Here is a 51,147-nt window from a genome sequence, read left to right as displayed (position 1 = left end):
ACGCGCTCGAAACTCATGCTGCAATTGCAAAATGGCGCAATTGCTCAGAGTCCGGTGTGCGCAGTCAGCGGACCTCCCTGATTTAGATGCTTCCGGTCTGACCAACGACATCGCCAAGGTCGAGTTTGCCGACCTTGCGGTCATCTGACGGTTTCGGTCGGATGTCGGCTGTGCATGTCTCTTGCCGGATATCGCCAAAGGCGTACATTATTCTGCAATTCTTCGTTTGATGTCGCTCTATTTAGCCTGTCGCTTGAGGCATCTCATGGGCGTGGGTTTGGTCGGGCAGTATAATCTCTCCGTCGCATCAACGGAGCGGCCAATGCGAACTGAGAGACGATCAATAGGCCATGTTCTAGCTCTGAGCGCGATTGATGTGGGCTTCGAGGGAAGCGCAGGTTGTCAGCTTTATGCAAATAGGAGGAGGTCGTCATGAAGTTCCTGAAATACACAACGGCAATCGTTGCCGCGTCGCTGCTGGTGGCATCAGCGGTGCCGGTGACCGCACTTGACAACACCGCAAGCGGCCTGAAATCCGTGATTGAAGGCACTCAGGAGGCCTTCCGTGCCAATCCCGAAATGGCTAAGGCAACTTTCATGGCCACTTCGACGGTGGTGGAAGGTTTCCGGACAGAGGCCACGATGCGCGAGCACAAGGTTACGGTTGATTTCACGGAAGGACTTGGGGGTGGCAACGCGGGTCCAAGCCCGGTCGAACTTGTTCTCGCATCCCTCGGAACATGCCAAGCAATGACTTACCGTGCCTATGCCATCGCGATGGGCATTCCAGTCGATGAAATCACAGTCCATGTCGAAGGCGACATCGATCTGCGAGGCTTCCTTGCCGTGGATGACACTGTCCGTCCGGGCTTCAACGTGATCCGGATGAAGGTTGACTTGGTCTCCGATGCATCGAGTGAGGATATCAAGATGCTCCAGACCGCATCGGAAGTTCATTGCCCGATGCTCGACATCGTCGCGAACCCCGTCCCGGTCGAGTTGGAGGTCGTGCACCAATAACAGTGATATAAACCGACGCCTAATTTGACGCTGCAAGCTGTAAGCCGGTGATGTAGGTCGCCGCGTTTCGGTGAGCCGAGAGGTCGCGGTTTGGGTTCGTCGAGGAAGCGGACTTCCGTCGAAACTGCTGGTGTCGGCAATGCGCAGTCTGCTGCCGTTCACCGGAAACCTGCGGCCGGAAGCGATCTTTCGGCGGCTTTGCCGACTGTGCGGTCGTCTGAGAGAAACACTCGGATGCCGGTTTCGCGAACTGCGCCCGCCCTCAACAAGCTTGAGTGAGATCATGGCCCGAACGAACGGCCAGTAGTACAATTCCAACGTCCGTTCGACCCGGGTCAGTTCTCATGGCGAGGGTCAGGTGCTGTTCGCCACGCGAAGGTGGGAGCTATGTCAATTCTGAAGAAATCGACCTTACTGATAGGTTTGTTCCTCTGCCATTCGTCGCAGATCTGCGCGGGGCCGTCGTTGCCAATTGAACAGCTTTCGGTCGAAAGCAAGGTCGAGCGCATTTGCAGCCGCTTGGCCTACGGGCACGACGCCCTCTGGGTCAAGTCGGGCTTCAAGGTGGTGCGTATGGACAAGGATACGCTCGAGGAGAGGGTGGCGGCGCCCCTTCCGGCCCTATTTCGGACGCGCCCATTCGGTGTCTCGGAGGATGCGATCTGGGTCGCGGATGCCAAAAAGGATGCGCTCTACAAATTCGATACGAAGACGGCCGAACTGTTGCTGGAAATCACCGTCAAATTGTCTTCGCGCCATGCGAGACTTGCCTTCAACGATGGCGTGGTTTGGATCCTCAATCCCAATCCCGCGGATCCGAAAGGCCAGCTCCTGACGGCATTTGCTTCGGTGAGTGGCGACGTTCGCAGCGAGATAGCATTGCCGTCTGGCGGGTTCGGGGTTGTCTACATCGATGGATCGCTCTGGGTAACCCAACCGATCACCGGCCAGTTGCTTCGCATCAATGAAACGGACGGCACGGCTCTGTCAACGACGGAACTAGGCGGCTGGCCCGGCCCGGCGGTGCTTGGAGACGGGTTTTTGTGGGTCTACAACGTCGCGGATGCGACGGTCCAGCGGGTGGACCTTGATACGGGCGAGGTGGTGGCAACTATCCCGACGTCGCTGCCGAAAACACCTGAAGGCTTTATGGTGTTCGGCGGGGGATATCTGTGGCTGGGACCGGTCGAAGGCAATGTTTTGTCCCAAGTTGATACCGGGACGAACACGGAGAGCCACTTGATCGAGGGCACGAAGTTCCGTGGGTTGGCCTTTGGGGACGGTTCGCTTTGGGTCTGCGACGGTTCCGCTATCATGCGCCTTGCCGTTCCCGATTGACCGAGCATTCCAGTTTTCAAGACGCGGAACGCCAAAGCCGACATAGTCCAATTCCGTCCAACGACCGCTATGCGCAGGAAACTGCCACCCACGTAGGAGATCGGAACATGTCGAATTTGTGCGCCCTCGCCAGATGCGCAATCCGGCTGCCAATGGCCGCTTCCGGTCGAACCGAGGTGCCGACGGTTGCTTTCCTCGCTCGGCTTCAGCCGACCTTTCGCCGTCACAAAACTCGGGCACCCTCTGGAACGTGATGTTCCGCTGCGGCGACACCTGGAGCCGTCAACGTGAGATCGCCATGGCGCGCTCGTGTCGACGGGTAGACCGCAGCCCAGGCGAAACGCGCCCCGAACGATGGGGGTGGCGAAGTAGCCTGGCATCGAGCACCTGGTCTGGAGGTGAGTATCCTGACAGTTCGCGTACACCCTGCCAGTGGGGGCAAAGCGACCGGCCGACCGGAGCAACCGGCTCGGTTTTTTTTCGAAGCGAAACGCGGCGGATCATTGGCTGTGCCCCCCTAGCGTTACCTCCCATCAAACTACTTGGGCCAAGGCCGGAGCAGCCTGTCTTGCCCCAATCGAACAGTGACCACGGGCGACTGGCCGGGCCATCGCTGGACGCGGATTGTCCGACGATCCTCCAGAGCGTGAAGCGCCCGGCTGCGCTCAGAACGGCATCGGATACCGGCCTCTTCCCAGATCTGCCGGCTTAGCTTGATTTTGTCCCAACCGCGCATCTTCGAGAGCCGCGCCAGTGTCAGCAGTAAACGCGTCGCTGGATCTGGGACTGCCGCGCGAACCGTTTCCATTGGAAGGACAGCGAATGCCTCGTCGCTCTCTTTCGGGTGTTCCATCTCCGAGTTGTCAGCCTCAGCCGGGCTTTTTGATCCTGGGTTATTTTTTGAAGAAGATGAAGATATTGAAGAGTAGGTATCGGGGTTACGGATGACCGAACACCCCGTGTCGTTTGACCGAACACCCCGTTGCGGACCACCAAACACCTTGTCGCGCCCATCTTGGGCCGCTTCCGGAATGCCTTTTGATACGAGCTTGATCGCTGTTTCCCGGTTCGGAACTTCCAGTACTTCTACCCCTGGCCAGTCCTCCGGTTTTTCACCGTTGGCGCGGAAGCTCCGATATTCCTTGGACAGCATACGCGTTGTATTGGCTTCTCCCCGCGATCCGATCTCGGGCCAAGAAATGTATCGGGGGAAGGTTTGCATCACAGGTGACCGCCTCCCCGACGTTCCAACGCCCGGTTAACGATGTCCCACATCGCGTCGCCCTTCTCACTGCGGAGGTTCCGGCCATACCTGACCACTTCCACATCGACGGGGATCGGATGGCCTAGCACCGCGCGAGCGGCTTCCTCCATTAGGTACGAAATATCGGCTGAAGCCGCTTCAACAGCCGTTTCGTCGACCTCAACGAGCACCGCATCATGCAAAGGAAAGCAGATCCGATACCCAGCTTCTGCCATCGCAATGCATGCCACGCGCAAGATGTCACCTGCCGTCGCCTGCATGGGCCAGTTCTGAAGTGTCGTTTCCCGGGTCCCCTCCTGCTCCCAGGCGTCGCCGACAAGCATCGTCTGCCGGATGTCTGAGACCTCCATCTGCCAGCCGAGTGGAGTCTCTATCCGTCCGGACAGCGTTGCCTGATCGATGCTGTCCCGGTTCCAATCCCAATAGACCTCGTATTGAGATCGGTGCGCGCGAAGCAGATCCGCGGCCTCGTTGACTGACCGCCCGATCCGGGCCGCCAAGCTTTGTTCTTTCTGGCCGTACAGTGTTCCCAGGCTGACCGGCTTCAGCACCTTGTTGCGGAATAGACCATGGCTCTGCTTGGTGGCTGTTTCCGGGATCAGACCAGCAGACCTACCGAACGACAGATAGAAATCACCAGATCGGTAGTGCTGGATCATGACCGGATCGCCACTCAGGTAGGCCGCGATGGCGATCTCCTGGCTGGCCCAGTCGGCGTAGAGCAACGCCTTCCCGGGCGGGGGCGTTACCATGGTCCGCCACCAGTTGTTGCGTAGCATGATGAACTCGGAAGCCATCGGCTGATTGCGCCCGGTCTTCGAGCGATATGCACCAAGACCGACCGAGCGTGTATCCTCGTCCGAGCACGTCAGATTGAGCCGCCGATAGGCCAACTCGCGCTTACCAAGGCGAGCGCGTCCGTCCGGACCGATTGCCAACGGGTGGATCTTTTTCATCTGGCCCAGCGCAATCTGGGCGTCACAGAGAGGCGCGATGATCGAGAACCGGTCCGCCATGGCACGCCAGGTCTTCTCGTCGGTTTTGCGAGCGCCAGTGGGCGTCAATGGCCAACCTTCACCCAATCCTTCGCGGACCAGGAGGTCTTCGAAACGAGCGTGGCTGAAACGACTGTTTTCGTAGACACCGAACTGATCAATCGAAGCGATCATCTCCGCCCGGATGTCGTCCCACGACGCAATGATCTGGTCATGGAGTTCGACATCCACCGGATATCCGTTCCGCTCAAAATGCGCGGTGGCGACGGAGTATCGACCGCGGATCAGAGCGCAATCCCACCAACCCGGCTCCATCTGCGGAAGGAGTTTGCCAAGCAACGCTTCAGCGTCTTCTACGTCTTCCTGGCAGTAATCGAGGATCGTCCGGCGATCATCAGCGCTGAATGGCGGACCAGCGAGTATCCGTTCAATCACCCGGCGCTTGCTTTCATTCTGCCGGGCCGGCAGACCGTGGCAGCGTAGCGCCGCCAGCAGGCTCCCTCTGGCGCCCGTGACAACATTCATCTTGCTCTGGGAGCGACCGTTGGTGATCCGCATATGCTCCGCGTAGAGATCGATGATTGCGTGGGGTAGTTCCCACGCCAACGCCATGTAGCTGCTGATCTCCGCCGCACTGTTGTAGGCGATAAGGACCGTGTTTGGCCCTTGCGGATATGGTGGGCAAGGGCCAAGCTCGTCGCCGAACACTCGGTACACCTCGCCGCTCCACAGATCCTTCGCGACCACGCAGACGACCCATTGGGTACCGTCATCCTGAGGGATGAACTCGAAGTCCACCGAGATCGGACGCAGCGGGGGAGACTGAACGTTCACCGTCTAGCCTTCGCCGCGGAAGCTTTTCAGCACCGGATAGTCCCAGTCGTCGATGACCTGCTTGCCGAAAGCGCGCCGGAACACCGTCTCCTCCGAAACATCTTCAGGCCAGCGCGGCTCCTTGCGGTCCCATTCAGCCTGACTGATCTGGTATTGGCCCACATCCTTGTCCCAGGTCATGCGGGTCCACTGGCTTTTTGCATCCACACAGGCCTCGTGCTTGGCCTCGGTGGCGGAATGCATATTGCCGTCCATGTCAGCTTCCTTCACCAGAAAGAGCATGTTCTTGCCGCTAGCGGTGCAGATTAGGTAGCCGGTGTGGTAGATCAGGCCGTCGGAACCCTCCAGCTCATCGGCTAGATCCGGAACCACGTAGTAAGGCTTGGCCTCCATCTCTTCCGACGTCGGATCGATGAAGATCGGCACTTCCGAAAAAACACCGTCTGGATGAACTCGGAACCATGCCTTCGTCTTGGTAACGACGGGAATGGCCATCGCTTTGCGCGTGATCTTGGGTCTCGCTCCAGTCCGCTTGCGCTCTTTGCGAGCGCGGGTCGCTTGGGCGAAGATGTCACTATCATCCGCGTTCGGCGTCGGCTGGGTCTCGACTTCCGTGCGATCGGCCATGGCCGATTTGACGGCTCCGAGAATTGCTTCCCGGTCTGTATCGCCGTCCATCTCTTCTAGAACGCCGAGGGCCATCGACACGTAGTCTCTGTAGTTCATGCCGAGCTTCTCCGCATCGTCACGAGCTTCTTCGACAGTCGTATGCGACTTTAGCGCTTCAGGGAGTTTGATCGTCGGCATTTGTTTCTCCTTGTTTGGCGACCGCCGAGCACCCTGCCCGGCGGCAGGGTTTAGCGAAGAAGGCGTTTTCCTTCGCGATTTCGGAAATGGAACTCCCTTGGCAAGCGTTCCGGTAGCGAGATGTGGGGCATCATTCCTCACCCCGATAGCTACGTAATGCAGAACCGCGATACTTAACTTTCCCGTTGGGTAGTTTCACCCATTCCGGTCCGACGCCGCGCCTACGCCAACCCTCCATGGTTCGCTTCGGCGCATCGATAATCCGGCTTGCTGAGTCAGTATCGTAGTACTGGTCGTCGGCTACCGGTTCGATCATCTCTCCAAGGCGCCGCTCAACTTCAACAACGGTGTCGGCCCAAATATGAGCGATTCTCCGAACCCGCTCCTCGGGGGAATAAAGGTCGGGAATGCTGGGCTTGTTTAGGTAGAAAGGAGTGGTGGATCTTCTGGCTTTGGACATGCCAGTGACGATTGTCCACTCGCGCGATCAATTACACCAAGCGAACTGAACGGTTCAAATTTTTTGGTTGAGAGTGGACACGCTCGGCCGGACGGCCGGGCAGAGTTTCCGTTGACGTGAGGGATATGTGCGTGACGAAACGCCAAAGCGCAACGGGAATGGTGCGTGACGATTACATAACCGATTGTTTTTTATGGTGGAGCCGATCGGGATCGAACCGACGACCTCGTCATTGCGAACGACGCGCTCTCCCAACTGAGCTACGGCCCCACGGAGGCCTCAATTCGCGCAAAGGCGTGGGGATGTCAAGCCGTCTCCGTCATGTTTTCCCGCACGAATGCCTCGATCTGGGCGGCCGGTCGCGCGCCGGAAAGGCGGGCCACTTCCCGGCCTTTCTGAAACAGCATCAGCATCGGGATGCCGCGGATATCATACCGCACCGTGGCGTCGGGATTGCTCTGCGTGTCGACCTTAACAAACCGCGCCTTGCCGCGCAGGGCCTGAGCGGCCTGCGCGTATTGCGGCGCCATCTGCCGGCAAGGACCGCACCAAGGCGCCCAGAAATCGATGACCAGGGGCATCTGGTCCGTCTTCGCGGCCTTCTCGGCTTCGCGAAAGCTCAGCTCATGCACCTTGCCATCGGCTAGTTTTGCGCCGCAAGTCCCGCATTTCGGGCCGGCCCCGAGCTTGCCTGCGGGAACCCGGTTGGTCGTGCCGCAATCATGGCAGGTCAGTTTGAGATTGCCGCTCATGGGGCACTCCTTGATATTCTTGATTTTGCATATTTAATGGCGCCGAAGTAAAAATCCAAGTCCGGGTGGACCGGAAGCTTGAACGCGGTTCCGGGTCCCTGTTGAGAAAGAGGTCTCGTTTCGCCAGATGGATTGCGTGGGATTTGGGAGCCCCATTCGAACCAGCGATGGATAAAATGCCGCAGCGCGGCGTGTAAACGTCGCAGTTTGCGTTGAATCAATTCAGGCGAGGCCAATTCCGTGACACAGTCTCGCCGGAAGGCCAGGAGAGCCAACAAGGAGGTACACATGTCGCCATCCACTCACGAGATCGCGATCGTTCGGCAGAGTTTCGAGGATCTGCGGCCGCTACACGAGCCGACTTCGATGCAATTCTACGAGTCGCTGTTCCAGCGCGCGCCGGAACTGCGCAGCCTGTTCCGTGAGGATCTGAAGGGACAGGGGATGCGGTTCATGAACACGCTCGGCCTCGTGCTGGCCGATCAGGAGCATCCCGACAAACCCTCGGTCGATTACAACGAGCTGGGCAAGCTGCACTCGACGCTTGGTATTCGGCAGGCACATTTCGAACCGATGCAGGAGGCGATCATCGAGACGCTGCACAGCCGGCTCGGCGCGGACCTGACTGAAGAGCTCGAAGCGGCCTGGCGTGCTTTCTTCTCGGAGTTTGCGACAAAGTTGATCGCGGCGGGGAATATCCCCGAGTAAGCCGGCTCCTTCGCGAGAGGGTCCGTGTCCCGGGTGGGCAGGGGCCGCATCAACGTTCCTGAGGCCGCTGACAGCAGATAGGGGCGTTGGTGCGGAAACGAGACCAGTGGCCGCCGTTCCAGCGGCGGTCCTTTGCAGCGGTCTGGCGCTTTGCCATCCGCGCGAATGCACCGGTCAAACACGGATTTGGCCATGATGAACTACACCGTTTAGGCGCGCGACCGGTTCCTGTTTCTCTATCTTTCACACCCGGAGACCGGCGTCTCTGCCCGCTGTGCCGAGATCGTGAGAACGTCTTGTGAGGCTGGTCCTCATGCCAAGACGCATCTCGCAGGAGGGAATAGCGGTTGCGGCGTGTCGTCTCCCTCGCAGGATGCCAGTCCTTCTCGATCCTCGACTTGCGCTTTGTGACCCAGCTGGGCGCCATCACGCCAAGGTGACCTGCCATCTTGTTGATCGGATTGCAGAGATGTCGCACCGGCCGCTACGATGGCAGCACCTCAAAGGGGATCGAACTTGACCATCGAGCCGGCGCTTCTTTCTATCCGCTTCGGAACCGGGCGTGCACCGGACCAACCGGATCCCGCCGCCCCTGATGAGCTCATTGCGTCATTGGCCTCGCCCGAACGTCTCGCGGAAAAATACCCCTCCCCCGATATGGCCGAAGCCAATGCGCGCGCCTTGCGTCTGGCCGCATTGAAGCGGGACCTGCGCGACCGGACGGACCCGGAAAGTGAACGCGCATTCGATGCGCTTCGGGCCGAGGCAACCGCGCAGATGCAGCTCGCCCGGAAACATCGGATCGCCCGCGCGCTCGACAGCGCTGCGCCGCTCCGCGAACGGTTGGAATGGTTCTGGGCCGACCATTTTACCGTCGCCCTGCGTGGCGCAGCGGAACGCCGGATTGTCTCCGATATCTTCATCGCAGAGGCGATCCGGCCACATGTCACTGGCCGGTTTGCGGATATGCTCAAGGCGGTGGTGAAGCATCCAGGCATGTTGCGTTACCTCGACCAGGCTGCTTCGGTTGGGCCGAATTCCGTTGTGGCCCGGCGTCGGCCCGGGGCCGGCCTCAACGAGAATCTTGCCCGTGAGTTGCTGGAACTGCACACGCTCGGGGTGAAAGGGGCATATGGGCAGGCGGACGTGCACCAACTCGCCGAGTTGTTGGCAGGCCTGTTCGAAAATCCGGGAAAGGGGTTTCTGTTCCTGCCGCAACGAGGCGAGCCCGGCGCGAAACAGGTACTTGGGAGGTCCTATGGAGGGGCTCAGCCCCGCCTCGATGACATTGACAGCTTTCTGGAAGACATCGCCAATCATCCAGACACGGCGCAGCATATTGGCCGAAAGCTGGCCGTGCATTTCGTCGCCGACGCACCCGTCCCGGCGCTGGTCAATGCCTTGTCGCGTCGGTTCCGGGAAACAGACGGCGACCTGTTTGCGGTGGCTGCGGCATTGGTTGAACATCCGGCGGCGCTGGTCCCGGAACGGACAAAGATACGTCAACCGATGGATTTCATCGTCGCTGGCCTGAAATCTCTGGGGCATACGGGCGAACAGATCGCGGGCTATGAAAACCGGGTCTTCGTCCAACGCGTTGTACGGCCGATGACACTTATGGGGCAGCCCTGGCTGTTGCCGCCTGGGCCGGATGGCTGGCCGGAGGAGGCGGCGCATTGGACCACGCCGCAGGGGCTGGCCCGTCGGATAGACTGGGCGACCCGGATTGCCGGCCATATGGGGCGCGGTGTGCCCGATCCGCGCCGCTTCGTGTGGGACGCGCTTGGGCCGCTGGCGTCACCCCGGCTTGTCCACGCCGCGGCCGCGGCCGAAACCCGACGCGAGGGGGTGGCCATCGTGCTGGCCTCTCCTGATTTTCAGCGGCGATAGAGGGTCGGAATGAATCTCAAGGCTCTGAACAGACGTCAGTTCCTGCGCGCGAGCGGTGCCGTTGGCTGTTGTGCGGCGGCAAGTCCGCTGGTTGCGCCGGTAGCTTTGGCATCGGCACCCTGGGACCAACGGCTGGTGGTCATTGTCCTGCGCGGCGGCATGGACGGGCTCGACGTTCTGCGCCCCCATGGCGACCCGGACCTGGTGCGATTGCGGCAGCGCTGGCTGGCGCCGGATGCGCAGGCGGGGATGCGGGATCTTGATGGTTTTTTCGGCCTGCACCCGGCGTTGGACGGGCTCTGGTCACTCTGGCAGGCGGGCGAGCTGGGTTTCGCCCACGCCGTTTCCACGCCCTATCGCGACAAGCGCAGCCATTTCGACGGCCAGGACCTGCTGGAGGCCGGGGCGTCCCACAGGCCGAACGGAACAGTACCGCGCGATGGCTGGCTGAACCGGATGTTGCAGCAGGTGCCCGGGCTGCAGGCCGAGACGGCCTTCTCGATCGGGCAGGAAAACATGCTGTTGCTGCGCGGGGCGGCAGATGTGTCGAACTGGGCGCCCGATGCCGGCTTTCGGCTGTCGTCGCAGGGGCAACGCCTTTTGCAAGCCGTCTACGAGGAGGATGACGCCTTCCACGAAGCATTGGAGGAGGCGATCGCGCTGATGTCCGAGATCGAGGCCGATGAGGCAGCGGAGGCGCCGGACGATAACATGATGGCGATGAGCGAGATGATGGCGGCGTCGAAGAACAACCGACGCAATCTCGACATGGTCGAGTTCCTCGTTGGCCGGCTGCGCCGCGAGACGCGGATCGCCGCCTTTTCGATTGCCGGTTGGGACACGCATCGCAACCAGACCATGCTGCTCTCACGGGCGCTCGGGCAGCTTTCGGAGACGATCATGGCGCTCAGGGTCGGGCTCGGACCGCTCTGGTCGAAGACGGCTGTGGTGGCGATGACCGAGTTCGGCCGCACCGCGCGGGAGAACGGCACACGCGGGACCGATCACGGGACGGGTGGCGCGATGCTCTTTGCCGGTGGTGCAATCCGGGGCGGGAGGGTGCATGGCAGTTGGCCCGGGCTTGGCGAGGACGCGCTTTATGCCGGGCGCGACCTGATGCCGACGGCCGATGTCCGCTCCTATGCGGCGGCGGTGATGCGGGAGCATCTCGGATTTTCGCGCTCCGTCCTGGAACAGACCGTTTTCCCGGGGCTGGACATGGGCGAGATCCGGGGGCTGATTGCCTGATCGGGAAGCTACCTGCACGGCGGTACAACTGGCCAAAGAGCGAACCTGCCAACAGGAGGGAGACATTGGATCCCCGTTCGCACAACCGCGGTTGCATCGCACGCAGCTTCGATCAAGTGGCCGAACCGACACAGAGTGCTGCCCGTCTTGCCAGAAGACCAGCAGGGTCTGTTTTGGCGAATTGCGGTGCCCGCGCGGCGCGGTCCGGGGCTCCGCAGTAGCGCTCACGAGGCAGTCAGAACGGGCCGGTTCCTGTTAGGCGCGTTTCCACCAGATCGCTGATCTCGCCAATCGCGCTGCGCGAGGGCAGGCGGTTCAATACCGCAGCTTGGAGCGTGTTCGCGGCATCCGCGAGGGCGGAATCTCCGGCGCTCTGGGCGATGGACGACAGGAACTGCGCGACATACTCCATCTGCTCCGCATCCATCGGATGCGAGATGACCGAGGCCACGTGGGAGAGATCGTCCCGCAGCGCGATGAGGTCGGGCGCGACCGTGTCGGAGCTGAGAACGCGCGGCCCACCCGGCTGCTCTTCCATTGGCAGGTGGATCAGCACAGCCTGTTGGAAGCTCGCGAGACTGGTAATGGGTTTTTCCAGAAAGCCATCTGCACCAGCGGCCAGCGCTTCGGTTTCCGCTGCGCTGTCGCCGCTGGTTCCGAGGATGACAGGCACGCGCTGGTCCGAGGCAACGAGTTCCCGGATCAGATCGGCGCCGGAGCCATCCGGCAGACCCATGTCGACGATCACGGCGCTTGGCCGGTAGACCGCGAGGTGACGATGGGCGGAGGCCAGGCAATCGGCCCGGCGGATGCGTGCGCCGGAGCGCAGGCAGAGCAGGCGCATTGCCTCGCAGGCGAAACGACTGTCTTCGACGACCAGAACGGTCAGGCCCAGGAGGGGACGCTCGGGCGTGGGTTTGCGCGCCATCATCTGGGTGGTGAGTTCATCAGGCATGGTCCTTCCCTTTCCTATTCCCTCTCACATGAGGGTGATTCTGCCTAACGGACGGTAAACAGCCGCCACCCGGACGCTGCGCCGCAGGCGCGGAGCCTTGCAGAAACTGCCCTTACGGCGCGATAAGGCGCGCGAAACGCTTCTCTACCCTTCAAAGGAGTCGAAAATGATCGGACGTCTGAATCACGTCGCCATTGCAGTGCCGGATCTCGAAGCCGCCGCCGAGCAATATCGCAACACGCTGGGTGCCAAGGTCGGCGAGCCGCAGGACGAGCCGGATCACGGCGTCACCGTGGTCTTCATCGAGCTGCCCAACACCAAGGTCGAGCTGCTCTTCCCGTTGGGCGAGAAATCCCCGATCCAGGGCTTCCTCGACAAGAACCCGGCCGGTGGCATCCACCACATGTGCTATGAGGTCACCGACATCATCGCCGCCCGCGACGCGCTGTTGGAAAAGGGCGCCCGTGTTCTTGGCAATGGCGAGCCGAAGATCGGCGCGCACAAGAATCCGGTCCTCTTCCTGCATCCGAAAGACTTCAACGGCTGCCTGATCGAGCTCGAACAGGTCGGCTGACGCGTTTCCCGTTCAGACCGTAGCGGCAAAGGCAGCCTTTCGCCTTTGGCTCCGGCGCATTTGCCGCTACATCCTGTTCTTGGAATAGAATGGGAAGCTTTCTGAATGGCGATTACCTCCGCGCTCGTCCTGCTGGCCGTGATCTGGTTCATGCTGCTCTTCATCGTGTTGCCGCTCCGGCTGACCACGCAGGAAGAGGCGGGAGATATCGTCCCGGGCACGCCGGCCTCCGCGCCGACCAACCCGCAGCTCAAGCGCAAGGCGAAGATCATCACGCTCATCGCTCTGCCGCTTTGGGCTATTCTTTGCGCGATCATCCTGACTGGCGCGATAACCGTTGACGATTTCGACCTGTTCCATAGGTTCGGACCGGGGAGCGAAACGCCCGCGTCATCGGAGTAAAAAGATGAAAACCCTGCTGAAATTCGGCCTTTCCCTGGCATTGCTTGCTCCCGCAGCTGCAATCGCCGAGGGCATGGCCAACATGGCGAACCCCGCCGCTGTCTTCTGCAAAGAGCAGGGCGGAAAATACCTGATCGTCAGCGACGACAAAGGCGAGCGCGGGCTTTGCGAACTGCCCGATGGCACCACGGTCGATGGCTGGGACTATTTCCGCGAGAACTGGGACAAGGCGTCTAGCGGGAACTGACCGCGACGTCGCGCGACTCCAGCCTGTGATAGAGGTGGGTGAAGGTCGCCGCTCCCAGGATCGGCACGAAAAGATTCACGATCGGGATCGATAGCGGCGCAGCCATGAGCGCGCCGGCCAGCCAGATCTCAGGCAAATGGCGCCTGCGCGCGGCCTTGGCGCCGGCGCGGCCGACCCGGCGCATGGCGACGAGCTGGAAATACTCCCTCCCGAGCAGGAAGCCGTTGACGATCCAGAACAGGATCGGCGCGAAGGGCCCGACCATGAAGTAGAGGATCAGCGCGACCAGGTTCACGATCAGGATCAGGCCAAGGAAACTGATTGAGTCTTTCAGCGCCTCGCCCCAGTTCACCGGCGGCGCCGGGGGCAGATGCGGGTAGTGGCTGGATTCCACCGCCTCGGCGACTTCGTCGAGGAAAAGCCCGGTGAAGGCAGAGGCGACCGGCACCATCAGGAAGACCGAGGCCAGCAGCATAAGACCGATCGTGGCGGCCGAAAAGATCTCCCCGGGCAGGCCGATGGAATAGCCGAACAGCGTGAAGCTCTCCGGCAGCAGCCATCCCACGAGCCAGACCAGCCCCCATGTCGCACCAGCCAGCAGTCCCACGGTCAGGCCGAGGCCGAGGAAGAAGACCTTGAGGAAGCGCCGATCGCTCAGCTGTCCAAGGGCGAGGGAGACATCCGAGAACAAGTTCATTCATCAACCCATTGCACAATGGCATCGAGATCCGGGCGGGGGCGCTCGGGCGGCGTGCGCGTCTCGGAGCCGATATGCAGGAAGCCGGCGACGAATTCATGCGGTTTCAGCGCCAGCCCCTCTTCGAGGAAGGGACGGTCGAAACTGGCCCATCCCGTCAGCCAGTTGGCGCCCCAGCCGGCGGCGAGGGCAGCGGCGAGCAGGTTCTGGCAGGCGGCACCGGCCGAAAGCACCTGTTCCAGTTCGGGCACGGCATCGTTGAGCTTCGGCGCGCCGATCACGGCGACAACGAGATCGGCATCGGCGAACTGGCGCACCATCTTCTCGGCCTGTTCAGGGGCGATGCCAAGGGCGATGGCGCGATCGGGGATCATCAGCGCAAGCCGCTCCAGCGCCGGTTTCGTCAGCACGATAAAGCGCCAGGGCTCCAGCTTCTTGTGATCGGGCGTGCGTGCGGCGATGGCCAGCAGTGGACGCAGCGCTGCGGCATCGGGCACCGGCGTGGTCAGTGTCTTTGCCGGGCGCGAGCGGCGTGTGGCGAGAAAGTCGAGAGCGGCCTGATTGGGCTGGGGCATGGGGTCTCCTGCAAACCTGTAGGCCCCTAGTTAAGTACTCCCGAAGAGATCCTCCAGATCCGAGATGAGTCCATCGACCATTCTGTCATGCCGCGGACCGGGCTGGCGGGCGGCGACGGTCTCGGCCAGCGGGTCCTGGGCGCGGGTCGGGGCGCCGGAAAGGGCCTCCAGCGCGGCATGGCCGCAGAAGGGCACATAGACCTCCGAATAGCCGCCTTCATGAACCAGCACGAGCCGCCCGTCGCAGAGATCGTCGGCCGCCGCGCGGGTGCGGGCGGTCAGGGCACGAAAGGTCTCGGCGCTGGCGAGCATACGTGAAAGCGGGTCAATGGCGCAGGCGTCGAAGCCGCAGGCGACAACGATCACATCGGGTCGGAACCGTTCCAGCGCGGGGAGGACGAGCCGGTCGAAGGCCGCGAGATAGCCGAAATGTCCGGTGCCCGGGGGCAGGGGAATGTTCATGTTGGCGCCGAACCCCGCGCCCGCACCGCGATCCTCTGCATCGCCGGTGTCGAGCGGGTAATTGCGCTCCTGGTGCATCGAGATCGTGAGAACCTCGGCGCGGTCATAGAAGATCGCTTCGGTGCCATTGCCGTGATGCACGTCCCAGTCCAGCACGGCGACCCGGCCGACGAGACCTTCGGCGAGGGCGGCCTCGACGGCGATGGAGATATTGGCGAGGAGACAGAACCCGTTGGGGAACTCGGGCAGGCAGTGATGTCCCGGCGGGCGAGAAAGCGCATAGGAGCTGTCGAGTTCGCCGTTCAGCACGTCGAACAGGGCCGCCCGGGCGAGACCGGCCGAGAGCGTGGCGATTTCATACCCGCCCTGCCCGAAGGGTGTGCGCAGCCCAAGCTCGCCACCGCCCTGTGCCGAAAGCTCTCGAAACTCGCGCAGGTAGCCGCGCGGATGCACGCGCAGCAATTCTTCTTCGGTCGCAGGGTCGGCGCCACGCAGGGACAGGTGCTTGTCGAGCCCACTCACCCGTATCAGGTTCAGCAACCGCCGCTTTGCCTCCGGATTTTCCGGCAGGCCGCCCTGGACCGGCTGGACCAATCCGCCGACTGGCAGTGTCATCGCGTAATTTCCGCCGCCATGCCAGAAACAGTGTTCGTCCCAGTAAAACCCCGTGGCCACGATGGTACTCCCTTCGACCCGCTGCTAGCCTAAGGGCGCATCCGCGTAACTGGAAGAAGTCATGAAGAAAGCGACATTGGCGCATCTTGCCACACCGGGTGCGGAGATCGCGGTGCGCGTGACGCCGAAGGCCTCGCGCAATGTCGTCGAGCCCGGCCCGGCGGGGCTGCGGGTCTATGTCACGACAGCGCCGGAAGGCGGCAAGGCCAATGCGGCCGTGCGAAAGCTGTTGGCCAAGGCGCTAGGAGTTGCGCCGACCAGTCTGACATTGGTCCGGGGCGAGACCGCGCGGGAAAAAGTGTTTCGAGTCGCGTGACACTCGGGCGCGAAAGGGGACGGAGAGGGCGAACGCTTGCTGCGGGTGCAAATCTGCGCAGCAAGCGCCGAGCCTGCCCGCCGGAATGCGCGACGATTCCTGTTCCTTTCGATTTGTCAGGACGCGCCCAAGCCGTTCACTCCCATGGGCGTTCGGCGACGACATGCGTCCGTCGGGAAGCTCCGGAACTGGCCCGGTGACCAGCCCCCGTTTTCCCCAGCGACCCCATGAGTCCTTGGCGCGCCAGGCGTTGTTGTCACGAGATACACAGCTTTCGCCGTCCTTAGGTCTCGGCCTTCCGTCGGGCGCCAGACAACAACAGCAGCGCCGCGCCCAACAGGAATGCCCCCGTCGTGATGGCCCAGCTTCCGGCGAGAAACACCCCGAGCGCACCGACCGTCGTGGTGACTTCGAAGGGCAGGATCCCTTGCAGCGGCGGCCAGAGACCGCCATCCAGCACGACATGGCCCAACGTGACCAGCGCCAGCGCCGCAATCGCCAGCGCCGAAAGCTGTGTCAGCACCGAGACCAGCCGTGCCCGCCGGGGCTGGACCAGCGCCCGGCGCATGGCTTCGACCTGCCGCTGGACATCTTTTTGCACCGCCAGAAGTGCGGGCACCATCAGCAGCACCAGCACCACGCCGAAGCCGAGCCCGTAGACCAGCGTTATCACCGTTGGCTTGAGGAACTGTGCCTGCCGCGACGGCTCGTAGAGCAGCGGGGTCAGGCCGATCACCGTTGTCAGGGTCGTCAGCAACACCGGGCGAAGCCGGTCGGCGGCCGCGTCGATCACCGCCGGGACAAGGCCGCGATCCCGCGAATACTCGTCCACGGTCGTCACCAGCACGATGGAATCGTTGATAATGATGCCGGACATGCCGATCAGCCCGATAATGGTGAACATCGAGAGCGGCATGTTCCAGGCCGCATGGCCGTAGATCGCGCCGATGAAACCGAAGGGGATGACAGCCATGATCAGCAAAGGCCGCGTCCAACTCGAAAACACCCAGGCCAGGGTTAGGAAGATCCCCATCAGGCAGAGCCCGTAGCCCACCAGCGCGTCGTTGAAAAAGTCCTGTTCCTGCTCGGCCAACCCCGAAAGCCGCCATTGCACACCCTGTTCCTGCTCGATCCGTGGCAGGATCTCCTCGCGCAGGCTCTTCAGGATCTCCTCGGCCCGCGCCGGATCGTCTTCCGAGATGTCGCCGGTGACGGAAACGATGCGAATGCCGTTCTCGCGGTGGATGGTGGAGAAACCGGTGCGGCGGGAGACCTCGACGAGATCGGCCAGCGGCACATACTGCCCGGCCTCGCTGCGCAGCTGGGTGCGCGCCATGAAATCCGCCGTCAACTCCTCCTCCGGCAGCTCGACCCGGATCTCGGCGCTGCGCGGCCCGACCGGGAAGGTCGCTGCCTCGATTCCGCCGAGCCGGTTGCGCAACACGCGCCCGAGCCCGTCGATGGTGAAGCCGAGGGCCGCGCCCTGTGGCGTCAACTCGAGGATCAGCTCCTCCTTGTCGTAGGAGAGCGTGTCCTCGACCGCCGAAACCTCGCCAAACTGGCCCACGGCAGTCTTGAGCGCCTCCGCCGCGGCCTTGAGACGCTCAGAACTGGCGCCGAAGAGCTGCACGTCGAGCGCGTCGCCACCCGGGCCGGAGCGCCAGCCCCGGAAGGAGATCGTCTCAACCAGCGGGTGCCGTTCCACGCGGTCCTGCAGGTCGGAGACGAACTGGAAACTCGAATAGGGACGCAGGTCGGGGTCGATCAGTTCCACGGCGATGGAGCCAAGCTGGTCGGCATCCTTGTTCTCGACGCCCGAGAGCCCGCGCCCTGTATTGCCGCCAACCTCGGCCAGCGCATAGGTCACGGGCGGGGTGCCGTATTTCTCCGCATATTCGGCATCGAGCGCCTCGACGGTTGCCTGAAAGGCGCGCATCTGGGCAAGGGAATCCGCCCGGGTCGCGCCCGGCGCCATGGCGAAATTGCCCGAGACCGAACCCTCCTCCGGCGCCGAAAAGAAGCGGAAGGGCACGTCTCCGCGCACGAACAGGGCAACCTGAGTGGACAGGAGCAGGACCAGCGCGGCCAGCACCGGATACCGGGCCCAGAGCACGAACCCGACGAAGGGGCGGAAGGCATTGTGCCGGAACCAGCCGAAGCCGCGATTGACCTGCCGCGAGGGCCAGTCATACCAGCTCTCCTTTTCATTGGCGGCGTGGAGCGAATGGGCAAGGTGGTTGGGCAGGATCAGGAAGCATTCGACCAGCGAGGCCATCAACACGACGATCACGGTGAAGGGGATATCAGCGATCATGTCGCCGAAGCGGCCCTCGATGAAGGTCAGGCCGGCAAAGGCGATGACAGTGGTGATCGTCGCCGAAAACACCGGGCCAGTCATGCGCCGCGCCGCGCGCTCGGCAGCCACGGCCGGCGCCTCGCCCAGTTGGCGCACGCGGAAGTCGGCATGTTCGCCAACAACGATCGCGTCATCGACGATGATGCCAAGCGTGATCAGCAACGCGAAAAGCGAGATCATGTTGAGCGTCAGCCCGGCCGCATACATCAGCGCAATGGCCGAGAGCAGCGCCACCGGGATGCCCGCCGCAACCCAGAGCGCCGTGCGGGCGTTCAAGAACAGGAAGAGCAGGCCCACGACGAGCGCCAGCCCGGTGAGCGCATTGTCCAGCAGGACGCCGATACGGCTGGAAATGGCCTCCGATCGGGTCCGGATCAGCTCGATTGTGACCCCTTCGGGCAAGCCCAGCATCATCTCCTCGGAGACCGACTCGATATCGGCCTGGATATCCAGCGCGTCGCCCTGCGCGGAGCGGTCCACCCGGACCGAGATGGCCGGGTCCGGGCCGCGGAAATAGCTGCGCTGCCGGTCGGCGCCCTCGGTGCGGATCGTGGCAACATCGCCGATGGTCAACCGCGCGCCGTCGCGGGCCGAGCGCAGCGGGATACCCGCGATCTCCTCGGCCGATCGTTTCTCGCGCCCCGTGCGTACCCGCGCATTGGCGCCCTGAACATCGCCGGCCGGGTCCGCGGCGACCTCGCCGGCAATCGCATCGGCGATTTCGGCCATGGTCACGTTGTGCCGCACCAGTTCCAGCGTCGGAACTTCGACGATGACCTGCGGCGCCGCCAGCCCCCGGATTGTCGTCCGGGTCACCCCTTCGGCAAAGAGCCGGGAGACGAATTCATCGGTGAATTGTGCCAGAAGTTCGACCCCGACCGGCCCCGAGATCACCACGTCCGACACCCGGTCCCGCCACGCGCGCCGCCGCACGACCGGGTCGTCGGCATCCTCCGGCAGGGTGGTCACCGCGTCCACCGCCTGCTGAACGTCTTCCGCTGCCTGGCCCATATCCACGCCCGGCTCGAATTCCAGCGAGATCGAGGCCCGCCCTTCGCTCGATGTCGAAAAGGAGGAAGACACCCCGTCCACCGCCAGAAGCGTCGGCTCCAGCAATTCGACGATGGCGCGGTCGACATCATCCGCACCGGCCCCGTCCCAGGCAACCGAGACGGAGACCTCGTCGAGAACCACGTCCGGGAAGAACTGCGCCCGCATGCGCGGCAGCGAGAAAAGCCCCGCCGCGATCAGGAACACGAGAAGTAGGTTCGCGGCGGTGGCGTGGCGGGTGAAGTAGGAGAGGAGCCCGCGGGCGCTATCGGCAGCTTGCGACATGGCTCAGCCCCCCATGCGGCTTTCGAGCCGCTCGACCATCCGCGCCGGCACCATCTCTTCGCGCAGCTGCGACAGCACCCGTTCACGCGCCTCGGCCGGCATCCGGCTGTTTGCCTCGACCGCCGCGATCAGCGCCGCGCGCCGCTCCGGCGACAGAGCGATCATCTCCTGATCGCCCCCGCCCTGGCCCCCGGCCATGGCCGTGCCCTGACCGCCGCCCTGCGCGACCTGCTCCGCCGCCTCTGCCGAAAGATCGCGCACAAGTACGCCCGGTCCCAGAAGCGGTGAGCGTTCGGTCACGACCCGTTTGCCTTCCAGCCCTGCGGCGGCGACGATCACGTTATCGCCCTGACGGCGCAGCAGCTCGACCTCGGCCACCGTGAGCCGGTTCTCCGGCCCGATCACCAGCACCGAGCTGGCCGCATCGACCGCCGTTGCCGGCAGCACGGCGACGTCGCTCAACTCCGGTTCGCGCACATGTACGGTGACAAAATCGCCCGGCCGGAAGCCGGCATAGTCGTCCAGCCGCGCGAAGATCAGGCGCCCGGTCTGTCCCTCGCCGACCGAGGCATCGACACGGCTGATCTGTCCGCGCGCCTCGAGATCCAGGCCCAGCACGTCCAGAGTGGCGCGGACGGGGGCGTCGATCAACGACCCGTCCGCATCCAGCAGGCGGGCATATTGCGTGGTCGAGAGCCGGAAGGCGACCTCCAGCGTGTTAGGGTCGATCAGCGTCGCAAGCCGTTCATTCATCGAGACAAGCCCGCCCTCGACGATATCGACATCCGCGAGCGTGCCGGTGAAGGCGGCATGGACCTCGGTATCTTCCAGCCCGCGCTCGGAATCGGAGAGCGCAAGGCGGGCGCGCCCGAGCTGGTTGCGGGCCTGTTCGAGCCGGTTCTCGGCCGAGGCCTCGGCCATCTGGCGCGAGACGACGGCCTGGTTGGCGGAAGATTCGGCGAGCGCGGCGGTCTCGATTGCCGCTTCCGTGCCGACACCGCGATTGGCGAGGTCCCGCTGCCGCTGCAGCGCCTGACTGCGCAGCTCCGCCTGGGCGCGCGCGGCTGCCAGCTCGTCGCGCACGAGAGCGATATTGCGTTCCGCATCGCGCAGCTCGACCTCGGCTTCGGCAAGATCGGTCCGGGCGCGTTCCAGATCGGATTCCGCATCCGTGGGATCGATCCGGGCGAGCAGGCTGCCCTGCTGCACCGTGGCGCCCGCGTCAAAATCCGCGGCCAGCTCGACAATCCGCCCTGCAGCCCCGGCCCGCACCTCAAGCATCCGGCGGCTCTCGACCTGTCCGAAGGCGGTGATGACCGGCGCGACGGCCTGCGCCTCGACGGAGACGGAATTGACCGCCATAATCCGCTCGCGGGCGGGACGCTCTCGGCTCTCGCGCGCCATCCGTTCTTCGACCGCCTGGTTGAAGACGATCCCGGCATAGGCGAGCACGCCCAAAGTGACCGAAAACAGGAACAGTCCGACCAGGGATCGGCGAAGAAACTGCATGTTCGGGTCCTTCCGGTTTCTGCTGTGCAGCACTGCTGCTCAACCTAGCCCGGTTTGTCCAGAGCGCAAAGGCACGGCTTCGTTACGAACAGCGAGCGTGGGACCCGCCAGCGGCAGATCGATCAAGGAAGTGGCACCGGCGCGAAACAGTGACCCGAAACGGTCAGGCAGGTGTTGCAACGAAGGACGCGCGCCCGGTCAAGGCGCGCGTTGAATTGACTGCTGTATCACTGTGAAAGGCCGCCAGGCGGGGCGCTGTTAATGCACGTCCACCGGGATCATGTCATTCTGCCGGGCGAGATCAAAGGCCAGGCCGCGCCCCTGCACCAGCGCCAGCCTTTGGCCGTCCGCGTCATGCACCGCGTAGAGCTTCTTCACTCCCTCAGCCTGCGCGCGCAGCTCATCCGGAAGGTCGTCCGGCACGACCGGACGAATATAGACGATAGGCCGGCTTTCCGGCGTCTGCGCCTCGAAATCGAGTTTATGGTCCATTTCCGCCTCCTTATGCCCGGTTGATCTCGATTGTCTGCACCACGGTCTCTGGTTGCAGCTGTTCAAGGTCGACATGCAGCAACCCGTTTTCCATCGTCGCGCCGGTGACCTCGACCCCGTCGGCCAGCACGAAACTGCGCTGGAACTGGCGGGCGGCGATGCCGCGATGCAGGAAGATCCGTTCGCAATCCTCTTCGGACTGCCGGCCTCTGATGACCAGTTGGCGGTCCTCGATCGTGATCGACAGGTCGGCTTCGGCGAATCCGGCCACGGCAAGTGTTATGCGGAAGCTGCGCTCGCCGGATTGTTCGATATTATAAGGGGGATAGCCTTCGTTGCCGGATTTGGCGGTCCGTTCAACGAGGCGTTCGAGCTGCTCGAAGCCGAGCAGGAAGGGGTGCGACCCCAGGGCAGTCTTGGTCATCGGGCACGTCCTTTCACGAAGCGAGCATGCATATTGCGGACCCCGCAACCGGGCGCCCGGCTTCAAATATGGGCTCCGACACCCTCCGCTGCAAGGTAAGGCTTGGCGGAAGCCGGTCACAGGCCCTATAATCAATCCGTTACCGCGCAGAGTCTGCATGCAGGGACGGAATGAACACACCTACAGAAATGGATCCGATAGAGGTCAAGCGCGTCAAGCTACAGGTGCTGGCGCGTGAGCATCGTGACCTCGACGACGCGATCAGCGCATTGGAAGCCACAGGCACGGCCGATCCCTTCACGATACGTCGGCTGAAGAAGCAGAAGCTATACCTGAAGGACCAGATCGCCGTGCTCGAGGATGCCGTGACGCCTGACATTATCGCCTGAGGAAATGCCGGCGACGCTTGCGATTGCAACGCGACACGCGGGTGGTATTGTGCGCGCTCCTTTCAGATGGAGGGCGTGATGCCGGAGCCGAAGGTGGGAATCATCATGGGCAGCCAGTCGGACTGGCCGACCATGAAAGAAGCCGCGACAATCCTTGACGAACTGGGCGTGCCCTATGAGGCGCGCATCGTTTCCGCGCACCGGACGCCGGACCGTTTGTGGGACTATGGCAAGGGCGCTGCGGCGCGCGGGCTGAAGGCCATCGTGGCCGGTGCCGGCGGGGCCGCGCATCTGCCGGGCATGGTCGCCTCCAAGACGCGGGTGCCGGTGATCGGCGTGCCGGTGCAGAGCCGGGCACTCTCGGGCGTCGACTCTCTCTATTCCATCGTGCAGATGCCCAAGGGCTTTCCGGTCGCCACCATGGCCATCGGCGTTGCGGGTGCGGCCAATGGCGGGCTGATGGCTGCGGCGATCCTGGCCAACGAGGACCCGGACCTGGCCGAACGCCTCGATGCCTGGCGCGCGGCGCTCTCGGCCTCGATCCCCGAGGTGCCGGTCGATGAGTGAGCCCCTGCCTTCCGGATCTACCATCGGCATCCTTGGCGGCGGTCAGCTCGGGCGTATGCTCTCGGTCGCCGCGTCGCGGCTCGGCTATCGCTGCCATATCTTCGAGCCCGGCGCCGCGCCCGCTGGCGACGTGGCCGCCAAGGTGACCAATTCACCCTATGACGACAGCGCAGCGCTTGAGGCTTTCGCCCGCTCGGTCGATGTCGTGACGTTCGAGTTTGAGAACGTGCCCGCCGAGGCGCTCGATCGTCTCGAAGCGATCCGCCCGCTGCGCCCCAACCGCAAGGCGCTGGCCGTCAGCCAGGACCGGTTGGTGGAGAAAGACTTCCTGACCGGGTTGGGGCTGGAGACAGCACCCTATGCCAATGTCGAGAGCCTCGCCGACCTCGAAGCGGCAGTGGAAACGCTCGGCTGCCCGTCGATCCTGAAGACCCGCCGTCTGGGCTATGACGGCAAAGGACAGGTTCGGCTCACAGCACCGGAAGAGGCCGCGAGCGGTTTCGAGGCGATGAAGGGCGCAGCGGCCGTTCTGGAAGGCTTTGTCGAGTTCTCGAGCGAAATTTCTGTCATTGCCGCGCGCGGGGCGGATGGGCAGGTCGCCTGTTTCGATCCCGGCGAGAACCTGCATGAGGGCGGCATCCTGCGCCGCACGACCGTTCCGGCCCCGATCCCCGCGCGGCTGCGCACGGATGCGGTGCTTCTGGCCGGGCGCATCCTGAACGCGCTGGATTATGTCGGCGTGCTCGGGGTCGAGCTTTTCGTCACGCCACGCGGGCTGATCGTCAACGAGATCGCGCCGCGGGTTCATAACTCCGGTCACTGGACGCAGAATGGCTGCGCGGTCGACCAGTTCGAGCAGCATATCCGCGCCATTGCCGGCTGGCCGCTGGGCGACGGAAGCCGGCAGGCCGATGTGGTCATGGAGAACCTGATCGGTGAGGACATGGAGCGGGTGCCGGAACTGGCGGCGGATCCCGCCGTGGCGCTGCATCTCTATGGCAAGGCCGAGACCCGGGCCGGGCGCAAGATGGGGCATGCCAACCGGATTGCAGCGATGGGCGGGTAGCACGTCTGCACTTGGCGCGATTGGTGCGGCTTGGGTTGCGCGTCTTGTCTGGCGCAGTGGACGGTTGCTAAGCTCGATTATCTGCCGTTCCGACCTGCCCGCGTCGCTCCTGCCCAGTCGCACAGGCCAATCCCGGCGGTAAACCGCTCTTTGAGCCGGGTGCTATCCCATAGCAACGCCCTGCTGTTGACCTCCGAACGCTTTTTCGGCCCCTTGCCTCCATTGCCCGAAACGCGGAGATACTTCAGACATGCAGCTTACCAAGTCCCTTTCGTTCCTGATTGCCCTATGCCTCGCCCTGCCCGCAACCGCGGAACAAGGGCGTTTCTCCGTTTCCGTCGCCGGGTTCGGTGCCGGGACAATCGCCTATTCCGGCAGCGAATCCGGTGGGCGCTACAAGGCCAATGGCCAGGTCGCCTCATCGGGTCTTGCTCGCGGCCTCTACCCGGCCAATATCACGGTTGCGGTGAACGGGTCGGTCTCCGGAAACCGCTATGCACCGGCCACCTATAGCGAGAAGACGGTCAAACGGGGCAAGACCAAGACAGGCACGTTCCGGTTCTCCGGCGGCACACCGAGGGTCACGAAGAACCCGCCGGACAAGAACCGCAAATCCTATCACGCCAACGCTTCGGGCCAGAAGGGCACGGTTGATCCGATGACCGCGGCCTTCGCCATTCTGCGCGATCGCCCCGCCGATTTGGCCTGCAATCTCGACATCTCGCCCTATGACGGCCGGGAACGCACTCGAATTCGCATGGATGGCGGCACGCGCAAGGGCAACACCCTGACCTGCCCGGGGACCTATTCCCGTGTCGCCGGCTTCTCGCCCAAGGACATGGCAGAGAAGGTGCATTGGCCCTTCACCGTGATTTACAAGATCCAGTCCGACGGCACCCATCGCGTCACCGAGGTGGTTGTGCCGACAACGCTGGGCAAGGTCCGGATGCGCCGCCGATAGATGCCTCTGTCCCCACTCCCCATCGACGCCATCCTGCCCGATCTGGTCGCCACGCTGAGGCGCGCCGGCCAGGCGGTGCTGCAGGCGCCGCCGGGGGCGGGCAAGACCACCAGTGTGCCGCTGGCGCTGCTGGAGGCCGGGCTTACGCAGGGGCGCATCGTGATGCTGGAGCCGCGCCGGCTGGCCGCGCGGGCGGCGGCGGAGCGCCTGGCCGAGCAGCTTGGCGAAAGCGTGGGGCAGACGGTCGGGTACCGCATTCGCGGCGAGGCGAAACGCTCGAAGGCGACCCGGATCGAGGTGGTCACGGAAGGTATCCTGACCCGCATCCTGCAAACGGACCCGGAGCTGAGCGGCATCGGCGCTGTGCTCTTCGACGAGTTTCACGAGCGCTCGCTCAATGCCGATCTCGGGCTGGCGCTCTGTCTGGAAGTGCGCGAGGCGCTGCGCGAGGAACTGATCCTGCTGCCGATGTCGGCGACACTCGATGCCGGGCCGGTGGCGGAGCTGATGGGCGGCGCCCCCGTCCTGACCGCCGAGGGACGCGCCTTCCCGGTCGATCTGCACCATCTCGACGCGCCCCTGCCCAAGCGCCAACGTCTGGAAGAGGCGACGGCCGAGCTGGTCCTGCATGCGCATGACGCGAGCGCGGGCAGCCTTCTCGTCTTCCTGCCCGGCGAGGGCGAAATCCGGCGCACCGAGGCGCTTCTCAAGGCGAAACTGCCCCCGACAACCGCGCTTCACCCGCTTTTCGGCGCCATGGAGTTCAAGGCGCAGCGCGCCGCTATTGCCCCCGCCGCAACGGGACGCAAGATCGTGCTGGCGACCTCCATCGCCGAGACCTCGCTGACCATCGAGGGGATCACCTGTGTCGTCGATGCGGGTCGGGCCCGGCGCGCGCGCTTCGACCCCAGTTCCGGCATGTCCCGGCTGGTCACGGAGAAGGTCACCCGCGCTGAGGCGACGCAGCGCGCCGGCCGGGCCGGACGGTTGGCGCCGGGCGCCTGCTACCGGCTCTGGACGAAGGGCGAGGAGGGGGCGCTGGCCGCCTATCCGCCCGCCGAGATCGAGGCGGCGGATCTCACGGGGCTGGCGCTGGAACTGGCGCTCTGGGGCAGCGGGGACCTGCCTTTCCTGACGCCGCCGCCCGAAGGGGCACTGGCCGAGGCGCAGGCGCTGCTGGCCGCCCTTGGCGCGCTCGATGCGAGGGGGCAGATCACCAAGCATGGCCGCGCCATGGCCCGCTTGCCGTTGCATCCGCGGCTGGCGCATATGCTGCTCTCTGCCGGCAAGCCCGCCGCACCGCTGGCCGCGCTGATGGCCGAGCGCGACCCGCTGCGCGGCGCGCCGTCGGATCTCTCGCTCCGGCTCTCGGTGCTGAAAACCCCGAATTCCGCGCCCGGCACGCTCAATCGCGGCGCGCTGGAGCGCATTCGGAGCGAAGCCCGTCGCCTCGCCAACCTGGCGCCTGAAGCCAGGGAACGGCTCTCCGCCGCCGAGGCCGTGGCCCTCGCCTATCCTGACCGGATCGGCCTGCGCCGTCCCGGCGACGACCCGCGCTGGTTGCTCTCCGGCGGCAAGGGCGCGGTGATGGAAGAGAGCGATCCGCTGGCCGGGCAGCGCCTGCTCGTGGCCACCGATCTCGATGGCGATGCCCGCAATGCGAAGATCCGCCTTGCCCTGCCGCTGACCGAGAGCGAGCTGCGCGGGTTGTTTGCCGACCGGATCGACTGGCAGGACGTTGCCGAATGGTCTCGCCGCGAACGCCGGGTGGTGGCGCGCCAGCAGGAACGCTTCGGTGCTCTCGTGCTGGCGGATCGGATCTGGCGGGACGCCCCGCAAGAAGCGCTTTCCCTTGCCGCGCTGGAGGGCGTGCGCCAGCTTGGCCTGCCCATGTCGCCCGGGGCCCGACGCCTTCAGGCCCGGGCGCTGCTCTATCGCACCGAGGGCGGAGAGATTGTCGATCTCTCGGAAAAAGCGCTTCTGGAGACCGCCGAGAACTGGCTTCTGCCCTATCTCGGAAAGGTCCGGTCGGCGGAGGCCATTCGCGCGCTGGATCTCGTGGAGCCGTTGCGGCTGCATATCGGTTGGGACGGGATGCAGCGGCTCGACCGCGAAATACCCGGCAGTTTCACCACGCCGATGAACCGCAAGGTGCCCATCGACTACTCGGGCGAGGCGCCGGCGATCTCGCTGCGGGTGCAGGAGATGTTCGGTACGACCCGGCATCCGACCGTTGGCCCGCGCCACCTGCCGCTGCGGGTCACGTTGCTCTCGCCCGCCGGCCGGCCGGTTCAGACAACGATGGATATTCCGGGCTTCTGGGCCAGTTCCTATTCGGATGTGCGCAAGGACATGCGGGCGCGTTATCCCCGGCATCCCTGGCCGGAGGATCCGACCGAAGCAGACCCGACGCTGCGGGCGAAACCTCGGAAGTGACGCAGAGGGCTGGCATGCGGGCAAGCGATTGCGCGACGTGGTCTTGCGCCGAGAGCCGAACGGCCCGGTGTCACGGTGTAGCCGCCGCGCCCGCGCGTTTCCGCCACGGCATGGCACCCGATTGGTGCTTCGCCACAGGTCAAGGTAGACCGCTCCGACGATTTGGTGTTGGCTGCGGCATTGTGGGGGAATCTGGCTATGAAAATCATTCGCGAACCGCTGTTTCACTTCTTTCTGCTGGGGCTTGCGATATTCGGCTGGTTCCTCTGGTTGAACCCGTCCGAGCCGGAGCCCGTCGCGGGCAACCGGATCACCGTCGATGCCGGAGATGCCGAGCGCCTGAGTTCCCAGTTCGAGATGACCTGGCGTCGCAAGCCGCAAAGCGTTGAGCTTCAGGGGCTGATGGAGGCGCTGGTGCGCGAGGAGGTGCTGGTCCGCGAAGCGCGGGAACTGGGGCTGGACAAGGGGGACGGGGTGATCCGCAACCGGCTGGCCCAGAAGATGACCTTCCTGGCCACCTCTGTCGCACAGGCTGTTTCGCCGGAGGATACGGTGCTGATCTCGCATCTGGAAGCGAACCCGGAACGGTTCGCGACATCGCCCCGGCTGGCATTCGAACAGATTCTGCTGCCGGGTGACGGAGCTGCCGCGGAGATCCTTGCAAGCCTGGAGGCGGGGGCGGACCCCATCACGCTTGGCGCGCCGACGCTGCTGCCCGCGGCCTTGCCGCTCAGCATCGAGGCGGTGGTGGACGGCACTTTCGGCCGCGGCTTCTTCGCGGCCCTTGCCGATCAACCCGTGGATCAATGGACGCAGGTCATGTCTGGTTACGGGCCACATCTCGTGCGGGTGACGGAGGCCGTCGCCGCGCGTCAGCCAGCGTTCGAGGAGATCCGGGAGGATGTCCTGATGGACTGGAAACGGACACAGGTGGAGGCGCTGACCGCCGCCCAGATCGACGCGCTGAAGGCGAAATACGAGATCGAACTGCCGAGTGCCGATGAAATCGCAGGATGGGCAGGACAATGAGGCCGCTCCTGCAGCTTGCCCTCGGCCTCGCGCTGTTGCTGGGCAGTCTTGGCAGCGCGTCGGCCCATGCGCTGGAGCCCGGCTATCTGGACATGCGCCAGCTGACGCCCGAAAGCTGGCAGATCTTCTGGCGCAAGCCCGATGTCAACGGCGCCCCGATGGCGATCGAGGTGCGCCTGCCCGAACAGTGCAGCCCCCGCACCGCCCCGGCGCCGAATTTCGACAGCGCCGCCTGGATCACGGCCTGGGTCGCGACCTGTCCCGGCGGGATCTCCGGCGGCACGATTGCCATTCCCGGCCTCGAGGCGCAGCGCACGGATGTGCTCTTGCGCATCCACGCGCTGGAGCAGGCTGTGTCCACCATCCGGCTGACCCCCGACAGCCTCGACTATGCGCTGCCACAGGACCTCTCTGGCGGCGCGGTCTTCACCAGCTATCTCGGGCTCGGCTTTGAGCATATCCTCGAAGGCTGGGACCACCTGCTCTTCGTCTTCGCGCTGCTGGTGCTGATCCGCGACCCGTGGCGGCTGGTCGGTGCGATCACCGCCTTCACGCTCGCCCATTCAATCACGCTGGCGCTGGCCGCCCTTGGGCATGTCTCCGTTCCTGGACCGCCCGTGGAAGCCTGTATCGCTCTCTCCATCGTCTTTCTCGCAGTGGAAATGCTCAAGCATGAGGACGGCAAGCAGCGTCTCTCCGAGCGCTTCCCCTGGATCGTTTCCTTCAGCTTCGGGCTGCTGCACGGGCTGGGTTTTGCCGGGGCGCTGACCGAGATCGGCCTGCCGCAGGGGGAGATCCCGATGGCGCTGCTGGCCTTCAATGTCGGGGTCGAGCTGGGCCAGCTGGCTTTTGTCGCGGGCGTTCTGGCGGTGTTCCTGGTATTGCGGGCGCTCTGGCCGGCGATGGCACGGCAGGCGCGCCATGCCGGCTCGCCCGGGACGGCAGTCGTGGGCTACGCAATCGGTGGCGTTGCCATGTTCTGGCTCGTCGAGCGTGTCATGGCGTTCTGAACCCGTCGCCGCGGGGGAATCGCGGCGACGAAGCCCTGGTCAGGCGGGCGTCTCTGTGACGCCGGCCGGTTTGGTCTCTTCCGGCTCATCCTCGAACTGCGCAGCCCATTTCTCCACCGAGAAGATGTCGAAATAGATGCTGAGCAGGGACGGCAGCACGAGCGTCACGAGGATCATCGAGGCCGTCAGTCCCGCCGCCACCGCCACGACCAGCGGCACCATCGTCTGCACATGCGGCGAGGTGTTGAAGATCAGCGGCAGAAGCCCCGCCACCGTCGTCCCCGTGGAGAGCAGGATCGGGCGGAAGCGGGCGCGCACGGCGTCCAGCGCGGCGGCGACATGGTCCTCGCCGCGCAGATGGGTCTGGAAGAAGGTCAGGAACAGGATGGCGTTGTTGACCACGATCCCCGCCAGCGAGGCGAAGCCGATGAAGCTCGGCATGGCGAGGTCCAGCCCGAGCGCCCAATGCCCGAGGATCGTGCCGATCAGCGCGAACGGGATCGACAGCATCACCACTAGTGGCAGCGCATAGCTGCGGAACTGGAAGGCCAGAACCATATAAACGCCGACCAGCCCGAGGATCAGCTTGGAGCCGATGGAGGATTGCGATTTCTGCTGCTCCTCCGAAGCCCCGCCGATTGAGATGGCGATGCCGGGATAGTCCCGCTCCAGCCCAGGCGCGACCTCCTCGAGAACGTAGGTGGAGATCGCGGTGGAGGTGGTGGCCTTCCGGTCGATCTGGCCGAGGATATTGGCGACGATGCGGCCATCCTTGCGGGTGATCGTCGGGTAGGAGGCGGCAAGCTCGATATCGGTCACGGCGATCAGTGCGGCCTGTTTGCCGTCGCCGACGATGATGGGGAAGTTTTCCAGCTCGGTCAGGTTGGCGACCGAGTCGCCGAGCTGGACCTGCACGTTGACCGAAGAGGCGCCAGTGTGGAACGTGTCCGTCTCCGAGCCCTGGAAGGCCTGCCGGAGCTGGCCGGAGAGCGATTGCGGCGTCAGCCCGACCGAGTAGCCGTATTCGTTCAGCGTCAGCTTCACCTCCTGCCGGCCGCCATAGAAATCTGTATAGGCCTCCTTCACATCGACCCTGTCGAGCAGCCGCGACAGGATCGCGGAGGTCGCGGCCTCGACCTCGTCGAGATCGCGCCCGGCCACGTCGACATCGATATCATTGCCGCCCGGGCCCTGCTCGTTCTGGGCGAAGCTGATCTGCTGGAGATCGGGCAGGGGGCCGGCCTCCTTGCGCCAGACGCGCAGGATCTCGTCGGCGGTCACATTCCGCTCGGCCGTGCCAAGCAGGTCGACGGTGATGGTCGCGGTGTTGGAACCATTGTCGTTGACGCTGGAATTGGCGCCATAGCGGACCAGCACCCGCTCCACCAAAGGCTGCTCGCCCTTGGTGCCGGGCGTGTATTCAGCGTCAACCCGATCCAGGGCCGCGAGGATCTGTTCGACATTGGCCACCGTGCGTTCGCGCGCGATGCCGGCGGTCAGCGCGATCTTGGCCTCGATCGTGTCGCCTTCGACCTGCGGGAAGCCCACGACCTTGATCTGCCCGGAGGCGACCAGCCCGATGGAAAGGATCAGCGCCCCGATCACGGAGCCGATCGTCAGGTACCGCACCTTTGCCAGAGCGGCGGCGGTCGGGATGACGACGCCCTCCTTGAAACGCTCCAACAGCCGCGCGGCGGGGCGGTGCTGATGCTCGGCGGGGTCGGTATTGCCGGTATGGCTGAGATGGTGGGGCAGGATCAGGAACCCCTCGGCGAGCGAGAGGCCGAGCGTCAGCAGCAGCACGATGGGGATGTATTTCAGCACCTCGCCGAGGTCGCCCTCGATGAACATCAGCGGGCCGAAGACGCAAGCCGTGGTCAGGAAGGAAGAGAGCACGCCGGGCATGATCTCCTGCGTGCCGCGCCACGCGGCTTCCTTGCCGCCGACGCGGCTGCGCCACTTGTCGATATTCTCGGCGATGACGATGGAATCGTCCATGATCAGCCCGACGGCCATCAAGAGCGCGATCAGCGTGATCATGTTGATCGTCACCCCGAGCGCGTTCATCAGAAACAGCCCGCCGAGAAAGGAGACGGGCAGGGCGGCGGAGATCCAGAGCGCTTCCTTGAGGTTGAAGAACAGCCACATCACGCCGAAGACCAGCAGCAGCCCGAGCCCGATATTGCTGACAATCAGCGAGAGGCGTTCCTCGATGATCTCGGTCATGTTGTTGATGACAGTGATCTTGAAGGGATCGGGATAGGCGGTGCGTTCCTCCTCGAGGATCGCCTCAACCTGTTCGAAAATTCGAATGGAATCGCCGTCCGAGGCCTTCATGATCTGGAGCGTCGCGGTCTGTTCGCCATCGATGAAACTTTGCGTGTTCTCGTCGCTGTCGACGATACGGACCGTGGCGAGGTCGCGCAGCCGGACGATGCCGCCCGTCTCGTTTTGCAGCACGATCAGGTCTTCGAGATCGGCCACGGAACGGCGCACGTCGGAATAGCGCAGCACGAGGCTCTTGTCGGTGGTTTCCACTTCGCCCAGCGGCTGCTGCAGGGAGCGCGCGCTGATCGCCTCGACCACGCCCTGGCTCGACAGCCCGTAGCGGCGCAACTCCTCATCGTTGAAGCTCACCCGCAGCTCGCGGTCCGTGAGGCCGGAGACCGTCGCCTCGGTCACGCCATTCACGGATTGCAGCTTGTTGGCCAGCTCGTCGGCATATTCGAGCAGGCCCTTCTTGCCGTCGATCCCGGAGACGGCGAGCATGGCGATCATTTCGGTGCGCCCGCCACGCTCGATTGCGGGGGTCTCGGCATCGTCAGGAAAGTCGTTCACGCCGGAGACGGCGGAAGAGACATCATTGTAGAACTGGATGATGTCGCCGCCGGTTTCCAACTCGGCGGTCGCAGAGGCGCGGCCGTCGATGGAGAGGCAATCGAGCTCCGCCAACCCGTCCGTGCCCGAAAGCGCGTCTTCGAGCCGGGTGCAGATCTCTTCGTCCACATCGACGGCGGAGGCGCCGGGATAGGCGATGGAGACCAGCACCGTGGAGGCGGTGGTGTCGGGGAAGGTCTCGCGTTCGAGACTGCTGATGGTCGTGAGGCCGAGAATGCAGATCAAGGCCATCAGCAGGTTGGCGGCGACGGGATGTCGGACGAACCAGGCAATCATGTCACTGCTCCTGCGCGGCGGCGACTGGGGAGGCGACAGGATCGAGCGCCATGCCGATCACCGGGGGCGAGGGCTCGCTGAGCACCAGTCGCTCGCCTCCCTCCAGCCCGCCGAAGATCAACGAGTCCTCTCCGATGGATGGGCCGACGTCCAGCGGCGCCCGGGCCAGCCGGTCCTCAGCATCGGCGAGATAGACGAAGGGGGCGCCATCGTCGTCGTAGCGGAGCGCGCTGCGCGGCACGGTGATCGATCCCGCGACGGGTGGCGAGGTGAAGACAACCGAGACGAAGGCGCCGGAATCGAGCCTGGCGCGTTGCAGTTCCGGCTGGCTGATCGTCGGCGCCTCGACCCGAACGACGATGCCCATCGTCGCGGTGTCGGCGTCGAGCGTACCGCGCATCCGCACCAGCTCCGCCGGCCAGCTCATATGCCGGTCGCCAAGCGAGACGCGGACCTCGGCCGTAACCCCGGCCTTTGTCATCAAGGCGATCGCGCCCGCCGGGTCGATCCCGTCGCTGGGCGCTTCGATCTGGCCACGGATGGACATGAAGATCGGCATGAACGCTGTTGGCTGGATTTCGGCTGTGACCTCGGCGGCGGAGATGTCGTCCAGCGTCAGAAGCGTGTCGCCGGTCCGGATGAACTGGCCTGTCTCGGCATTGATCCCGGAGACGCGGCCGCGAAAGGGCGCGGTGATCGTCGCCTTCTCGATGGAGCGTTCCGCCTCGCGCAGCTCGGACCGGCGCACAGCCAGCGTGGCCTCGAGGCTTTCGATCTGGGCAGGGAAGAGCGCCAGCGTGTTCTCAAGGGTCAGCACGGAATTGGACTGCGCCAGCAGCGTCTTCTGTGCGGTGTCGAGCGCGGCCTGGGTCGAGGCGCCGCGCTCGACCAGCGAGGCGACGCGGTCAAACTCGGCCTGCGCGACCGTCTTGGTGCGCTCCTCCAGTTCGAGCGTCTTGCGGCTGTTCTCCTCCTGGCGCTGAAGCTCGTGAATCTGCGCCTCGGCGGCGGAGATATTCGCCTGCGCCTTCTGGCGCGCCAACTCGTAATCGGTGACGTCGATCTCGAAGAGCACATCGCCGGCCTCGACAATACTGCCCTCGGCCAGATCTCCCGGAACGCTGTTGATCCGCCCCTGTACCTCGGCAACCGCCGACCAGTCCCGCACCGCGCCGACCCGGCCATAGCCGGTGACGCTTGCGGAGACAGGGCGCTGCACGATCTCCATGACGCGGACGGCAAGGCGCGCCTCCTCCGGGCGGGTGACGTCCTGCGGCTGCTCCCGCGTCATCCAGTTGAAGCCGAGTATGGCAAGGACAAGGGGCGGGAGGATCATCAGCGGGCGTAGATTCATGTGTGGTATCCGAAATTCACTAATACGGTCGGTTGGAGCTTTGACTCGGTTGGAGAGCGCCGGGCGGAAGGCCGGGATGTCTCTGGATTGAACGCGGCGCGTCACGCCTTCCGTCGCGCTGGGATCGTTTTTTGATCCGCGCCTCTTGTTGGCCCGCTTCGCGGGCAGAGCGGCCCTTCGTTTCGCCTTCGGTAAGCGAGCTTTGCAAGCGACAGGGAGGCGCCTTGGCGCTCTCCTGCGTCAGCCTTCCTGCGTTCGTGCCGTGTGCACACGCCGGGCGACGGTATCCAGCGCCTTGGAGAGCGCCTCCGTGCCGCCCGATGATGCAAAGACGTCGAACATCTGCTCGTTCAGCCCGCCCGGGGTCGAGTGTTCCTGCCGCAACTCCGCATAGCTCGAAGCCCCGAGGTCGGAGGAGGTCCGCGCAAGTCCGAGGAACACCGCGTCGAGATAGCTCTTCGCGTCCTCGTTCTCGATGCCACACCGGCTCATCCAGCCGGCGGCGGATTCAAGGATGCCGAAATACGTGCCCATCAGCGCGCTGGAGATGGCAAAGGCGTCGAACTCCGCGATCGTGCGGGCGTCTACGGCGGTGCCGAGCTGGCCGAACAGGCTTGCACCGAGGGGATCGGAGGGGAAGAGCGCCGTGACGCCGCCAAGGGCTGCGACCGAGGGCAGGGGGATCGCGCGGAAAATCCGCAGGTCGGTGCCCGCCCAGCTCTCCAGCATCTCGGCCGGGATGGTGGCGATCAGGCTGCAGACATGTTGCTGCGGGCGGAAACGCAGCGACGACAGGACGGCCTCGGCATCCTGCGGACGAATGGCCAGAAAGAGCAGGTCGCTCTCATCGACGATCTGCTGGTTGTCTTCGCAGACGCGGACCCGGTCGCTTGCCTGCGCAAGGCGGGTCGAAACCTCCCGGTTGCGGGCCGAAAGGCAGATCTCGCCGAACTCCGCCTCCGCGCGCAGAAGCCCCGTCACGATAGCCTCGGTGATCACACCGGTTCCGATGAATCCAAGCCGCATCTTCTTCTCCATTGCTCCGCCTTTGCCCGACCCGGAAAGCTCTGCGGCAGAGGATTGCATGGGTCAAGGCGGTTCCGGGTCTTCTGTCTCGCACTGGACCTGACGTTGCGGCGAGACTCACCTGGAGACGGTCGCAAATCAGACCGTTTGACCCACTGTTCGGGCAGCAATTTGCTGTCTCGCAAAGAGCGGCACGCAATATTTGTAAAATTTGTTCATATTCATCTGTGTGCAACTGTTCCCGTAACTCCTTCCCTTCGCGCAATAGTTTTCGGCGTCGCAACGGGAGGTTGTGGTTAACTGATATGGTAGCGACATTTAAACACTTGAATATCAGAAAAATATGTGGAGTTTCCGGAGTGCGAAGTTGCTCCTTCAAGAGGATGGAGGGGCGCATTCCAAACATCCAAAGGGAGGATGATAACTTGTCAGAATTTATGAAGCCGCGTGCCATCTTGGCCGGACTGGCCATCTCCATCGCAGCCACGCTTCCGGCCGCTGCCGCCGACATGACCCTTCGCGGGGCGAGCCTGTTTGACGATGATCACGCCTATACCAAGACGCTGCGGAAGTTCGGCGAGCTGGTGAACGAGTATGCTGGCGAAGAGATCGAATTCGACCTGCGCCTGAACAGCGAGCTGGGCATCGAGCCCGACTACGTGAACTTCCTTACCCAGGGCGTCGCCATCGACTACGCGATCATCGCCCCGTCCAACCTGGCGCGCTTCGCCGATTCCCTGCCGCTGATGGACATGCCCTTCGCCTTCCGCGACCTGGATCACTGGAACACCGTGCTGTCCAGCGATGTCTTCGCCCCGCTCGAAGACGAGCTGCGCGAGAAGGCCGACCTGGTGATCGTGGGCTATGCCGGCGGCGGCACCCGCAACCTGATCTCCAACAAGAAGATCTCCAACATGGCTGAGCTGGAAGGCCACAAGATGCGCGTCATGGGCGCGCCGATCCAGGCCAAGGTCTTCGACGCGATCTCCGCCGCGCCCTCCGCCATCGCCTATTCCGAGGTCTATAACGCCATCCAGACCGGCGTCGTCGACGGGCTTGAGAACGAATCCGCGAGCCTCGCGCAGTACAAGTTCTACGAGGTTGCCCCGCATGTGACGCTGACCAAGCACTCGATCACCGTCCGCCCGATCGTCTTCTCCGGCAAATCCTTCGACAAGCTCTCCCCCGAGCTGCAGGAAGCGGTCATGAAGGCCGGCAAGGAAGCCGGCGCCTTTGGCCGCGACTTCGAAGCCACGCAGGACGCCGAGAAGCTGGCCGAGATGACAGAGGCCGGCAATATCGAGGTGCATGAGTTCGAAGGCCGCGACAAGCTGCTCGAACTCGTGCTCCCCGTCCAGGACGCCTATGCCGCCGAGCTTGGCGCCGAAGAGCTCCTGAACGCCATCCGCAGCAAGTAAACCGGCTTCGGAAAGACCACGTCCCGGGCCGCCCTGCGCGCTGGCCCGGGACAGACATCCCCACGAAAAGACAGATAATGAAAATCATCGGACGGGCGCTCGAGCTCTTCAGCATGTTCCTTCGTGTCACGATCGGCGTGCTGGTCGGCCTGCTGACCATCCCGGTCGGGATGCAGGTCATCTCCCGCTACACGGGCATCATCCCGGTCTATCTGTGGACCGAGGAACTCGCGACCTTCATCTTCGTCTGGATCGTCATGCTCGGCTCGATCCTCGCAGTCTGCGACCGCACCCATTTCGACGTCCACGTCGTTCCCGAAGCGCTTACCCCGCTTGGCCGCCTGCTCCAGCAGGGTTTCGTCCATGTCGCCGTGACCGCCTTCGCGCTCCTCTTCATCTGGTACGGCATCGGCTACGCGGAATTCGGTTCGATCCAGCATTCGGTGATGTTGCGCATGAACATGGCGCTGACCTATGTGACCGTGCCCATCGCGGGCGTCGGCTGGGCGCTCTTCTCGCTGCGCCATCTCGCCACTGAAATTTCGATCTTCCGCCAACACCGCAGGAGCGCCCAATGATCGTCTCAACAGGCCTCGCCTGCGCCATCCTCGTCGGAGGGTTCCTTCTCCTTGTCATCCTGCGTGTGCCCGTGGCCTTCGCGCTCGGCATCGCCACCATCCCCGTCGTGATGATGGACCTGCGGCTGACGCCCTTCCTCATCATGGACCGGATGTTCCAGTCCTATAATTCCTTCATCCTGCTGGCAGTTCCGTTCTTCCTGCTCGCCGCGAACCTGATGAATTCAGGCAAGATCACCGACAGGCTGATCGAGCTGGCGCGCGTGCTGACCGGCTGGATGCCCGGCGGGCTCGGCCATGTGAACGTCGCCGTCTCGATGCTCTTCGCGGGCATCTCCGGCTCGTCCACTGCCGATGCTGCCGGTTGCGGCAAGATCCTGATCCCGGCGATGACCAAGCAGGGCTATGATGCCCGCTTCTCGGTTGCCATCACGGCCTGTTCCTCGGTGATGGGCGTGATCATTCCGCCCTCGATCCTGATGATCGTCTGGGGCGGCGTGATGTCGATCTCGGTCGGCGCGCTCTTCCTTGCCGGGGCCATCCCCGGCCTGATGATCGCGGTGGCGCTCATGGCGACTGTCTTCGTCTATGCCAAGGTCTATGACTACCCGACCGCGGGCCGCCCGACGCTTTGCGAGTTCTGGGCCGCCTTCAAGGGCGCGGGCCTCGCCGTGCTGACCCCGGTCTTCGTCATCGGCGGCATTGTCGGCGGCATCGTGACCCCGACCGAAAGCGCCATCATCGCGGCGGGATATTCGCTGATCCTCGGCATGTTCGTCTACCGGACGATCACGGTGAAGGATTTCGGCCATGTGCTCTACGACACCGGCCGCTTCGCCTCGATCTCGCTCTTCGCCATCGGCACCGCTTCGATCTTCGGCTGGCTGCTGGCTTTCTACGACGTGCCGCGGCTGATCGTGGATGCGCTGACCGGCCTCAATGTCGGCCCCTTCACCACCGGGCTCTTCATCGCCGCGCTCTTCCTCTTCTTCGGCCTGTTCATCGACGCGATCCCGACGATCATCATCCTCGGAACGGTGCTTTTCCCGGTGGCCTCGGCGGCGGACATCCACCCCGTCTCCTTCGCCATCATCGGCATCGTCTCGCTGGCCTTCGGCCTGGTGACGCCGCCCTATGGTCTCTGCCTGCTGATTTCGGCGGCGATCGCGGATCTGAATGTCGTGCAGGTGTTGCGGGACGTGGTCATCATCCTGATACCGATGCTGATCATCCTGCTGCTGCTCATCGCCTTCCCCGGGATCGCGCTCTGGCTGCCGACGATGCTGATGCCGCAATCCGTGGTGCAATAAGTCCGCTCGGGCCTGACCGAACCACGAACTGAAAACGAATGACAGCGAGGACGGCACAGCGCCGGGCCTCGCTGTCGACCTGAAAAAGGGACCCCACCATGACCGGAACTTTCGGAAAGACCGACCTGAAGACCAGCCCCATCGTCTATGGCTGCATGGGGGGCGCGGGCGCCTTCGGCGCACAGGAAGAACAGGATTCCATCGAGGCGCTGCGCGAGGCCTTCAATGTCGGGATCAACTTCTTCGACACCGCCGAGATGTATGGCAACGGCTATTCCGAGCAGCTGCTTGGCCGCGCCTTGGGCGACAAGCGCGACGAGCTTGTCATTTCCTCCAAGGTGGCCGACCAGCACATGGCACCGGACGACCTGATCGAGGCCTGCGAGCGCAGCCTGAAAAACCTCGGCACCGACCATATCGATCTCTACATGCTGCACTGGCCGAACCGGGATGTCCCGCTCTCCGACAGCATCGGCGCGCTGAAGACGCTGAAGGAGGCGGGCAAGATCCGCTGGTACGGCGTGTCGAATTTCGGCATCGGCGATCTCGGTGACGCGCTGGAACTCGGGGAGATCTCGGTCGACCAGCTCCCCTATCACCTCTTCTACCGCGCCATCGAGCTTGAGGTGCAGCCGAAATGTGTGGCCGCCGGCGTGCCGATCATGTGCTATTCCTCGCTGATGCAGGGGCTGCTGGCCGGCAAGTATCGCAAGCTGGCCGATTTCCCCGTGAACCGCGCCCGGACCCGGATGTTCGATCATCGCAAATGGGCTGAGGTCGTGCACCGGGAGACTGGCGCGGAAGAGGCCGGGCAGGCGCTGCTCGACGCGCTCTGGACACTCACAGAGGAGACTGGGCTGGCGATGGAAGAGCTGGCGATCGGTTGGTTGAAGAGCCGACCGGCTGTTGGCGGTGTCATTGTCGGTACGCGGAATGGCGCGCAAAGCCGGGGCTTGAAGAAACTGCTGGACGTGGAACTTGACGCCGCTGTGCTGGAGGCGCTGGATGCGGCGTCCAACCGTCTCAAGGACGATCTCGGCGCCGATATCGACATGTGGGGCAAAGGCCGCACCCGGTAACCAGCGCGATCAGCGGGGCAGGGGAGAGACCTTGCCTCGTAACCCGAGCCTGACCGATACGGATCGTCAGACCGGACGGCGGCTTGGCCTAGGCGCTGTCCCCCGGAGGCGGCGCGACCGGCAGTCCGGCGCCGAGGCTGGCAATGGCGTCAAGGATGCGCTCGAAGCTCTCGCGGGCGCGGGCGACAGAATGCCGGGCGCGCAGGTAGCCATGCACCAACCCTGTTTCGCGAACGCTCCGGGCCGATCCGCCAGCGGCGCGGATCGCGTCCGTATAGGCGACGGCCTCGTCGGAAAGCGGGTCGCACTCCGCCGCAAAGGCGACGGTCGGCGGAAGCCGGTCGAAACGCTCCGCCCGGAGCGGAGAGCAGCGCGGGTCCGTCAGCAAGTCAGAGCGCTCGCCGACGCGCAGGTCGCGGTAGAAAATGCAGTCCTCGCGGCTCAGCATGGGGGCGGCGGCATGGGTTTCCATGCTGGCACTTCCCGGCTGGAAGCCGAGCCCGGGATAAATCAGCACCTGTCCGTCGGGACGGCGCGGCGCGGTGCGCAACTCATGGGAGAGGCCGGCGCAGAGCGTGCCGCCGGCGCTGTCGCCGACCAGCACGATCCGTCCGCCCGGTTGCGCCGCGAGGTCGCGCCAGACGGTGCGCGCGTCGTCGAGATCTGCCGGGAAGCAGTGTTCCGGCGCCAGCCGATACGCCACCGCCGTCACGTCGACCCCCGTGCGGGCGCAGATCTCGGCGCAGAGATCGTCATGGCTGTCGAGACCGCCAACCGCGAAGCCACCGCCATGAAAGAAGAGGACCCGGGCCGTGGCGCCATCGCGCCGGTAGTCGCGCACGGGAACCGCACCCACATGGCGGTCGGTCACCGTCACGCCTTCAGGGCGCGGCACCTGGAAGGCGCGGCTCATCTCGTCATAGAGCGTCCGCTGCTCGCGAATGGAACGTGTCCCCGTGTCGGGCGGATAGAAGCTGTCGGTGCGCTGGATGAAGGCCCGGGTCTCGGCGTCGAGAAGCCGGTCGTAATCTGGGGTCATGCGAAGCCTCTGGCCGCCGTCTGGATCGTGTCGCGACCCTGACGCAACCGCGCCTCCGGGGCAACCGCGTTGCCTTCTCTCGCCGCGTGGCAGCGGGGCCGGTTTTGCCGGGATCGATGGGGGAAGCAAACTGCCGAAAGGGGTGGATTGGACCCCATTCACGCCACATTGTGGCATTCAGTCGAGGAGCGTGACATTGTCAGCCGCAGGCACGCGCCCAAAGACGTCAGTCCCCGGGACAGGGGAACTGTCTGTACAACAGGGTTAACAAAGGAATTTACCATGTCCGATCAACTTCGATATTACGCCCAGCTCGCAGCGCGGGGCCGGATGAACCGCCGGCATTTCCTCGGTCGTGCCGGGGCGATTGGCATGACAGCGGCCACTGCGAACCTTGCGTTTTCCAACGCGGTGATGGCGCAAGGCCCCGTGGCAGGCGGCAAGATCCGGGTCGGCATCCAGGGCGGGTCGACCACGGACGCGCTCGATCCCGCAGTGGCGGCCAACTCCACCATGGCGCAGGTGTTGCGGCTCTGGAGCGAGCCGCTGGTCGAGCTGACGGCTGATGGCGGGCTTGAGCCGCGCCTGGCCGAGGAATACTCCTCCAACGAGGATGGCTCCGTCTGGAGCTTCAAGATCCGCAAGGGCGTGACCTTCTCCAACGGCCAGTCGATGACGCCGGAAGATGTGAAAGCCACGATCGAACGCCACGCGACCGAAGGCTCGGTTTCGGGTGCGTTCGGGCTTCTGCGCGATATCAGCACGTTGAGCGTGGAGGGTGACATGTTCGTCATCACCCTCAGCGGGCCAAATGCCGACCTGCCCTACCTGCTCACTGATTACCACCTGATGATCCAGCCCAATGGCGGCAAGGACGATCCCAATGCGGCCATCGGCACCGGGCCCTATGTGCTGAAGGACCACCAGAAAGGCGTCCAGTATACGTTCGAGAAGAACCCCGATTACTGGGATTCCGAGATGGGCCACGCCGCGACCATCGAGCTGATTGTCATCAACGATGACAATGCGCGGATCACGGCGCTCCAGTCGAAAGATGTCGACATGATCAACCGCGTGCCCCCGAAGGTCGCGCATCTGGTGCAACGCCAGCCCGGCGTCACGCTGCAGGCCGAGCCGAGCGCTGGCCACTACGTCTTCATCATGCATTGCAACACAGCGCCCTTCGACAACAAGGACCTGCGGCTGGCGTTGAAATACGCGATGAACCGCGAGGAGATGGTCGAGAAGATCCTCTTCGGCTATGGCAGCCTCGGCAACGATTCCCCGATCAATGCCAGCTACCCGCTCTTCTCGGACGATCTCGAGCAGCGCAGCTACGATCCCGACAAGGCGGCCGCATTCTACAAGGCCTCGGGGCATTCCGGCCCGATCCTGTTGCGCACCTCCGACAACTCCTTCCCCGGCGCGCCGGACGCGGCCGCACTTTTCCAGGCCAGCGCCAAATCCGCCGGGATCGAGCTGGAACTCAAGCGTGAGCCGAATGACGGCTACTGGTCGGACGTCTGGAACAGCAAGCCGTTCTGCACCAGCTACTGGGGTGGTCGGGCCACGCAGGACGCGATGTACTCGACCGCCTATCTCTCTACGGCCGACTGGAACGACACCCGGTTCTTCAACGAGAGCTTCGACAATATGGTCATTGCCGCCCGCAGAGAGCTGGACCCGACCAAGCGCAAGGCGATCTATCGCGACTTGAGCCTGATGGTGAGCGAGGAAGGCGGGTTGATCTGCCCGATGTTCAACGATTTCGTCGACGCCACCTCGGATCGCGTTGCGGGATGGGGGCCGTCCAAGGGGTTCGATCTGATGAACTTCTATGCACCGATGAAGATGTGGGCTGTCGGCTGACGCCTTCACCTCGACGCCCGGGCGACCATCGCTCGGGCAGACACCATGGGACATGGCCCGTTCAGGGCCCTGTCGCATGGTTGCGATCCGGCTCGGAAACGAGTACTGCCCCGCGGGATGCCGCCCGCCCTGCGCGTCATCGCATGTTGAAAAGCTCCTGGTGGAAGGACCCGGCAGCGAGGCCGCTTGTCACGAGGTCATCGCGCAAGACCTGACCGAACGCAGCCGGACCGCAGAACCAGACCGAGGCGGCCTGCCAGTCGGGCACCATCTCCTTCAGCCGTGCGCCGGTGAGAAATCCGTCCCGGTCATCGCGCAGCACATGCAGCTTGATGCCGGCAGCCACTGCATCGGCCTGCAGCAGGTCGAGCGCGTCGCCGGACAGCTCCCGGGTGGAATGGATCAGGTCGACCGAAGTCGTGCCGCCTTTTCGGGCCAGCTGTTTCATCCGCGCGATGAACGGGGTGATGCCGATGCCGCCGCCGATCCAGATCTGGCGGTCGCTCCCGTCTTCGAAGGTGAAGCGACCATAGGGGCCTTCGACGGTGGCCGCGTCGCCGGGTTTGAGCGTTTCGGACAGGAAATCGGTGTAGTCCCCCAGCCCCTTGGTGATGAAGGAGATGCCGCGCGTGTTGGGATCCCAGGCCGAGGCGATCGTAAAGGGATGCTTGCCCTCGCGCTTGTCGAAGGTGACGAAGGCGAACTGGCCCGCCTCGTGACCGGTCCAGCCCGGCTCCAGCGCGATCTGGGTTTCGGTGATGCCCATCTCCGGGAAGTGCCGGATTGTCTCGATCTGGCCGCCAACCTGTTTGGACCGGCCGATCCTGCGGCTGAGCGCCAGGCCCGCCGAGATCACGCCGCCCGCGATCAGCAGCGCCATCAGAAAGCCAAGTGGCTGGGTCCAGGCAGAGTAGTCCATCAGGACGACGGCATGCAGGGCAAGCGCCAGGTAGGCCACGGCGATCAGCGTGTGGGTGGAGACGAACAACTTGTAGGGGAAGCGCTTGATCAGGGCGAGCGCGATCAGGATGACAGCAGCATAGAAGGCCCATTCGCCGATCATCTCGGCGGTGCCGCGTTGGCTGTTGAAGAAGGTCTGGAGGAATGGCAGGTCCGGCATGTCAGCCGGCGCGCCCTTGCGTTCCGGTGGGGTCATAAGCCCCCATTGGACAGCCCATTTCGGCCCATTGGCGGCAACCCAGTGGATCGGTGAGGCCACAAGGGCAAAGATGCCGAGCCATTTATGCAGGCGGTAGGATTTGTCGAGCCCGTTCAGCCATGGCTCCAGCCAGCGTGCGCGGGTGGCGAGGATCATTGCCACGCTCATGGCGCCAATCGCCAGCGTGCCGGAATACTGCACAAGCAGGTTGCGGATGGTGATGAAACTCACCTCTTCGGGGAAGGGCAGGTTCGCGGCAAGCCACAGGGCGGTCAACAGGGCAGGAATGGCCCAGAGGGCGCGTTTGATGTTTGTCATGATTGGGGGCTTCTGGCTGAAGGCTACAGGATGTTCGCGCCGACGACGCGGTGCGTGGTTGATCCTTTTTACGCTGCGGGAGCGATGTTCCGTCGCTCCCGCCAACGCAGTTTTCAGATTTCACCGAGCGCAAGGATGCGCCAGCGGTCCGTAACGCTTTCACTTGGCGTCGCGCACGAGGCGGGCGAAGTTGTCGATGCGGATCGCGTCGCCTTGCGGGCCATTGCCTTCCGGGTATTCCGCGGCATCGCCGGTCTTGAAGTCGGAGCGCTGGGAGCCTGCACCGTGAACATCGGCCCAATTGTCTTCCATGTAGCCCATGGCCCGGCCGAAGCAGACATAGGCGCCGGCATTGCCTTCCTCCTCGGTCATGTTGGCATGCGTTGTGGAGGACCAGTACCAGCCGTAATCCTTTTCGCCGGCTTCGTTGGTGATCTCGGTTGTCTCAAAGACCGGATCGATGGCCGCGCTGTCGCTGGTCGAGGGCGAGCGGGTATAATCAACGAGGATCTGCAGTTCCTTCACATTCGGCAGGCGCCAGTCGGAATAGCCGAGATAGCTTTCGGCATTCGCCGTCTGTGCCCATTTCAGCGCCTCTTCCCAGCTCATTGCCTCGCCGGAATCGCCCTGTGTCCACATCAGGCCAGTGGACGCATCCGTCACGGTGCCGTCGCCATTGTCAGTGAAGTCGTTGACGCCATAGCCCGTCTCGCCGCGCACCATCATGACATAGAAGGGCTTGGGACTGCCATGCAGCTCCAGCCCGTAGCCCTTGATGCGGCCGTCGGCGAAATTGACCCCGAACAGCGTGCCGGCCTCCTCGTTGGGAACGGTCTCGCCGACATAGACATTTGTCGACACCATCTGTGCGTCGATGATCCGCTCGCCGGCATCGACATCGCCATAGGCGAAATCGAATGTTTCGGCATCGAGGAAGGGAACGAGCGTCTCGCTGCCATCCGTCTGGTAGCCGCTCGGGTCGACGCCCTGGAAATTCATCAGGGAGTACATCTCCTTGATGGTCGGGATGCGCCAGTCATCGTAGCCGGCCAGTTCTGAGCTTTCAGCAAAGGCCAGCGACCCCTCGTAGGAGAGCTTGTCCGCGACGGTGATCTCGCCATCGCCGTTCAGGTCTGGCGACTGCGCCCATATCAGGCCGGTCACGTTGTCGGTCACGGTGCCGTCGCCATTGTCGGTGTAGCTCATTGGCGTGGTGTTGGTCTGGGCGTCCTGCCCGTAGAAAGCCTCGCCCTCGGCCGGGCAGGTGATCTCGTCGGTCGCATCGTAGCAGGCCGTCTGGCTGGTATCCGGCACCGGGTACGGGGCGGCAGAGGCGGTTCCGGCGCAGATCAGGCAGAGCGTGGCAGTTGCGCAGCTGTTCTTGAGGTTGTTCATTTTCGTGTCTTTCTTGTGTGAGCTATTCGATCTGCGGCGGGAAGGCTTGAGACTCGCCGGATGCAAGCAGGGTGCGGATGCCAACACATATGCAGGTTTCACCCTGCGTAATCGTCCGAGCCGCTATTCGCGAACGCCGCCTCATGGGATGGCGATGTCCGACTTCCGCCGCGGATCCGGGAATAATGATTGTTTTCAGATATTTATGGGTGCAGCTAAGTCGGGACGTCCGGGTGCGCAGCTGCGGAGATTGGCCGGTGCGAGCCTGATTGGACATGTTGTCGAGGACCTGCCGGGAGGTGAAACCAGAGCCATTGGCGCTCTCGACTCACGCCGCCACGGGCTCACGCGACATGGGATTCCCCGGCCGCATAGGCGGGTTTTGTCCCGCAGCAATGCCGGGAGATCGGGCTGTGGGACCGGCGCCTTTCCAGCCAAAGAGACAGAAATGCGTTCCGGTTGTTGACCGCAGCGCGGCGGGGTCGAATATTACCCCCCAGAACCGGGGCATACCCCGGCACTCTAGGGAGGACATCAATCTGCTCGCGTATTCGTACGATGCGAGGCTCGTGGCGGCATCTCTGGCCGTGGCGCTCATGGCCGGATTCACCGGCCTGTCGCTGCTGCGGGGGGCGTCGAGCGTTCCGACGCTGCAAAGAAAGCTGCTGGTCAGCATGGCGGCCATCTGTCTGGGCGGCGGGATATGGTCGATGCATTTCGTCGCCATGCTCGGGATGCGCCTGCCCATCGCCTTTTACTATGACGCGCTCGTCACGCTGATTTCGGCGCTGGTCGCCATCCTGATCGTGGGCCTTGCGCTGCTGATCCTGCATTTCGGCGAGAGATCCCGGGCGCGGATCGTTCTGGCCGGGGGGATTGTCGGCGCGGGAATCCCCGCCATGCATTATATCGGGATGTCCGGGATGCAGATCTGCCAGCCCGTTTATGCCAGTTGGGGGATCGTGCTGTCGCTTGTGACCTCCATCGCGCTCAGTGTGGGGGCAGTTTCGCTGGCCTATAGCCGTCGGGGGCCACGGAATATCCTGCTGGGCACGGTCGGATTCGGCCTGGCGGTCTTCGCGGTGCATTTCGCGGCCATGTGGGGCACGGGCTTCGTCGCGCTCGACGTGACGGAGACCTACATGACCTGGATGACCAATGAGGTCCTCGCTTTCGGCGTCACGCTGACGGTCTTCGTCATCTCAGGGGCCTTCCTGCTGACCGGGGTCGGCTTTGCCCGGCCGGTCGAGCCCCCCATGGCTGGCGAGGAAGAGACCGCGCCGCCAGTCGCACCGTTGACGGACAGCCCGCCCTCGGAGGATCCCGACCCGGTGATCGCCGACGGCCTGCATGTCCGGGTTCCCTATGAAAAGAATGGCCGCACCCATTTTCTCGATCCGACGGAGATTGCGGCCGTGCGGGCGGAGGGGCATTACACGATGCTCTATGTCGGCGACGAGAAGCTCTTCTGTCCCTGGTCCATCACCGAGACCGGCAACCGTCTGCCGCAAGAGGTGTTCCTGCGCACCCATCGCAGCTACCTGGTGAATCGTCGCTTCGTCACCGGGTTCGAGCGGCGCAAGGATTCCGGCGTCTGCTTTTTCGACGGGACGGCCTCTCTGCCGAAAGTGCCCGTGAGCCGCTCCCGGCTGTCGGAGGTGCGCGAGATCCTCGGCATCTGAGCTGGCTCCGCGCGCGACCGTCCTGTCCTCCTTCGACGCAACGTCTCCAGACCTGTACAAAACAAGGCCCGCTGCACGAAATGCGCAACTCGTGCAGCCAGATCGCATTTCGTGAGAGCGCTGGCGCCGGTTGTGGATCGCCGCGTTCTCCCGCCGTCGTCCTGACTATCGTCGAAGACCAGCGCGGATCTGCGCAGGGAGGACAACCAGAATGATACCAGCCGCTTTCGAGTATCACCGGCCGGCGGACATTGCGTCGGCGATCTCACTCTTGACCGAATTGGGCGACGATGCGCGCGCCATCGCCGGTGGGCACAGCCTGTTGCCGATGATGAAGCTGCGCATGGCGTCCGTCGAACACTTGATCGACCTTCAGGACATTGGCGAGCTCAGGGGCATTGCCGTCGAGGGCGGACGCATCTCGATCGGGGCGATGGTCACGCAGAACGACCTGATCGAGAATGCGGCGCTGGCGGCGTCCGCTCCGATCCTGCGCGAAGCGGCGCTGCAGATCGCCGATCCGCAGGTGCGCTATCTCGGCACGCTCGGGGGCAATGTCGCGAATGGCGATCCGGGCAATGACATGCCGGGGCTGATGCAATGCCTCGACGCTACGTTCACTCTCGTCGGACCGGACGGTACGCGCGACGTCGCCGCACGGGATTTCTACGAGGCGGCCTACATGACCGAGCGGGAAGATGACGAGCTGCTCACCCGGGTGAGCTTCGACAGTCCCTCGGGCGGCTATGCCTATGAGAAACAGAAGCGCAAGATCGGTGATTACGCGACCGCCGCCTGCGCCGTTCAGATCACCCGCGAGGGAGCCACCTGTGCCGGTGCCGCCATCGCCATGACAAATCTCAGCGATGTGCCGGTCTTCTCCGAGGCCGCTGGCGCCGCACTGGCCGGTACCGCCTGCGACCCGGAGGCGGTCAAGGCGGCCGTGGCCGCAGCGCTGAGCGAGATCGACCCGACCGAGGACAATCGCGGCCCCATTGAGTTCAAGCGCCATGTCGCCGGCATCGTCATCGGGCGCGCCATAGACCGCGCCTGGTCGCGGGCCTGAGGGAGAGAGAGATGAGCAAGACACAGATCCAGCTGACAGTGAACGGCGAGAGCCATGACCTCCTCGTCGAGCCGCGCGAACTCCTGATCCACGTGCTGCGCGAGACGCTTGACATCACCGGTCCGCATATCGGCTGCGAGACCTCCCATTGCGGCGCCTGCACCGTCGATATCGATGGCGCTTCGGTCAAATCCTGCACCCGGCTGGCCGTCCAGGCCGATGGCGCGCAGATCACCACGATCGAGGGGATCGGCACGCCGGATGACCTGCATGTGCTGCAGACATCCTTCCGCGAGCATCATGGGCTGCAATGCGGCTTCTGCACGCCGGGGATGATCACCCGCGCACACCGCCTGCTGAAGGAGAACCCGAACCCGACCGAAGAAGAGGTCCGTTTCGGCATGGCCGGCAATCTCTGCCGATGCACCGGCTACCAGAATATCGTCAAGTCCATCCTGGCCGCCGCGGCCGAGATGAACGCAGCCCAGGAGGCCGCGGAATGAACGACCAGACCCCCATTTCCCGCGAGGAGCGTGTCGCCAATCTCAAGGGGCTCGGCTGCTCGCGCAAGCGCGTCGAGGATGCCCGTTTCACGCAAGGCAAAGGCAACTATGTCGATGACGTGAAGCTGCCCGGCATGCTCTTCGGCGATTTCGTCCGCTCGCCTTACGCCCATGCCCGCGTGGTTTCGATCAATGCCGAAGAGGCGCTGAAGATCCCCGGCGTGCTGGCCGTGCTGACCGCCAAGGATCTCGAACCGCTCGGCCTGCACTGGATGCCGACCCTTGCCGGCGACAAGCAGATGGTGCTGGCCGATGGCAAGGTGCTGTTCCAGGGCCAGGAGGTGGCCTTTGTGGTCGCCAAGGATCGCTACGCCGCCGCCGATGGCATCAATGCCGTCGAGGTGGAATATGCCGAGCTTCCGGTCATCACCGACCCGTTCGAGGCGCTGCAATCAGACACCGTTTTGCGCGAGGATATCGCCGACCAGATGGAAGGCGCGCATGGCGCCCGGCGCCATCCCAACCACATCTTCCTCTGGGAGGAGGGCGACGAGGCGGCCACGAGCCAGGCCATCGACAGCGCCGAGGTGGTGGCCGAGGAGATGGTCTATTACCACCGGACCCACCCGTGCCCGCTGGAGACCTGCGGCTGCGTTGCCTCGATGGACAAGGTCAATGGCAAGCTCACCCTTTGGGGCACCTTCCAGGCGCCGCATGTGGTGCGTACCGTGGCCTCGCTTCTCTCCGGAATCGAGGAGCACAATATCCGGGTGATCTCGCCCGATATCGGCGGCGGCTTCGGCAACAAGGTCGGCGTCTATCCCGGTTACGTCTGTTCAATCGTTGCTTCAATTGTCACCGGTAAGCCGGTGAAATGGATTGAAAATCGGATGGACAACCTGATGGCCACGGCCTTCGCCCGCGACTACTGGATGAAGGGCAAGATCTCGGCCACCAAGGACGGCAAGATCACCGGGCTGCACTGTCACGTCACGGCCGATCACGGCGCGTTTGATGCCTGCGCCGACCCGACCAAGTTCCCCGCCGGCTTCTTCCATATCTGCACCGGCTCCTATGACATCCCGGTCGCCTATGTCGGTGTCGATGGCGTCTATACCAACAAGGCGCCGGGCGGCGTGGCCTATCGCTGCTCCTTCCGGGTGACGGAGGCGGCCTATTTCATCGAGCGGATGATCGAGGTTCTGGCGATGGAGCTCGGCATGGATGCCGCCGAGCTGCGCGCCAAGAACTTCATCCGCGAAGACCAGTTCCCCTATACCAGCGCGCTTGGCTGGGAATATGACAGCGGCGACTATCACACCGCCTGGAACAAGGCCCTAGAAGCAGTCGATTACGAGGGTCTGCGTAAGGAACAGGCCGAGCGGGTCGAGGCCTTCAAGCGGGGCGAGACGCGCAAGCTGCTCGGCATCGGCCTCACTCATTTTACCGAAATCGTGGGCGCGGGTCCGGTCAAGAACTGCGACATCCTGGGGATGGGCATGTTCGACAGCTGCGAGATCCGGATCCATCCCACGGGGTCGGCCATCGCGCGTCTGGGCACGATCAGCCAGGGACAGGGGCATGCCACCACTTTTGCCCAGATCCTGGCATCCGAGATCGGCATTCCCGCCGACTCGATCACGATCGAAGAAGGTGACACGGACACCGCGCCCTACGGGCTTGGCACCTATGGCTCGCGCTCGACGCCGGTCGCAGGGGCCGCGACCGCGATGGCCGGCCGAAAAATCCGCGCCAAGGCGCAGATGATCGCGGCCTACCTGCTGGAAGTGCATGACGACGACGTGGAATTCGATGTCGACCGCTTTGTGGTCAAGGGCGCGCCCGAGCGCTTCAAGACAATGGCCGAGATCGCCTATGCGTCCTACAATCAGGCGATCCCGGGGGTCGAGCCGGGGCTGGAGGCGGTGAGCTACTACGATCCGCCGAACATGACCTACCCGTTTGGCGCCTATATCTGCGTGATGGAGCTCGATGTCGACACTGGCACCCACGAGATCCGGCAGTTCTATGCGCTCGACGATTGCGGCACCCGCATCAACCCGATGGTGATCGAGGGACAGGTCCACGGCGGGTTGACCGAGGCGCTGGCGATCGCGATGGGGCAGGAGATCGCCTATGACGAGATCGGCAACCACAAGACGGCGACCTTCATGGACTTCTTCATCCCGACCGCCTGGGAGACGCCGAATTACGTGACCGACCACACCGAAACGCCCAGCCCGCATCATCCGATCGGCGCCAAGGGCGTGGGCGAAAGCCCGAATGTGGGCGGTGTGCCGGCCTTCTCCAATGCCGTGCATGATGCCTTCCGGGCCTTCGGGCTGCGGCAGGCGCACATGCCGCATGATCAGTGGCGGATCTGG

General features: G+C 64.0%; 43 protein-coding genes and 1 tRNA gene. 25 read left to right on the top strand and 19 right to left on the bottom strand.

Translation table 11 applies throughout. The annotated features are described in order from the left end of the window. The first annotated feature begins 432 nt into the window (after positions 1-432). Both R3X27_RS22605 and R3X27_RS22600 read left to right on the top strand, forming a co-directional pair. Positions 433-1,020: an OsmC family protein gene (locus tag R3X27_RS22605; protein WP_317711174.1), complete on the top strand. Its 588-nt coding sequence runs from the start codon at positions 433-435 to the stop codon at positions 1,018-1,020. A gap of 387 nt (positions 1,021-1,407) precedes the next feature. Next, complete coding sequence (locus R3X27_RS22600; RefSeq protein ID WP_317711173.1) at positions 1,408-2,358, top strand: hypothetical protein; 951 nt, start codon at positions 1,408-1,410, stop codon at positions 2,356-2,358. Positions 2,359-2,896: 538 nt separating this feature from the next. Here R3X27_RS22600 and R3X27_RS22595 read toward each other — a convergent pair. The 5 genes from R3X27_RS22595 to trxC form a co-directional block, all read right to left on the bottom strand. Further along, entirely contained in the window at positions 2,897-3,580 is a 684-nt protein-coding gene (locus tag R3X27_RS22595; RefSeq protein ID WP_317711172.1) for a hypothetical protein, read from the bottom strand. Continuing rightward, positions 3,580-5,451 (bottom strand): DNA polymerase, encoded by a 1,872-nt coding sequence (locus R3X27_RS22590; protein ID WP_317711171.1) that lies wholly within the window; start codon positions 5,449-5,451, stop codon positions 3,580-3,582. Before R3X27_RS22590 ends, R3X27_RS22595 begins: the two co-directional genes overlap by 1 nt. Positions 5,452-5,454: 3 nt before the next feature. Further along, positions 5,455-6,258 (bottom strand): hypothetical protein, encoded by an 804-nt coding sequence (locus R3X27_RS22585; RefSeq protein ID WP_317711170.1) that lies wholly within the window; start codon positions 6,256-6,258, stop codon positions 5,455-5,457. Positions 6,259-6,912: 654 nt separating this feature from the next. Then, positions 6,913-6,988: transfer RNA gene (locus R3X27_RS22580), tRNA-Ala, on the bottom strand. 35 nt (positions 6,989-7,023) lie between these two features. Beyond that, positions 7,024-7,470, bottom strand: a complete 447-nt coding sequence (gene trxC / locus R3X27_RS22575; RefSeq protein ID WP_317711169.1) for a thioredoxin TrxC — start codon at positions 7,468-7,470, stop codon at positions 7,024-7,026. A gap of 288 nt (positions 7,471-7,758) precedes the next feature. Between trxC and R3X27_RS22570 the strand changes: the two genes are divergently transcribed. The 3 genes from R3X27_RS22570 to R3X27_RS22560 all read left to right on the top strand — a co-directional run bounded on the left by R3X27_RS22570 (position 7,759) and on the right by R3X27_RS22560 (position 11,316). After that, positions 7,759-8,178 (top strand): globin domain-containing protein, encoded by a 420-nt coding sequence (locus R3X27_RS22570; RefSeq protein ID WP_317711168.1) that lies wholly within the window; start codon positions 7,759-7,761, stop codon positions 8,176-8,178. A gap of 516 nt (positions 8,179-8,694) precedes the next feature. Next, positions 8,695-10,068, top strand: a complete 1,374-nt coding sequence (locus R3X27_RS22565; protein ID WP_317711167.1) for a DUF1800 domain-containing protein — start codon at positions 8,695-8,697, stop codon at positions 10,066-10,068. A 9-nt stretch (positions 10,069-10,077) separates the two neighbouring features. Beyond that, positions 10,078-11,316 carry a DUF1501 domain-containing protein gene (locus R3X27_RS22560; RefSeq protein WP_317711166.1) on the top strand — a complete coding sequence of 413 codons (1,239 nt, stop codon included), beginning with the start codon at positions 10,078-10,080 and terminating at the stop codon, positions 11,314-11,316. 235 nt (positions 11,317-11,551) lie between these two features. Here the strand turns inward: R3X27_RS22560 and R3X27_RS22555 are convergent, their stop codons facing one another. Next, positions 11,552-12,271: a response regulator gene (locus R3X27_RS22555; protein ID WP_317711165.1), complete on the bottom strand. Its 720-nt coding sequence runs from the start codon at positions 12,269-12,271 to the stop codon at positions 11,552-11,554. 166 nt (positions 12,272-12,437) lie between these two features. Between R3X27_RS22555 and mce the strand changes: the two genes are divergently transcribed. The 3 genes from mce (at position 12,438) to R3X27_RS22540 (ending at position 13,494) form a co-directional block, all read left to right on the top strand. After that, entirely contained in the window at positions 12,438-12,845 is a 408-nt protein-coding gene (gene mce, locus R3X27_RS22550; RefSeq protein WP_317711164.1) for a methylmalonyl-CoA epimerase, read from the top strand. 105 nt (positions 12,846-12,950) lie between these two features. After that, complete coding sequence (locus R3X27_RS22545) at positions 12,951-13,247, top strand: DUF1467 family protein (protein WP_317711163.1); 297 nt, start codon at positions 12,951-12,953, stop codon at positions 13,245-13,247. A gap of 4 nt (positions 13,248-13,251) precedes the next feature. Further along, positions 13,252-13,494 carry a DUF333 domain-containing protein gene (locus tag R3X27_RS22540; RefSeq protein ID WP_317711162.1) on the top strand — a complete coding sequence of 81 codons (243 nt, stop codon included), beginning with the start codon at positions 13,252-13,254 and terminating at the stop codon, positions 13,492-13,494. Here the strand turns inward: R3X27_RS22540 and R3X27_RS22535 are convergent. The 3 genes from R3X27_RS22535 to R3X27_RS22525 are packed head-to-tail and all read right to left on the bottom strand — an operon-like array spanning position 13,481 to position 15,903. Then, positions 13,481-14,191 (bottom strand): EI24 domain-containing protein, encoded by a 711-nt coding sequence (locus R3X27_RS22535; RefSeq protein ID WP_317711161.1) that lies wholly within the window; start codon positions 14,189-14,191, stop codon positions 13,481-13,483. The two genes, R3X27_RS22540 and R3X27_RS22535, sit on opposite strands and share 14 nt — an antisense overlap. Then, positions 14,188-14,766 carry a nitroreductase family protein gene (locus R3X27_RS22530; RefSeq protein WP_317711160.1) on the bottom strand — a complete coding sequence of 193 codons (579 nt, stop codon included), beginning with the start codon at positions 14,764-14,766 and terminating at the stop codon, positions 14,188-14,190. The genes R3X27_RS22535 and R3X27_RS22530 overlap by 4 nt, the downstream gene beginning before the upstream one ends. A gap of 30 nt (positions 14,767-14,796) precedes the next feature. Continuing rightward, positions 14,797-15,903 (bottom strand): class II histone deacetylase, encoded by a 1,107-nt coding sequence (locus tag R3X27_RS22525; protein WP_317711159.1) that lies wholly within the window; start codon positions 15,901-15,903, stop codon positions 14,797-14,799. A 61-nt stretch (positions 15,904-15,964) separates the two neighbouring features. Here R3X27_RS22525 and R3X27_RS22520 point away from each other — a divergent pair, with 61 nt between their 5' ends. Beyond that, positions 15,965-16,219, top strand: coding sequence for a DUF167 domain-containing protein (locus R3X27_RS22520; protein WP_317711158.1), 255 nt, complete (start codon positions 15,965-15,967; stop codon positions 16,217-16,219). A gap of 283 nt (positions 16,220-16,502) precedes the next feature. On the opposite strand, the gene R3X27_RS22515 is transcribed toward R3X27_RS22520, so the two are convergent. From R3X27_RS22515 to R3X27_RS22500, 4 genes are all read right to left on the bottom strand, one after another. Beyond that, complete coding sequence (locus R3X27_RS22515) at positions 16,503-19,910, bottom strand: efflux RND transporter permease subunit (protein WP_317711157.1); 3,408 nt, start codon at positions 19,908-19,910, stop codon at positions 16,503-16,505. 3 nt (positions 19,911-19,913) lie between these two features. After that, the gene (locus R3X27_RS22510) at positions 19,914-21,419 is read right to left on the bottom strand and encodes an efflux RND transporter periplasmic adaptor subunit (RefSeq protein ID WP_317711156.1); all 1,506 of its coding nucleotides are present in this window, start codon (positions 21,417-21,419) and stop codon (positions 19,914-19,916) included. Between the two features lie 258 nt (positions 21,420-21,677). Continuing rightward, entirely contained in the window at positions 21,678-21,911 is a 234-nt protein-coding gene (locus R3X27_RS22505; protein ID WP_317711155.1) for a DUF1150 family protein, read from the bottom strand. Positions 21,912-21,921: 10 nt separating this feature from the next. Then, positions 21,922-22,335 (bottom strand): Hsp20 family protein, encoded by a 414-nt coding sequence (locus R3X27_RS22500; protein WP_317711154.1) that lies wholly within the window; start codon positions 22,333-22,335, stop codon positions 21,922-21,924. Positions 22,336-22,505: 170 nt separating this feature from the next. Here R3X27_RS22500 and R3X27_RS22495 point away from each other — a divergent pair, with 170 nt between their 5' ends. The 7 genes from R3X27_RS22495 (at position 22,506) to R3X27_RS22465 (ending at position 29,793) form a co-directional block, all read left to right on the top strand. Beyond that, a complete protein-coding gene (locus R3X27_RS22495; RefSeq protein WP_317711153.1) occupies positions 22,506-22,724 on the top strand; it encodes a YdcH family protein in 219 nt (72 codons plus the stop codon). A 78-nt stretch (positions 22,725-22,802) separates the two neighbouring features. After that, a complete protein-coding gene (gene purE / locus R3X27_RS22490) occupies positions 22,803-23,291 on the top strand; it encodes a 5-(carboxyamino)imidazole ribonucleotide mutase (protein WP_317711152.1) in 489 nt (162 codons plus the stop codon). Beyond that, positions 23,284-24,357: a 5-(carboxyamino)imidazole ribonucleotide synthase gene (locus R3X27_RS22485; RefSeq protein WP_317711151.1), complete on the top strand. Its 1,074-nt coding sequence runs from the start codon at positions 23,284-23,286 to the stop codon at positions 24,355-24,357. The genes purE and R3X27_RS22485 overlap by 8 nt, the downstream gene beginning before the upstream one ends. Positions 24,358-24,607: 250 nt before the next feature. Then, positions 24,608-25,318, top strand: coding sequence for a DUF3108 domain-containing protein (locus R3X27_RS22480; protein WP_317711150.1), 711 nt, complete (start codon positions 24,608-24,610; stop codon positions 25,316-25,318). Next, positions 25,319-27,754 carry an ATP-dependent helicase HrpB gene (gene hrpB, locus R3X27_RS22475; RefSeq protein ID WP_317711149.1) on the top strand — a complete coding sequence of 812 codons (2,436 nt, stop codon included), beginning with the start codon at positions 25,319-25,321 and terminating at the stop codon, positions 27,752-27,754. A 198-nt stretch (positions 27,755-27,952) separates the two neighbouring features. Then, positions 27,953-28,783 carry a peptidylprolyl isomerase gene (locus R3X27_RS22470; RefSeq protein ID WP_317711148.1) on the top strand — a complete coding sequence of 277 codons (831 nt, stop codon included), beginning with the start codon at positions 27,953-27,955 and terminating at the stop codon, positions 28,781-28,783. Beyond that, positions 28,780-29,793 carry a HupE/UreJ family protein gene (locus tag R3X27_RS22465; protein ID WP_317711147.1) on the top strand — a complete coding sequence of 338 codons (1,014 nt, stop codon included), beginning with the start codon at positions 28,780-28,782 and terminating at the stop codon, positions 29,791-29,793. The genes R3X27_RS22470 and R3X27_RS22465 overlap by 4 nt, the downstream gene beginning before the upstream one ends. A gap of 39 nt (positions 29,794-29,832) precedes the next feature. Here the strand turns inward: R3X27_RS22465 and R3X27_RS22460 are convergent, their stop codons facing one another. The 3 genes from R3X27_RS22460 to R3X27_RS22450 all read right to left on the bottom strand — a co-directional run bounded on the left by R3X27_RS22460 (position 29,833) and on the right by R3X27_RS22450 (position 35,347). Continuing rightward, the gene (locus R3X27_RS22460; RefSeq protein ID WP_317711146.1) at positions 29,833-32,967 is read right to left on the bottom strand and encodes an efflux RND transporter permease subunit; all 3,135 of its coding nucleotides are present in this window, start codon (positions 32,965-32,967) and stop codon (positions 29,833-29,835) included. A 1-nt stretch (position 32,968) separates the two neighbouring features. Beyond that, positions 32,969-34,321 carry an efflux RND transporter periplasmic adaptor subunit gene (locus R3X27_RS22455; RefSeq protein WP_317711145.1) on the bottom strand — a complete coding sequence of 451 codons (1,353 nt, stop codon included), beginning with the start codon at positions 34,319-34,321 and terminating at the stop codon, positions 32,969-32,971. Positions 34,322-34,561: 240 nt separating this feature from the next. Continuing rightward, positions 34,562-35,347: a pyrroline-5-carboxylate reductase gene (locus R3X27_RS22450; protein WP_317711144.1), complete on the bottom strand. Its 786-nt coding sequence runs from the start codon at positions 35,345-35,347 to the stop codon at positions 34,562-34,564. Between the two features lie 425 nt (positions 35,348-35,772). Between R3X27_RS22450 and R3X27_RS22445 the strand changes: the two genes are divergently transcribed. The 4 genes from R3X27_RS22445 (at position 35,773) to R3X27_RS22430 (ending at position 39,732) form a co-directional block, all read left to right on the top strand. After that, positions 35,773-36,765 carry a TRAP transporter substrate-binding protein gene (locus tag R3X27_RS22445; RefSeq protein ID WP_317711143.1) on the top strand — a complete coding sequence of 331 codons (993 nt, stop codon included), beginning with the start codon at positions 35,773-35,775 and terminating at the stop codon, positions 36,763-36,765. 77 nt (positions 36,766-36,842) lie between these two features. Beyond that, positions 36,843-37,343, top strand: coding sequence for a TRAP transporter small permease (locus tag R3X27_RS22440; RefSeq protein ID WP_317711142.1), 501 nt, complete (start codon positions 36,843-36,845; stop codon positions 37,341-37,343). Further along, positions 37,340-38,653 (top strand): TRAP transporter large permease, encoded by a 1,314-nt coding sequence (locus R3X27_RS22435; protein ID WP_317711141.1) that lies wholly within the window; start codon positions 37,340-37,342, stop codon positions 38,651-38,653. The genes R3X27_RS22440 and R3X27_RS22435 overlap by 4 nt, the downstream gene beginning before the upstream one ends. 98 nt (positions 38,654-38,751) lie before the next feature. Beyond that, the gene (locus R3X27_RS22430; protein WP_317711140.1) at positions 38,752-39,732 is read left to right on the top strand and encodes an aldo/keto reductase; all 981 of its coding nucleotides are present in this window, start codon (positions 38,752-38,754) and stop codon (positions 39,730-39,732) included. 88 nt (positions 39,733-39,820) lie between these two features. Here the strand turns inward: R3X27_RS22430 and R3X27_RS22425 are convergent, their stop codons facing one another. Beyond that, entirely contained in the window at positions 39,821-40,771 is a 951-nt protein-coding gene (locus R3X27_RS22425; RefSeq protein ID WP_317711139.1) for an alpha/beta hydrolase, read from the bottom strand. 282 nt (positions 40,772-41,053) lie between these two features. On the opposite strand from R3X27_RS22425, the gene R3X27_RS22420 reads away from it, so the two are divergent. Then, positions 41,054-42,640, top strand: coding sequence for an ABC transporter substrate-binding protein (locus R3X27_RS22420; protein WP_317711138.1), 1,587 nt, complete (start codon positions 41,054-41,056; stop codon positions 42,638-42,640). Between the two features lie 136 nt (positions 42,641-42,776). On the opposite strand, the gene R3X27_RS22415 is transcribed toward R3X27_RS22420, so the two are convergent. Continuing rightward, a complete protein-coding gene (locus R3X27_RS22415) occupies positions 42,777-44,117 on the bottom strand; it encodes a ferric reductase-like transmembrane domain-containing protein (protein WP_317711137.1) in 1,341 nt (446 codons plus the stop codon). A gap of 159 nt (positions 44,118-44,276) precedes the next feature. Then, on the bottom strand, positions 44,277-45,512 hold the full coding sequence (locus R3X27_RS22410; RefSeq protein ID WP_317711136.1) for a DUF1566 domain-containing protein: 1,236 nt from the start codon (positions 45,510-45,512) through the stop codon (positions 44,277-44,279). Between the two features lie 569 nt (positions 45,513-46,081). Between R3X27_RS22410 and R3X27_RS22405 the strand changes: the two genes are divergently transcribed. The 4 genes from R3X27_RS22405 to R3X27_RS22390 form a co-directional block, all read left to right on the top strand. Further along, entirely contained in the window at positions 46,082-47,194 is a 1,113-nt protein-coding gene (locus R3X27_RS22405) for an MHYT domain-containing protein (RefSeq protein ID WP_317711135.1), read from the top strand. Between the two features lie 211 nt (positions 47,195-47,405). After that, positions 47,406-48,260, top strand: a complete 855-nt coding sequence (locus tag R3X27_RS22400; RefSeq protein WP_317711134.1) for a xanthine dehydrogenase family protein subunit M — start codon at positions 47,406-47,408, stop codon at positions 48,258-48,260. 11 nt (positions 48,261-48,271) lie between these two features. Next, complete coding sequence (locus tag R3X27_RS22395) at positions 48,272-48,763, top strand: (2Fe-2S)-binding protein (RefSeq protein WP_317711133.1); 492 nt, start codon at positions 48,272-48,274, stop codon at positions 48,761-48,763. After that, positions 48,760-51,147 (top strand): aerobic carbon-monoxide dehydrogenase large subunit (locus tag R3X27_RS22390; protein ID WP_317711132.1); only part of this gene is annotated, 2,388 nt, incomplete at its 3' end. The genes R3X27_RS22395 and R3X27_RS22390, both read left to right, overlap by 4 nt.

The organism is Tropicimonas sp. TH_r6, assembly GCF_033101155.1.
Lineage (GTDB): Bacteria > Pseudomonadota > Alphaproteobacteria > Rhodobacterales > Rhodobacteraceae > Tropicimonas.
The sequence above is the reverse complement of the archived record's forward strand: the minus strand, read 5'-3'. Positions and strand labels throughout refer to the sequence as shown.

Excerpts from the sequence above, each read along its gene's own strand:
- R3X27_RS22595 (WP_317711172.1), bottom strand. The coding sequence starts at position 3,580 with ATGCAAACCTTCCCCCGATACATTTCTTGGCCCGAGATCGGATCGCGG.
- R3X27_RS22570 (WP_317711168.1), top strand. The coding sequence starts at position 7,759 with ATGTCGCCATCCACTCACGAGATCGCGATCGTTCGGCAGAGTTTCGAG.
- R3X27_RS22535 (WP_317711161.1), bottom strand. The coding sequence starts at position 14,191 with ATGAACTTGTTCTCGGATGTCTCCCTCGCCCTTGGACAGCTGAGCGAT.
- R3X27_RS22500 (WP_317711154.1), bottom strand. The coding sequence starts at position 22,335 with ATGACCAAGACTGCCCTGGGGTCGCACCCCTTCCTGCTCGGCTTCGAG.
- R3X27_RS22425 (WP_317711139.1), bottom strand. The coding sequence starts at position 40,771 with ATGACCCCAGATTACGACCGGCTTCTCGACGCCGAGACCCGGGCCTTC.
- R3X27_RS22410 (WP_317711136.1), bottom strand. The coding sequence starts at position 45,512 with ATGAACAACCTCAAGAACAGCTGCGCAACTGCCACGCTCTGCCTGATC.
- R3X27_RS22495 (WP_317711153.1), top strand. The coding sequence starts at position 22,506 with ATGAACACACCTACAGAAATGGATCCGATAGAGGTCAAGCGCGTCAAG.
- R3X27_RS22465 (WP_317711147.1), top strand. The coding sequence starts at position 28,780 with ATGAGGCCGCTCCTGCAGCTTGCCCTCGGCCTCGCGCTGTTGCTGGGC.
- R3X27_RS22530 (WP_317711160.1), bottom strand. The coding sequence starts at position 14,766 with ATGCCCCAGCCCAATCAGGCCGCTCTCGACTTTCTCGCCACACGCCGC.
- R3X27_RS22555 (WP_317711165.1), bottom strand. The coding sequence starts at position 12,271 with ATGCCTGATGAACTCACCACCCAGATGATGGCGCGCAAACCCACGCCC.
- R3X27_RS22585 (WP_317711170.1), bottom strand. The coding sequence starts at position 6,258 with ATGCCGACGATCAAACTCCCTGAAGCGCTAAAGTCGCATACGACTGTC.
- R3X27_RS22470 (WP_317711148.1), top strand. The coding sequence starts at position 27,953 with ATGAAAATCATTCGCGAACCGCTGTTTCACTTCTTTCTGCTGGGGCTT.
- R3X27_RS22505 (WP_317711155.1), bottom strand. The coding sequence starts at position 21,911 with ATGGACCATAAACTCGATTTCGAGGCGCAGACGCCGGAAAGCCGGCCT.
- R3X27_RS22460 (WP_317711146.1), bottom strand. The coding sequence starts at position 32,967 with ATGATTGCCTGGTTCGTCCGACATCCCGTCGCCGCCAACCTGCTGATG.
- hrpB (WP_317711149.1), top strand. The coding sequence starts at position 25,319 with ATGCCTCTGTCCCCACTCCCCATCGACGCCATCCTGCCCGATCTGGTC.
- R3X27_RS22520 (WP_317711158.1), top strand. The coding sequence starts at position 15,965 with ATGAAGAAAGCGACATTGGCGCATCTTGCCACACCGGGTGCGGAGATC.
- R3X27_RS22560 (WP_317711166.1), top strand. The coding sequence starts at position 10,078 with ATGAATCTCAAGGCTCTGAACAGACGTCAGTTCCTGCGCGCGAGCGGT.
- R3X27_RS22440 (WP_317711142.1), top strand. The coding sequence starts at position 36,843 with ATGAAAATCATCGGACGGGCGCTCGAGCTCTTCAGCATGTTCCTTCGT.
- R3X27_RS22450 (WP_317711144.1), bottom strand. The coding sequence starts at position 35,347 with ATGCGGCTTGGATTCATCGGAACCGGTGTGATCACCGAGGCTATCGTG.
- R3X27_RS22515 (WP_317711157.1), bottom strand. The coding sequence starts at position 19,910 with ATGTCGCAAGCTGCCGATAGCGCCCGCGGGCTCCTCTCCTACTTCACC.
- R3X27_RS22420 (WP_317711138.1), top strand. The coding sequence starts at position 41,054 with ATGTCCGATCAACTTCGATATTACGCCCAGCTCGCAGCGCGGGGCCGG.
- R3X27_RS22430 (WP_317711140.1), top strand. The coding sequence starts at position 38,752 with ATGACCGGAACTTTCGGAAAGACCGACCTGAAGACCAGCCCCATCGTC.
- R3X27_RS22435 (WP_317711141.1), top strand. The coding sequence starts at position 37,340 with ATGATCGTCTCAACAGGCCTCGCCTGCGCCATCCTCGTCGGAGGGTTC.
- R3X27_RS22395 (WP_317711133.1), top strand. The coding sequence starts at position 48,272 with ATGAGCAAGACACAGATCCAGCTGACAGTGAACGGCGAGAGCCATGAC.
- R3X27_RS22510 (WP_317711156.1), bottom strand. The coding sequence starts at position 21,419 with ATGCAGTTTCTTCGCCGATCCCTGGTCGGACTGTTCCTGTTTTCGGTC.
- trxC (WP_317711169.1), bottom strand. The coding sequence starts at position 7,470 with ATGAGCGGCAATCTCAAACTGACCTGCCATGATTGCGGCACGACCAAC.
- R3X27_RS22455 (WP_317711145.1), bottom strand. The coding sequence starts at position 34,321 with ATGAATCTACGCCCGCTGATGATCCTCCCGCCCCTTGTCCTTGCCATA.
- mce (WP_317711164.1), top strand. The coding sequence starts at position 12,438 with ATGATCGGACGTCTGAATCACGTCGCCATTGCAGTGCCGGATCTCGAA.
- R3X27_RS22605 (WP_317711174.1), top strand. The coding sequence starts at position 433 with ATGAAGTTCCTGAAATACACAACGGCAATCGTTGCCGCGTCGCTGCTG.
- R3X27_RS22545 (WP_317711163.1), top strand. The coding sequence starts at position 12,951 with ATGGCGATTACCTCCGCGCTCGTCCTGCTGGCCGTGATCTGGTTCATG.
- R3X27_RS22400 (WP_317711134.1), top strand. The coding sequence starts at position 47,406 with ATGATACCAGCCGCTTTCGAGTATCACCGGCCGGCGGACATTGCGTCG.
- purE (WP_317711152.1), top strand. The coding sequence starts at position 22,803 with ATGCCGGAGCCGAAGGTGGGAATCATCATGGGCAGCCAGTCGGACTGG.
- R3X27_RS22540 (WP_317711162.1), top strand. The coding sequence starts at position 13,252 with ATGAAAACCCTGCTGAAATTCGGCCTTTCCCTGGCATTGCTTGCTCCC.
- R3X27_RS22600 (WP_317711173.1), top strand. The coding sequence starts at position 1,408 with ATGTCAATTCTGAAGAAATCGACCTTACTGATAGGTTTGTTCCTCTGC.
- R3X27_RS22480 (WP_317711150.1), top strand. The coding sequence starts at position 24,608 with ATGCAGCTTACCAAGTCCCTTTCGTTCCTGATTGCCCTATGCCTCGCC.
- R3X27_RS22415 (WP_317711137.1), bottom strand. The coding sequence starts at position 44,117 with ATGACAAACATCAAACGCGCCCTCTGGGCCATTCCTGCCCTGTTGACC.
- R3X27_RS22485 (WP_317711151.1), top strand. The coding sequence starts at position 23,284 with ATGAGTGAGCCCCTGCCTTCCGGATCTACCATCGGCATCCTTGGCGGC.